This window comes from Pseudorhodobacter sp. E13, assembly GCF_003991405.1.
Lineage (GTDB): Bacteria > Pseudomonadota > Alphaproteobacteria > Rhodobacterales > Rhodobacteraceae > Pseudorhodobacter.
In genome coordinates, this window is record NZ_RPEN01000154.1 from 169,325 (window position 1) to 212,432 (window position 43,108).

Annotated in this window: 40 protein-coding genes and 1 tRNA gene (1 of these 41 only partly in view); 14 read left to right on the top strand and 27 right to left on the bottom strand. The window is 61.6% G+C overall.

Going from position 1 to position 43,108, the window contains the following annotated elements:
* Positions 1–194, bottom strand: the beginning of a protein-coding gene (fabD, locus tag EGN72_RS09550; RefSeq protein WP_127046928.1) for an ACP S-malonyltransferase. The gene continues 736 nt to the left of window position 1, outside the view; only the first 194 of its 930 coding nucleotides appear in the window; its start codon is at positions 192–194; its stop codon lies off the left edge, out of view.
* Positions 195–377: 183 nt separating this feature from the next.
* Here fabD and EGN72_RS09555 point away from each other — a divergent pair, with 183 nt between their 5' ends.
* Positions 378–1,589 carry a cytochrome b/b6 domain-containing protein gene (locus EGN72_RS09555; protein WP_127046930.1) on the top strand — a complete coding sequence of 404 codons (1,212 nt, stop codon included), beginning with the start codon at positions 378–380 and terminating at the stop codon, positions 1,587–1,589.
* Here the strand turns inward: EGN72_RS09555 and EGN72_RS09560 are convergent.
* Positions 1,586–2,026, bottom strand: a complete 441-nt coding sequence (locus EGN72_RS09560; RefSeq protein ID WP_127046932.1) for a hypothetical protein — start codon at positions 2,024–2,026, stop codon at positions 1,586–1,588. The genes EGN72_RS09555 and EGN72_RS09560 overlap by 4 nt on opposite strands.
* A 116-nt stretch (positions 2,027–2,142) precedes the next feature.
* On the bottom strand, positions 2,143–2,700 hold the full coding sequence (locus EGN72_RS09565) for a YceI family protein (RefSeq protein ID WP_127047017.1): 558 nt from the start codon (positions 2,698–2,700) through the stop codon (positions 2,143–2,145).
* A 213-nt stretch (positions 2,701–2,913) separates the two neighbouring features.
* Here EGN72_RS09565 and EGN72_RS09570 point away from each other — a divergent pair, with 213 nt between their 5' ends.
* From EGN72_RS09570 to rplI, 5 genes are all read left to right on the top strand, one after another.
* Entirely contained in the window at positions 2,914–3,759 is an 846-nt protein-coding gene (locus tag EGN72_RS09570) for a DMT family transporter (RefSeq protein ID WP_127046934.1), read from the top strand.
* Positions 3,760–3,790: 31 nt separating this feature from the next.
* On the top strand, positions 3,791–3,949 hold the full coding sequence (locus EGN72_RS19165; RefSeq protein WP_158623166.1) for a hypothetical protein: 159 nt from the start codon (positions 3,791–3,793) through the stop codon (positions 3,947–3,949).
* A 278-nt stretch (positions 3,950–4,227) separates the two neighbouring features.
* Positions 4,228–4,632 carry a 30S ribosomal protein S6 gene (gene rpsF, locus EGN72_RS09575; protein WP_127046936.1) on the top strand — a complete coding sequence of 135 codons (405 nt, stop codon included), beginning with the start codon at positions 4,228–4,230 and terminating at the stop codon, positions 4,630–4,632.
* Positions 4,633–4,659: 27 nt separating this feature from the next.
* Positions 4,660–4,887 carry a 30S ribosomal protein S18 gene (rpsR, locus tag EGN72_RS09580; RefSeq protein WP_011747229.1) on the top strand — a complete coding sequence of 76 codons (228 nt, stop codon included), beginning with the start codon at positions 4,660–4,662 and terminating at the stop codon, positions 4,885–4,887.
* A gap of 12 nt (positions 4,888–4,899) precedes the next feature.
* Positions 4,900–5,484 carry a 50S ribosomal protein L9 gene (rplI, locus tag EGN72_RS09585; protein WP_127046938.1) on the top strand — a complete coding sequence of 195 codons (585 nt, stop codon included), beginning with the start codon at positions 4,900–4,902 and terminating at the stop codon, positions 5,482–5,484.
* A 63-nt stretch (positions 5,485–5,547) separates the two neighbouring features.
* On the opposite strand, the gene EGN72_RS09590 is transcribed toward rplI, so the two are convergent.
* The 4 genes from EGN72_RS09590 to EGN72_RS09605 all read right to left on the bottom strand — a co-directional run bounded on the left by EGN72_RS09590 (position 5,548) and on the right by EGN72_RS09605 (position 8,558).
* Positions 5,548–6,081, bottom strand: coding sequence for an HD domain-containing protein (locus tag EGN72_RS09590; RefSeq protein WP_127046940.1), 534 nt, complete (start codon positions 6,079–6,081; stop codon positions 5,548–5,550).
* 142 nt (positions 6,082–6,223) lie between these two features.
* Entirely contained in the window at positions 6,224–6,967 is a 744-nt protein-coding gene (locus EGN72_RS09595; RefSeq protein WP_127046942.1) for a hypothetical protein, read from the bottom strand.
* A gap of 147 nt (positions 6,968–7,114) precedes the next feature.
* Entirely contained in the window at positions 7,115–8,449 is a 1,335-nt protein-coding gene (tig, locus tag EGN72_RS09600) for a trigger factor (protein WP_127046944.1), read from the bottom strand.
* Between the two features lie 24 nt (positions 8,450–8,473).
* Positions 8,474–8,558 (bottom strand) — tRNA-Leu (locus tag EGN72_RS09605).
* A gap of 202 nt (positions 8,559–8,760) precedes the next feature.
* On the opposite strand from EGN72_RS09605, the gene EGN72_RS09610 reads away from it, so the two are divergent.
* Positions 8,761–9,231, top strand: coding sequence for a Hint domain-containing protein (locus EGN72_RS09610; RefSeq protein ID WP_158623167.1), 471 nt, complete (start codon positions 8,761–8,763; stop codon positions 9,229–9,231).
* Between the two features lie 74 nt (positions 9,232–9,305).
* Here EGN72_RS09610 and EGN72_RS09615 read toward each other — a convergent pair whose 3' ends face one another.
* On the bottom strand, positions 9,306–10,973 hold the full coding sequence (locus tag EGN72_RS09615) for an NAD(P)H-hydrate dehydratase (RefSeq protein ID WP_127046948.1): 1,668 nt from the start codon (positions 10,971–10,973) through the stop codon (positions 9,306–9,308).
* 175 nt (positions 10,974–11,148) lie between these two features.
* Here EGN72_RS09615 and EGN72_RS09620 point away from each other — a divergent pair, with 175 nt between their 5' ends.
* From EGN72_RS09620 to EGN72_RS09635, 4 genes are all read left to right on the top strand, one after another.
* Positions 11,149–11,487, top strand: a complete 339-nt coding sequence (locus tag EGN72_RS09620; RefSeq protein ID WP_127046950.1) for a P-II family nitrogen regulator — start codon at positions 11,149–11,151, stop codon at positions 11,485–11,487.
* Between the two features lie 60 nt (positions 11,488–11,547).
* Positions 11,548–12,957 carry a type I glutamate--ammonia ligase gene (gene glnA, locus EGN72_RS09625; protein WP_127046952.1) on the top strand — a complete coding sequence of 470 codons (1,410 nt, stop codon included), beginning with the start codon at positions 11,548–11,550 and terminating at the stop codon, positions 12,955–12,957.
* 175 nt (positions 12,958–13,132) lie between these two features.
* Complete coding sequence (locus tag EGN72_RS09630; protein WP_127046954.1) at positions 13,133–13,672, top strand: hypothetical protein; 540 nt, start codon at positions 13,133–13,135, stop codon at positions 13,670–13,672.
* A 160-nt stretch (positions 13,673–13,832) separates the two neighbouring features.
* Positions 13,833–14,252 carry a glyoxalase superfamily protein gene (locus EGN72_RS09635; protein ID WP_127046956.1) on the top strand — a complete coding sequence of 140 codons (420 nt, stop codon included), beginning with the start codon at positions 13,833–13,835 and terminating at the stop codon, positions 14,250–14,252.
* A 43-nt stretch (positions 14,253–14,295) separates the two neighbouring features.
* Here EGN72_RS09635 and speB read toward each other — a convergent pair whose 3' ends face one another.
* The 8 genes from speB to EGN72_RS09675 all read right to left on the bottom strand — a co-directional run bounded on the left by speB (position 14,296) and on the right by EGN72_RS09675 (position 23,931).
* Positions 14,296–15,249 (bottom strand): agmatinase, encoded by a 954-nt coding sequence (gene speB / locus EGN72_RS09640; RefSeq protein WP_127046958.1) that lies wholly within the window; start codon positions 15,247–15,249, stop codon positions 14,296–14,298.
* 83 nt (positions 15,250–15,332) lie between these two features.
* A complete protein-coding gene (locus EGN72_RS09645) occupies positions 15,333–16,334 on the bottom strand; it encodes a tellurium resistance protein (protein WP_127046960.1) in 1,002 nt (333 codons plus the stop codon).
* 51 nt (positions 16,335–16,385) lie between these two features.
* Positions 16,386–17,393: a hypothetical protein gene (locus EGN72_RS09650; RefSeq protein ID WP_127046962.1), complete on the bottom strand. Its 1,008-nt coding sequence runs from the start codon at positions 17,391–17,393 to the stop codon at positions 16,386–16,388.
* A 169-nt stretch (positions 17,394–17,562) separates the two neighbouring features.
* The gene (locus EGN72_RS09655) at positions 17,563–18,654 is read right to left on the bottom strand and encodes an ABC transporter ATP-binding protein (protein ID WP_127046964.1); all 1,092 of its coding nucleotides are present in this window, start codon (positions 18,652–18,654) and stop codon (positions 17,563–17,565) included.
* Between the two features lie 17 nt (positions 18,655–18,671).
* Positions 18,672–20,303, bottom strand: a complete 1,632-nt coding sequence (locus EGN72_RS09660; RefSeq protein WP_127047019.1) for an alpha-amylase family glycosyl hydrolase — start codon at positions 20,301–20,303, stop codon at positions 18,672–18,674.
* 16 nt (positions 20,304–20,319) lie between these two features.
* On the bottom strand, positions 20,320–21,450 hold the full coding sequence (locus EGN72_RS09665; RefSeq protein WP_127046966.1) for a carbohydrate ABC transporter permease: 1,131 nt from the start codon (positions 21,448–21,450) through the stop codon (positions 20,320–20,322).
* Positions 21,450–22,442, bottom strand: coding sequence for a carbohydrate ABC transporter permease (locus tag EGN72_RS09670; RefSeq protein WP_127046968.1), 993 nt, complete (start codon positions 22,440–22,442; stop codon positions 21,450–21,452). Before EGN72_RS09670 ends, EGN72_RS09665 begins: the two co-directional genes overlap by 1 nt.
* Before the next feature lie 136 nt (positions 22,443–22,578).
* Complete coding sequence (locus EGN72_RS09675; protein ID WP_127046970.1) at positions 22,579–23,931, bottom strand: ABC transporter substrate-binding protein; 1,353 nt, start codon at positions 23,929–23,931, stop codon at positions 22,579–22,581.
* Between the two features lie 277 nt (positions 23,932–24,208).
* Here EGN72_RS09675 and EGN72_RS09680 point away from each other — a divergent pair, with 277 nt between their 5' ends.
* Genes EGN72_RS09680 through EGN72_RS09690 form a run of 3 tightly spaced genes read left to right on the top strand, consistent with a single transcriptional unit; the run spans position 24,209 to position 27,569 of the window.
* Positions 24,209–25,240 (top strand): substrate-binding domain-containing protein, encoded by a 1,032-nt coding sequence (locus tag EGN72_RS09680; RefSeq protein WP_127046972.1) that lies wholly within the window; start codon positions 24,209–24,211, stop codon positions 25,238–25,240.
* A 3-nt stretch (positions 25,241–25,243) separates the two neighbouring features.
* Positions 25,244–26,572 (top strand): GH1 family beta-glucosidase, encoded by a 1,329-nt coding sequence (locus EGN72_RS09685; protein WP_127046974.1) that lies wholly within the window; start codon positions 25,244–25,246, stop codon positions 26,570–26,572.
* A gap of 16 nt (positions 26,573–26,588) precedes the next feature.
* On the top strand, positions 26,589–27,569 hold the full coding sequence (locus EGN72_RS09690; RefSeq protein WP_127046976.1) for a glucokinase: 981 nt from the start codon (positions 26,589–26,591) through the stop codon (positions 27,567–27,569).
* Positions 27,570–27,657: 88 nt separating this feature from the next.
* Here the strand turns inward: EGN72_RS09690 and EGN72_RS09695 are convergent, their stop codons facing one another.
* The 11 genes from EGN72_RS09695 to glgA form a co-directional block, all read right to left on the bottom strand.
* Positions 27,658–28,443 (bottom strand): xanthine dehydrogenase family protein subunit M, encoded by a 786-nt coding sequence (locus EGN72_RS09695; protein WP_127046977.1) that lies wholly within the window; start codon positions 28,441–28,443, stop codon positions 27,658–27,660.
* Positions 28,444–28,455: 12 nt separating this feature from the next.
* Positions 28,456–30,831, bottom strand: a complete 2,376-nt coding sequence (locus EGN72_RS09700; protein WP_127046979.1) for a xanthine dehydrogenase family protein molybdopterin-binding subunit — start codon at positions 30,829–30,831, stop codon at positions 28,456–28,458.
* A gap of 59 nt (positions 30,832–30,890) precedes the next feature.
* Positions 30,891–31,367, bottom strand: a complete 477-nt coding sequence (locus tag EGN72_RS09705; protein ID WP_127047021.1) for a (2Fe-2S)-binding protein — start codon at positions 31,365–31,367, stop codon at positions 30,891–30,893.
* Between the two features lie 21 nt (positions 31,368–31,388).
* On the bottom strand, positions 31,389–31,904 hold the full coding sequence (locus tag EGN72_RS09710) for a CoxG family protein (RefSeq protein WP_127046981.1): 516 nt from the start codon (positions 31,902–31,904) through the stop codon (positions 31,389–31,391).
* A gap of 94 nt (positions 31,905–31,998) precedes the next feature.
* Positions 31,999–34,200, bottom strand: coding sequence for a PAS-domain containing protein (locus EGN72_RS09715; protein WP_127046983.1), 2,202 nt, complete (start codon positions 34,198–34,200; stop codon positions 31,999–32,001).
* Between the two features lie 3 nt (positions 34,201–34,203).
* Positions 34,204–35,343 (bottom strand): FIST N-terminal domain-containing protein, encoded by a 1,140-nt coding sequence (locus EGN72_RS09720; protein WP_127046985.1) that lies wholly within the window; start codon positions 35,341–35,343, stop codon positions 34,204–34,206.
* A gap of 36 nt (positions 35,344–35,379) precedes the next feature.
* Positions 35,380–36,084: a response regulator transcription factor gene (locus tag EGN72_RS09725; RefSeq protein WP_127046986.1), complete on the bottom strand. Its 705-nt coding sequence runs from the start codon at positions 36,082–36,084 to the stop codon at positions 35,380–35,382.
* A 116-nt stretch (positions 36,085–36,200) separates the two neighbouring features.
* Entirely contained in the window at positions 36,201–37,736 is a 1,536-nt protein-coding gene (locus EGN72_RS09730) for a trimethylamine methyltransferase family protein (protein WP_127046988.1), read from the bottom strand.
* A gap of 118 nt (positions 37,737–37,854) precedes the next feature.
* Entirely contained in the window at positions 37,855–39,483 is a 1,629-nt protein-coding gene (locus EGN72_RS09735; protein ID WP_127046990.1) for an alpha-D-glucose phosphate-specific phosphoglucomutase, read from the bottom strand.
* Positions 39,484–39,499: 16 nt separating this feature from the next.
* Positions 39,500–41,581 (bottom strand): glycogen debranching protein GlgX, encoded by a 2,082-nt coding sequence (gene glgX / locus EGN72_RS09740; RefSeq protein ID WP_127046992.1) that lies wholly within the window; start codon positions 41,579–41,581, stop codon positions 39,500–39,502.
* Complete coding sequence (glgA, locus tag EGN72_RS09745; RefSeq protein WP_127046993.1) at positions 41,578–42,999, bottom strand: glycogen synthase GlgA; 1,422 nt, start codon at positions 42,997–42,999, stop codon at positions 41,578–41,580. The genes glgX and glgA overlap by 4 nt, the downstream gene beginning before the upstream one ends.
* Positions 43,000–43,108 lie beyond the last annotated feature (109 nt).

Here is a 43,108-nt window from a genome sequence, read left to right on the forward strand (position 1 = left end):
ATCGCAGGCTGCGCGTTCTGCGTCAGGGTCAGATCTTCAATCGCCCCCTCCCAGATCAGCGCCGAAAGCCGCTCTTCCAGCGCCTCGTCCACTTCCTCAAACACCGCGCGCGCTGCCGGATAAGCCTCGGCCAAGGCGCGCCCCATGCCGATCGCCTGCGACCCTTGCCCCGGGAAAACGAATGCTCTGCTCATGAAACCTCCAAACTTCTGTTCCCTTGGGAATAGCCCGTCCGCTGCCGCACCGCAATCTTTCCCGCAGCTTTTGCGCCGCTTTCGCACAGGACCTGTGCAGCCCCTGCGCTTTGATCTCCGCAGCCAAACCGCTAAAACAGTGCCCAGACATTGCCTCACGTTCCCCCGGAAGGACCCGCCGCCATGCCACTGCACAACACGCCCCAAAGTTTTGGCAGCCTGACACGGGTGTTCCACTGGCTCACCGCTTTGCTGATCCTGACGGCGATCCCGCTGGGCATCATCGCCAATGACCTGCCCTTTGACACGTCCGAGGCGCTGGCCCTCAAGGCCCAACTGTTTTCCCTGCATAAAACCCTTGGCGTTGCTGCCTTTTTGGTGGCAGGTCTGCGCATCCTTTGGGCCTTGGGGCAAACCCGCCCCCTGCCCCTGCACCCGGACCGGCGGGCCGAAACCTTGCTGGCAGAGGTGGTGCATTGGTTGCTCTATGCCTCCATGCTTCTGGTGCCGCTGTCGGGTTGGGTGCATCACGCGGCAACCTCTGGCTTTGCCCCGATCCTCTGGCCCTTGGGCCAAGACCTGCCACTGGTGCCGAAATCCGAAAATCTTGCCACGGCAGCCGCCGCCTTGCATTGGGTCTTTACCAAACTGCTGATTGCATCGCTGCTGCTGCATATAGCAGGCGCGTTGAAACATCACCTGATCGACAAAGACGCCACGCTGCACCGCATGGTCACAGGCGCGCGCGCCCCCATTGCCCCGCCACGGCCCGCACAGGGACACGCGCTTCCTGCGTTTGTGGCTGTGCTGATCTATGCCGCAGGCAGCGCTGTCGCCGTGTCGCTTGCCGCCCCCACGCCACCCGCCACACAGGCCACAGATGCGGCACCCGTCACGGCCATCACTGAGGGCAACTGGCAAGTGCAAACGGGCCAGCTTGCCCTGACCGTCCAGCAACTCGGCTCTGCCGTCACTGGCGACTTCGGCACATGGCAAGCCGATATCCGCTTTGACCCCGAAGCCCCGGTTGAGAACAAAGGCAGCGTCACCGTCACCATTGATACCACAAGCCTGTCGCTTGGCTCTGTCTCGGATCAGGCCAAAGGCCCGGATTTTCTGAACGTGGCCAACCATGGCACCGCCACGTTCACGGCCCAGATCAGCGGCCCCGGCCCGGACTATACCGCCACGGGCAGCCTGACCCTGCTGGGCCAGACCCTGCCGCTTAACCTGCCCTTCACCCTGTCGCTGAACCGTGACAGCGCCGAGATGACCGGGCAAACCAGCCTCGACCGCCGTGATTTCGGGATCGGCAGCAAATATCCGGATGAGGCAAGCGTGGGCTATGACGTGGATATCAGCGTGACGCTGACCGCAAAACGCATCGCCCCTTAACCCCCGGCTTCCTTCGGAAAACGTGGGTCTTGCAAGAAAACGGCGTCGAAAATATCGAACACTGCCTGCGCGACCGGGGTGCCTAACACCTCATCGCGGTCCAGTGCCGCGCCGACCAAGGGGTTCTTGGCAATCCGCCGCGTCTTGGCATCTATCACCATGACCGCAGGGCCATCCGGCCCCAGACCATAGCGCAGGGCAATCGCCACACGGTCCTCAGCCCCGGTGCCTTCGCCCCAAGCACCAAGGATCAGATCCAGATTGGCCGGATGCGCAGCAAAATCGGCACCCGGCGTCCATTGCAGGAAATAGCTGGCCACGGTTTCGGCCCCGCTGCGATGCACCACACCCCAGATCGACTGGCTGGGCTGGCCGCAACAGTCACATTGGCCCGCCGCCGCGCCCATTGCTTCCACCTCATAGGTCTGTGCTGTCATCTATCCCTCTCCGCTTGCCTTGCCCCGGCCTAGCAAATCCCTGCGGCCTGAAACATAGCAAAACGGCGCGCAGGGTTTCCCCCACGCGCCGCTTCGTCTGCCCAAGGGCGAAAGCTTTACTCGGCCTTCATCGCCTCGATCGAGATCATCACCTGCACCTCATCGGACACGAAGGGCGCAAACTGGCCCAAACCGAACTCCGACCGCACCAGCGTCGTGGTGCCGTTGAACCCGGCCCAAGGCTTGCCCGCCATCGGGTGATCGCCGATCTGGTTCAGCACCGCATCCAGCACGACCGATTTCGTCACGCCGTTCAATTCCAGATCGCCGGTGATCTTGGCGGTGGTTTCCCCCGTCACTTCAATCCCGGTGGAGGTGAATGTCACCATCTCATCCTCTGCCGCGTCAAAAAACTCGGCGGTCATGAAATGGTCAAAGCGTTCCTGCCAGCCGGTCAACATGCTGCGCACCGGAAAGGCCACCGACACGCTGGAGGCAGCAGGATTTTCCTGATCGAACATGATCTCACCGTCAAAGCCCGAGAACATGCCGTAAGTCGTCGAAAAGCCAAGGTGTTGATAGCTGAACACGATCTGGCTGTGGCTGGCATCCAGCACATATTTCACAGGTTCGGCCTGCGCGGCAGAGGCAGCAAGAAGGGCGGCGGCAATCATGTATTTCACGGCAAAAACTCCAATATGTTATGGCGAACCGGTCGCCTCGCGGTTTGGATACAAAAGGCCCCCTCACTGCGATAGGCCCAAAAACCCACAGACCCCGCTCATTTTTGCACATCACGAAGGCGTCAGCTTGGGGCAGGCGCAATTGCCCCTTGCGCCAGACCGCACAGCCCTTAGGCTGCCGCAACCCGAACCAAAGGCGGATATATGAGCATTCTGGTCTTTTGCGCCGTTCTGGCCGCCGCCCTGCTGCATGCTGCGTGGAACGCGATGGTCAAGGGGGCAACGGACAAACAGCTGAATATGGCGGCGGTGGTCATCGGGCATTTGCCACTGGCGCTGCTGGCGATTGTGTTTTCGCCCGCGCCCAGCCTTGATAGCCTGCCCTATCTGCTGACCGGGATCGCGCTGCATTTCGGCTATCAGATCACCTTGCTGAACGCCTATGGCGCAGGCGATCTGACACAGATTTATCCGCTGGCGCGCGGCTCGGCCCCGATGGTGGTGGCGCTGGTGTCGGTTCTGTTTCTGGGCGTCACCTTGCAACCGATTGAAATCATGGGTGTTGTGACAATCGGCATAGGTATCCTGTCCATCGCACTGGTGCGCAGATCGGACGGGCTGCGCAACGCCAAGGGGGCGAAACTGGCGCTGATCACCGGGGGGTTCATTGCCGCCTATTCGCTGGTGGATGGCATGGGCGCGCGGGTCGCGGGCACGGCGATGGGGTTTTACGGCTGGCTTGCGGTGGGCAATGCGGCGCTGATGGCCGGGCTGATGGCGCTGCGCGCACCGCACCAGTTGCGCGCCTTGCGCACCGATGGCAAGCGCGTGTTCCTGCTTGGCGGCTCTGCCAGTTTTGCCGCCTTCGCGCTGGTGATCTGGTCTTTCACCCAAGCCCCCATCGCCCTTGTCGCGGCCCTGCGCGAAACCTCGATCATCTTTGCCCTACTGATCGGCGTGTTCTTTTTGAAAGAGCGGCTGAACCTTGCCAAAGTCGCCTCTACCGCGATCACCTTGCTGGGCGTGGCCCTGCTGCGACTTGCGAAATAGACGGCAAAGTCGCCGCGAGAATTTCCAGCCAATGACGCTGGCCTACAGCACAGGCATGACGGCGGTGCGCAATTATGCCAGTGAACCGGATGTCAAAGTGGCGGCAGGTGCCGTTACCAACGGGCCAGATGGCAGCATCATCAACAGCACATCTGACAGCGTAAAATATTTCAACCATGGCCAAGGTTGATACCCTGTTTGGCAAACTGATAGGCTTGGTGTGCTTTGCGCGCAGGGTCATGATCGCGATTACCTCGGGCATTACCCCCCAAAAACAGTGCCAACATGGGCTTCATCGCGCCCTCCCGCGATAGCGCCTTTCCCCTTGCAATCCTGCCCCTGCCCCGCTAAAGCACCCCAATCTTGCCGCACCTTTCTTTTGATCCGGTGCAGCCTCTCGTGGTCGGGACGCGGCAAGGTGGTGACCCCGACCTATGAAATGCACCATAAGTAATGAACGGAGACAGCATGCCGCTTTACGAGCATGTCATGATCGCGCGTCAGGATCTTTCCAGCACGCAAGCCGAAGGGCTCATCGAACACTTCTCCACAGTGCTTGCAGACAACGGCGGGAAAGTCGTTGAAAACGAGTATTGGGGCGTCAAGACGATGGCCTACAAGATCAACAAGAACCGCAAGGGCCACTATGCCTTCCTGCGCTCGGATGCTCCGGCTTCCGCAGTTCAGGAAATGGAACGCCTGATGCGCCTGCACGATGATGTGATGCGTGTGCTGACCATCAAGGTCGACGCCCACGAAGAAGGTCCGTCCGTCCAGATGCAAAAGCGTGACGACCGCGAGCGTGGTGACCGTGGCGACCGTGGCGGCGACCGCCCCGATCGTGGTGACCGCGGCGACCGTCCGCGTCGTTGATCTCTGGCTTAGGAAAGGACCATTCAAATGGCGAATAAACCCTTCTTCCGTCGCCGCAAGGTCTGCCCCTTCTCGGGCGACAATGCACCGGCGATCGACTACAAAGATACGCGCCTGCTTCAGCGCTACATCTCCGAGCGTGGCAAGATCGTGCCGTCGCGCATCACCGCCGTTTCGGCGAAAAAGCAGCGTGAGCTGGCCCGTGCGATCAAGCGCGCCCGTTTCCTCGCCCTGCTGCCCTATGCTGTGAAATAAGGAGCACCAGACATGCAAGTGATCCTTCTTGAACGCGTCGCAAAGCTTGGCCAGATGGGCGAAGTCGTCAATGTAAAAGACGGCTATGCCCGTAACTTCCTGCTGCCGCAGGGCAAGGCATTGCGCGCCAATGATGGCAACATCAAATCGTTTGAGGCCCGCAAGGCCCAACTCGAAGCGCAAAACCTCGAGACCAAGAAAGAGGCTGAAGCCGTTTCCGCCAAGCTGGACGGTCAGACCTTCGTCATCATCCGCTCCGCATCCGATGCGGGCGCGCTTTACGGTTCGGTCACGACCCGTGACGCGGCAGATGCAGCAACCGAGGCCGGCTTTACCGTTGGTCGTGGTCAGGTCACGCTGGACAAGCCGATCAAGGAACTGGGCCTGCACACCGTTTCGGTCGTGTTGCACCCGGAAGTGACGGCGAAAATCGTCATCAACGTGGCCCGTTCGGCAGAAGAAGCCGAACTGCAAGCGGCAGGCAAGTCCATTCAGGAACTGGCCGCCGAAGCAGAAGCTGCGGCAGAATTTGAAATCGCTGAACTCTTTGACGAGATCGGCGCTGCGAATGAAGATGGCGAGGATATGGGCCGCTAATCGCGCCCTGCCTTCAGCAAACAGAACCGCGCAAGGGCAACTTTGCGCGGTTTTTTCATGGCCTTACGCGCGCGCACGCGCTTGCGCCCGCGAGGCGGCAAGCTGCCGGGCAAAGGCTGCGCGGGCGGGGTCGGCCCCGGCAGGCAGTGCCGCCACCACGGTTTCCGCCCAATCCAGATAGGCCAATTGCCGCGCTTGCGGCCAATGCAGCGGCGGGGTTTCCCCCACGGCCCGGATGTTTGACAGCTTGTCACAAATCTTCACCAGCGCGGCCTCTGGCAATTTCCCCGCCGCATTGACGATCTGCATGCGCTTGCGCTCGGCTTTCTCCAGCGATTTGTCGTCGGTTAGTTGCGCCACGATGGCCGCGATCTTTGGCCCGAAATGGGTTTCGATATCGGCGGCGGTGGTGTCGCAATCCTCTACCGTGTCATGCAGCCAGGCGGCAATGATCGCCGCCTCGGACCCGCCATGCCGCGCGACCAGATCGGCGACTTCTTCCAGATGGATGACATAGGGCTCTGCCCCGGCACCTTTGCGGGTTTGTCCGGCATGGGCGCGGGTGGCAAAGGCTTTTGCCTGTTCGATGGTGGTCATGGAACCTCTCTTTTCAGGACCGCGCGCGCCAAACGGAATTACCGTTTCGCGGGTCTGGTCACTTGTGATGTCGGGGAATGAAGGCACATGCCTTCACCCGCAATGCTAGAGAGGTCGCACCCCAAAGGCAAGGCCCTGTGTGTTACAGCGGGCCGAACCGCGCCGCCACGCGGGCTGCATGTTCGGCCACGGGCATCTTGCCCCTGCCCCAGATCGCCAGCATCTCTGCCCATGTCATTTCGGCAAAGGCCACCTCATCGCCTTCGACACTTTCGGCAAAGAGTTTCACATCGGCCCGATGCGCGGCAATCCGGTCCGGGTCCACCGCGCGGCCATTGGCCCAAGTGCCCGGTTCGGCATACAGATACAGCAAGACTGGGCGCAGATTGCGGCGTTGGCCTTCGGTGCGCAGGCCGTAGGCATGTTTGACCAATTGCACATCATCCAAGGCCGCGAAACGCCGTGCGCCATTGGCATGGGTGCGGCGCAGACGTGTGTAGCCTTCCATATTCTCGCCCCAGACCTTGCGGTCATAGCTTTCGGCAAATTCGTTTTTCTTGGCCGGGCGGAAGGGTTCATAGCGTTTCGATTCCACCCCGATCAGATAGCGATCCGTGACAATCGCGGCATCGAGCCAAGGGTGCTTGCCGCCTGCCCAAGGAAAGCGCATCTCGGCCTCGATCGAAACGGATTTGGCCTGCCCCATACCGCCGGGCAATTGCGGAAACATCTCGGGCCGTTCCAGAAACCAGCCAAAAGCATTGGCGGCCAAGGCGGCGGATGATTCCGGGCTGTCAAACTTACCGGATTTCAGCTCATTCCCCGGCGCCTTGCCAAGCATGGCCAGTATTTGATCAGCGGGAAGGCCGGGAAGGAAATCGGGCATGGGGTGAACCTTTCAAGGGCGCGCGCGGATGGGGGGCCGGGGGCCTCCGGCGGGGATATTTTTGCCGAAAAGAAAGCGCGGGCGCAAAGGAAAAGGGCCGCGCTGGTTGGCACGGCCCCGATCCGACTATCGGCCCAAGCGGCTGGATTACATTTCGTCCAGGGCTTCGATGGCTTTTTGCAGGTCTTCCTTGCTGACCGTCTTGTCCGAGACTTTTGCCCCGGCGACGATATGGTCGACCACTTTGTCTTCGAAGATCGGCGCGCGCAGTTGCTGCTGCATCTGGGCGTTCTTTTGCACGAACTCAAAGAACTGACGCTCTTGCCCCGGATATTGGCGGGCTTGCTGCATGACAGCTTGGGTCATTTCCTGATCGGTCACGGTGATTTCAGCCTTGCGGCCCACTTCGGCCAGCAACAGGCCCAAACGCACGCGACGCTCGGCCAGTTTCTTATGCTCATCCGTGGTTTCGATATTGCCGTGGTTATGGTCGTGAACCTCGGGGTTTTCTTCGTGCCACAGTTGATGCGCGATCTGGCCCGCTTCGGCTTCGACCAGAGACTGCGGCAGTTCAAACTTGACCAGCGTGTCGAGCTGATCCAGCAGCGCCCGCTTCATCACAGCGCGCGAGGCACCGTTATATTCGGCTTCCAGACGTTCGGCGATCTGGCCTTTCAGGGCGGCCAGATCTTCGGCGCCGTATTTCTTGGCCAGTTCGTCGTCAATCTCTGCCGCTTTCGGGGCTTTGACCGCTTTGACCGTGCATTCGAACACAGCCGCTTTGCCAGCCAGATGGGCCGCGCCGTATTGTTCCGGGAAGGTCACGTCAACCTTGACTTCGTCACCGGCTTTTGCGCCGACAAGCTGCGCCTCAAAGCCCGGGATGAAGGAGTTGGAACCCAGCACCAGCGGGTAATCTTCGCCCGAGCCGCCTTCGAAATAGTCACCATCGACCGAACCCTTGAAGTCGATCACAACCTGATCGCCGTCCTTGGCCTTGGAGCCTTTCTTGCGGTCTTCAAAGTTTTGTGCGGATTCGGCCAGATTTGCCAGCGCTTCATCCACAGCCGTGTCTTCGGCCTTCACGACCAGTCGTTCCAGCGTGACCTTGCTTGCATCCACATCCGGGATTGCCGGCAGGGCTTCATAGGTCATGGTGACCACAACGTCCTGGCCTTCTTTCCACTCTTCGCCGTCAACCATCTTTACATCGGGTTGCATGGCCGGGCGGTCGCCGGATTTATCAAAATGGTCTTTCATCGCGCTGTCGATGGCATCCTGCATCGCTTCGCCCATGATCCGCGGGCCGAACTGCTTGCGCAGCATCGCCATTGGCACTTTACCCTTGCGGAAGCCCTTCATTTCGACTTCGGGCTGCGCCTCGACCAGTTTTTCTTGCACTTTCGCGTCAAGTTCTGCCGCCGTCACCGTGATGGTGTAACCGCGCTTGAGGCCTTCGTTCAGGGTCTCAGTGACCTGCATGTAAATCCATCCTTCTCATATATCTGGTGCGGGTAGAGGGACTTGAACCCCCACGCCTTGCGGCGCCAGAACCTAAATCTGGTGCGTCTGCCAATTTCGCCATACCCGCATCTCATCCACGCGACCTTTGACCTTGTGCCACAGGCCGCGATGAAATTCCGCGCCCTTCTAGCAAAGCCGCGCGCGGGATGCGAGAGGAAAAGATTGCCTTAAAATGGATAGATTCAAAATCGAAGTTTGACGTCTCATTGACTCATTGCCGCCACATTTCAAAGCGAAGAAGGATGCAGGGATCAAGGAAAGCACACACAATGACACAGAACGCTGACACCATCGACCGCACCGAGACCACGCTGACCAATGGGCTGGTTGCCGGCACCACGGTTTTGACCCTGTCGGGTGAAATGCCGGTGGAATATATTTCTGTGGGGGATCGGATCATCACCCGCTCTGGCGCGCGGGCTGTAAAAGCTGTGCGTTCCGCTGTTATGCCAAGTGCGAAACTGGTGTGCATTTCGGCTTCGGCCCTTGGGGTGGAACAGCCCGAGGAAGACATGCGCGTCGCCCCCGATCAGGGCATCCATATCCGCGACTGGCGCGCCAAGGCACTGAAAGGTGTGGCGCAAGCCGTGATCCCTGCCAAGGAACTGGCGGATGGCGAATATATCCGCGTTGAAACGGCTTTGGGTGTTTGCCTTTACAGCTTGGAATTTGACGGTGCCGAAGTGATCTATGCCAATGGCGTGGAAGTGACCTGCGCCCCCGCCTCGGTTTCTGCCTGATCTATTCCCCCTGTTTTCCCTGATCTTCCCGGTAAGCCCGCCTCCGCAAGGACGGTGGGCTTTTCCTTTGGCGGCTAGAGGCCCAGACCGCGAAAGACCTTTGGCACTTCTTCGGGCAAATCCTCGGCAATCAGGCCGGGGCCGAAGGACCGCGCGCATTCCACATGCAGCCAAGCGCCGATTTCCGCGGCTTGCATCGGTGCAAATCCCCGCGCCAAAAGCCCCGTGATAAACCCCGCCAGCACATCGCCCGACCCTGCCGTTGCCAACCATGGGGCGGCACGACCATAGGCTGCCGCGTTGATGGCGCAGCGCCCATTGGGGGTTGCAATCACCGTGTCGGGGCCTTTGAACAGCACCACACAGCCCGCGCGCCTTGCTGCCTCTCGCGTCGCATCCACCTTTGAATAGGCGGGGCCTTTGGTGGCCGGTTCATTCAACTTGGCCGCGATATCGGGGAACAGACGCGCAAATTCGCCGGCATGGGGCGTCAGCACGCAGGCATCGTGCAGCTTTCCGAACAACGCCGAATCCCCGGCCAAAAGGGTCAAGGCATCGGCATCCAACACGGTCGGTCGGGGTTTATCCCGCCCCGCGTCCAACGCCGCGGCAATCAACTCTGCCTGTTTTGCCGTGGTTCCCAACCCCGGCCCAAGGCAAAGCGCCTTGATTCGCCCGTCTTGCAGCACATCTGCCAAAGCCGCCGAATCCGCGATGGGTTTAAGCATGACCGCATTCAACTGCGCCGCATTCACCATCACCGCCGAAGGCGGGCAGCCCAGCGTCACCAACCCTGCCCCAACCCGCAACGCGCCCCGCGCCGCCAGACGGGCAGCGCCGCCACGCGTCATCCCGCCAGAAAGAACAAGCGCGTGGCCGTGGGTGAATTTATGCGCGGCATGTGCAGCGTCCCATCCCTGTTTTCCCAGCATTTCGGCACGAAAACTGCCGGGATGTCGGATATCGGCGTCCGATGTGCGCGAAACCGGTTCAACCAAACCCAGCAGCACAGGACGCAGCGCGCCGCGCCACACACCGGAAACCTGCCGCGGCGCCACATGTTGCCGCCATGGGGCGATACCGATGTCTTGCACAACCACCTTACCGCACAGCTCTGGCCCCGCTGCCAGAACGTGCCCCGCCTTCAGGCTATCAAACGCCACGGTCAGACGTGCGGTAGGCACCGACGATCCGCCAATCAGCATGCGCCCGCTGTTCAGGCACAGGCCCGAAGGCGCATCCACCGCGACAAGCCGTGGCTGATAATAGCCTTTATCGCCATTCCGCCCGCCAAGATGGGTCAGCACGTTGCGCAATTCATCTGCCGGAGGTCGCGACAGCCCGGTGCCGAAAACAGCGTCGATATAAAGATCGCTTTCACCGCCGCTGCGCAGGTTTTGTTCCGTCAGCGCCTCTGTTGGCCCCAGATCGGCCCAAGCCTTCGCGTTTGTTGCAGCATCTGCGGGCATTGCGTCTGGCACAGCGGCTGCCAGAACGCGCACCTCCCAGCCCCATTCCTTCAACAGCCTTGCCACGACAAACCCGTCGCCGCCGTTATTGCCCGGGCCGCACAGCACGACCGCGCGGTGGGATGTGGCGCGCAGCGCGGGCCATTCGGCAAAAATCGCCTCGAAAACGCCGCGCCCGGCACGTTCCATCAGCTCCAACCCCGTGACGCTGCCAGAGGCGATTGCCGCCTGTTCAATGGCGCGCATTTGGGCAGCGGTCAGCAGTTCGGTCATTTTTCAGGCCTCAAAGTTTTTATTCCGCACATAAAAGCAACCACATGCCTAATTTTTAATCACAACCCAATTTTCCACCCCCCTGCCCGCATCGGTTAAGGCTAACGCAATTGTCGCGCCCTTTGGGAAATGGTCAACACAAGCCCAAGAGAATTTTGACCGGAGGAGTCGGCCGATGAAGAAGATCGAAGCGATTATCAAGCCATTCAAACTTGATGAAGTGAAAGAGGCGCTTCAGGAGGCCGGGATTCAAGGTCTTTCGGTGACCGAAGTAAAGGGTTTTGGCCGTCAGAAAGGCCATACCGAGCTTTATCGCGGCGCGGAATATGTGGTGGATTTTCTGCCCAAGGTGAAAATCGAAGTGGTGCTGACCGATGACATGGTCGATGCCGCGATCGAGGCGATCATCTCTACCGCGCGCACCGACAAAATCGGCGATGGCAAGATTTTCGTCTCGCCCGTCGAACAAGCCATTCGCATCCGCACCGGGGAAACCGGCGAAGACGCGATCTAAGACCCGCGGCACCGGGGGCGACCCCGTGCCAAACGATGCTTTAGCAGAAGGAATGACCATATGAGTCAGGTCAAAGACGCCCTGAAACTGATGAAAGACGAGGAAGTCGAATATGTCGACGTCCGCTTTACCGACCCCAAAGGCAAGCTTCAGCACGTGACGCTGGTGGCTGACCTTGTAGACGAGGACTTCTTCGAAGAAGGCTTCATGTTCGATGGCTCCTCCATCGCGGGTTGGAAGTCGATTGACCAGTCGGATATGAAACTGATCCCCGATGCGGGTTCGGTCTATATCGACCCCTTCTATGCCGAAAAAACCATGTGCGTGCATTGCAACGTGGTGGAGCCCGATACCGGCGAAGCCTATTCCCGCGACCCGCGCGGCACGGCAGCCAAGGCAGAGGCCTATCTGAAAGCCTCGGGCATTGGTGATACGTCCTATTTCGGCCCGGAAGCAGAATTCTTCCTATTCGACGATGTGCGCTATTCCGTGACCCCGCAGAAAGTGGCGTTCTCCATTGATGCCGAAGCGGCAGCCTGGAACACCGATGCGGAATTCGAAGGCGGCAACCTTGCCCACCGCGCAGCCCATAAGGGCGGCTATTTCCCGGTGAACCCGGTGGATGAGGCACAGGACATTCGCGGCGAAATGCTGTCCACCATGAAGCGTATGGGCATCAAGGTTGACAAGCATCACCACGAAGTGGCGACCTGCCAGCACGAGCTTGGGATGATCTTTGGCGGTCTGGTCGAACAGGCTGACAACATCCAGAAGTATAAGTATGTCATCCACAACGTGGCCCATGCTTACGGCAAGACCGTGACCTTCATGCCGAAACCCATGAAAGGCGACAACGGCTCGGGGATGCATGTGAACATGTCGATCTGGAAAGACGGCAAGCCTTTGTTCGCTGGCGACAAATACGCCGACCTGTCTCAGGAAGCGCTGTATTTCATCGGCGGTATCCTGAAGCACGCGAAATCCTTGAACGCGCTGACCAACCCGTCCACCAACAGCTACAAGCGTCTGATCCCCGGCTTTGAAGCCCCGGTTCTGCGCGCCTATTCCGCGCGCAACCGCTCGGGCTGCGTTCGTATTCCGTGGACGGAATCGCCGAAAGCCAAGCGCGTGGAGGCACGTTTCCCCGATCCGGCAGCGAACCCCTATCTGGCCTTTGCAGCCTTGCTGATGGCTGGCCTTGACGGCATCAAGAACAAGATTGATCCGGGCCCGGCGTCCGACAAGGATCTTTACGATCTGCCGCCGGAAGAACTGGCAGCCATCCCGACCGTTTGCGGCAGCCTGCGCGAAGCGCTGGAATCGCTGGAAGCAGATCACGACTATCTGCTGGCTGGCGATGTGTTCACCAAGGACCAGTTGGATGGTTACATGGCGCTGAAATGGGAAGAGGTTTATGCCTATGAGCATACGCCCCACCCGATCGAATACGCGATGTATTACTCCTGCTGATCGCCAAACCTGCGATCTGGCATCAAGGCCGCCCTTCCGGGGGCGGCCTTTTTCGTTACGTTACGTCACCTATTCGTTAACAAATGATGAACCGTTTTTCGCCACATTTTCCACAAATTTCAGGCTCAGGTTGTTTTTCCAGCGAATGACGCGCCTGAAACGGAAAGGAACGGTCATGCAAGACACGGCAACACTTATTGCGCATATTCTGTTCAAGAATGGTGCGATTTTAAATTTTGGCACAGTTTTGCGGAATCTCGATAGCTGTCTGGAGACAGCGTCAAACGGCGCCTATTCATTGGTATGGGACAGCGAAGAGGTGATGGTGGCGCAATTCGCCCAGACAAAGGTGATCCTTGTGGCGGCCCCCCAAACCGATCTGGGCGCAGGCTTTACCCTGACCATCGCGGTCAGCCCAAAGGATGCCGATGCGGTCGCCGACCCTGCTCTGGCCCGGTTTCATAAACATCTCGCGCTCGACCTCGTTCAGCTTTTCAATGAACCCGCGCAAAGCAGCGGTGTGATGTGGCAACGTGCGGCGGCCCCGATCTCGGTAGAGGCGGTCGAACGCATCGCCGAGGCTTTGGCCGAGCGGTTGACAGACCTGGCCCCCGCGCAGACGCCGCTGCTCTCGCAGGCAGCCAGCCTTGAGACGGCCCCGATTTTGCCCGCCTCCGCCTTGGTCTTGCAATCCGCCCCCGCATTGCCCATCTAAAGGCGATGGGGTGCAGGCCCCCGCCTCCCGCAGCCGTAAGGCCAAGGTGAAGCCTGTTGTCGACAGACTGTCTTTTCATGGACCCGCTTTCTTGGTCATGCAGAACAGCCGTAACGCGGGAAACGATTGCCAGGCGCATGGCCCTTTGAAAGGCACGAACATGCAAGACACCACAACCCAAACCGCCCTGAAGGCGCAAGCCAAACGGCTGCGCAAAGCCTTGGCCGAAACCGGAACCGAGGTCAGCCACAGCCGCGCGCTGGAACTGGTCGCGCAATCCATCGGCGCGCGCAATTGGAATACGGTTGCCGCCCAGCCACAGCCCAGTCTGCCCACATGGCATATCGGGCAGCGCGTTTCCGGCCATTACCTTGGCCACGCCTTTACCGGGCGCATCCATGCCGCCTCTGCCCGTTCGGCGGGCTGGCATCGGTTGACGATTGATTTTGACACCCCGGTAGACGTGATCAAATCGGCGCATTTCTCCTCGTTCCGGCGCCGGGTTTCGGCGGTGGTCGGGGCCGATGGCCGCACGGTTGAAAAAACCTCGGACGGCAAGCCGCATCTGGCACTGGTCTGAGCATCTGGTTTGCGGCCCTGTTGAACCGGGGCCGCAACGCCACTTAGCCCGCGCGTTGTGGCACGCCGGGCAGCACGCAAAGCATCTCATACAACAGGTTCGCCCCGATCAGCGCCGTATTGCCCGATGGATCATAGGGCGGCGACACCTCGACCAGATCACAGCCGACGAGGTTCAAGCCCGCACAACCGCGAATGATTTCAAGTGCTTGAATGGTGGTCAGCCCGCCGGGTTCCACCGTGCCCGTGCCGGGCGCGAAGGCCGGGTCAAGGCTGTCGATGTCGTAGGTCAGATAGCAAGGCGCATCGCCAATCTTGGCGCGAATATCGGCCATCAGCGGGGCCAGCGATCTGTGCCAGCACGCCTCGGCCTGCACCACCGTCCAGCCCTTGTCGCGTGCCCAGTCAAAATCATCCGGGCCATAGCCGGTGCCGCGCAGCCCGATCTGAAACACCTTGTCATTGATCAGGCAGTCCTCCTCCCATGCGCGGCGGAAGGGGCAACCATGCGCCACCTTTTCCCCGAACATATGGTCGTTGATATCGGCATGGGCATCGACATGGATCAGCGCGACAGGGCCGTGCCGCTCTTTCATGGCACGCAGGATCGGCCAGCTGAGCGTATGGTCGCCACCCAGCGTCAGCGGGATGGTGCCATGGGCCAGAACCTCGCGGTAATGCGCGGCGATGATCTCGACCGATTTCTTCAGATCAAAGGTGTTGATCGGCACATCGCCCAGATCGGCCACTTGCAAATGGTCAAAGGGGGCCGCCCCTGTTGCCATGTTATAGGGGCGCAGCATCCGCGACTCATCCCGGATCTGGCGCGGCCCCAAGCGTGTGCCGGGCCGGTTGGAGGTGCCGATATCCATGGGAATACCAATGAAAGCCGCATCCAGCCCTTTGGCGTTGGATTGTGTGGGCAGGCGCAGCATGGTGGCAGGCCCGCCAAAGCGCGGCATCTCATTGCCGCCAAGGGGTTGGTTGAATCTGGTCATGGGGGTCCTTTGCCGCTGGTGTCACGCATGGGTCCAAGCTGTGACACCGCGCGGGCAAAGGCAATCCACTTCCGAGCGGCGGCTCAGGCTGTGGCGGCGTTGGTTTTGGCTGCCAAGCCGCCCTTGGTCCAGGCTTGCAACACTTTCAACGCGATGGCAGGCACGATCCCGATGGCCGCAATCAGGCAGGCAAGCCCGGCCCAAAGCCAAATCCCCTGCCCGCCCGCCGCACCCGCCAGCCCCAATAGCAAACTGGTATAGGCCGCCAGCGGAAAGGTGAACGCGCCCCAAAGCGCCGAAAAGCCTGACCCGGTGATCCATTTCGCCGTGACCAGCAGCGCCCCCAGAATGGCCGCCCCCAGCAGCCCCGCCGCCACTGCAAGCCCATGCAGGCCCAAAGCCAGCGCCACGGTGCCAAACAGGCTTGCCGGGGCAAGGTGAATGGCCAGCAACGGGCGCAAGGGCGCAGGCGGTATCCGCTTGATCAATTGCACAAGGCTTACGCCCCAGATCACCGCCGCAATCGCCATGGTGGCGATCAGGATCATGCCGGCAAGCGACGTATACCCCAAAGGTGCCGCCGTCACCGCCGCCAGAATGAAGCCCACGAAGTTCAGATGCCAAACCGGGGTGACATGCCGCCCCTCCTCCGGGCCGCGGCGCAGCGCCAGAATGATCAATCCCGCCAAGACCAGATGCAGCCCCAATCCGGCAAACATCAGGGCCGAGGCCAAGGCGGTGGAATAGGGCAGCACCGTGGTTGAAAACAGAAACAACCCCAGCGACATCGCAGCCAAGCCCGCCCGCCCCGGCAGGATTGCCAGATCCTCCATGATCACACCGGGCCGCTGCGACAGTTTCAGCGCATAGCCAAGAACCGCAAAAATCCACAGCAGGCTGATCGCGCCCAAGGCGATTTCAGCAATCGCAACCGGATAGCCAATCACATCCGCCCCGCGCCGCAAGGCCAGTCCAAGGCCGAACAACCCCATGATCACCGGAAACACCGCAGGCGGCATGCGTTGAAACGGCTTCAGCTTGACGGGCGGAAATTCGGGGGCGGGGAAAATCGGCGGGCGTTTCATCGGCAATCCTTGCTGCTGCTGCGCCCTGTCTAATTCAATCCTGCGAATATTTCAGCGCGGCGCGTTGTCACCTGTGGTCTGCGGGATCGCAGCACTTTGGTCAAGAACCATCGCCCGAGGCTTGTCCATGGCAATGGCGGCGCGCGGGGGCTCGATGCCCCCCAAGCCGCCTGCCCCCTGTTGGCGCACGTGCCGCAGGGGCGGCAAGACAAGGCAACTCGCCCCCATGGCTTGCACCTTCGCCCCAGTGCCCAGTTTGAACCGCGCCAAGGCCGCGCCTTGCCCGCTGTCGACATCGCCAAGGTCCACCTGCTGCACCCCGCGCGCGCGCAGCGCCAGCATCGCCTGCCACAACAGCGGCCCATGCGCAAAGGCCGCGCGGCCCCGCGCACTCGCCCAGCCCAGAAAGTAGCTTGCACTTGGCCCGTGGATCAAAAACACCATCCCCGCCTGCAACGCCCCTTCGGCATGCCAGCCAAGCGCCAGGCTTTGCCCCGGCCAATGCAGCGCCAAGGCGCCTGGCAGGTTGCGATAGCCCCGCGCGTGCCGTTGCGCCGCCTCCTGCGCGATCATGTGTTCAAGCGCCGCGCCGCGCAGGGGTTTGGGCCGCACCTGCGCCTCGGCCTTGCGCAAACGGTTGCGCCATTTGCCATGCAAGCCTTGCCGCACCACCGCCGCCTCCTCGCGTATCTGCCAAAGCGCACGGCTGCGCCCGGTGATCAGCGGGATAAGCCCCCAACCCGCCAGCGGCATATCGGGTGTTGCGATGGTAGCCCCCGGATGGCAGGCCAAGCCCCGCAAAGCACAGCGCTTGTCGGCCTCTGTCGCATCCTCCAGCCAGATCGGGCCTTGGTTGATCAGCCGCAGCCCGCGCCGCTGCATCACCTGCACCAATGCCACCTCACGCCCGGCATGGCGCAGCACGGCGCGGCGGGGTGTGGCCCCCAGCCGGTGCATCGCGGCCCCATAGTCCCAGCTTTGCCGCAACGGAAGGTCACGCAGGCCCGCAACCCGCGCCTGCCAACCCGCCTCGTCAATCTGATCCCACAGGATATCCATGCCTAGTTAAGACAACAGAAACCTGAATCAGCGATTAAGAACGCCCACCCGTTTCGCAAAAAAGGCAAAGGCCATGCAACACATCCCCGCCCCGCGCTACACGCTTTGGGTGCCCGCCCTGATCTCGCTTACGCTTAGCGCGGGTTTTCTGCTGGGCTGGGCCCTTATCTCAGCTTTGGCGGTAATAGAGTGATTGGCCCTCGTGGAACAAATGCACCTTCTTGGGGTCCGCCGTCAGCTTCACGACCTTGCGGCGCAAATCGGCGTGGATGCCCGGCAGCTTGCCCACAACCTGCGCCGCCTCTCCCTGCCGTTTGAAATACAGCAGCGTCACTTCACCCAAGGCTTCGGTGATCTCCACCTCTCCGGTGAAAATCGCCTCGCCTGTCGTCTCAACCAGATCTTCGGGGCGCACACCGATATTGACCTTCATGCCCAGATCCGGCGTCACCGTCGGAATGGCAGAGCGTGCAATCCCGCCCCCCTCCAGTTTCACCACGGTTTGCGGCCCGGTTTCCACCACTTCCCCCGCCAAAAGGTTCATCGCGGGTGAGCCGATGAATTGCGCCACAAATTCGTTCTGTGGCCGTTCATACAGGTCCAGCGGCGTGCCGACCTGGCTGATGCCACCGCCCGCCAGCACCACGATGCGGCTGGCCAGCGTCATTGCCTCCACCTGATCATGGGTTACATAGATCATGGTGCGGTCGGCCATCTGCTCTTTCAACTGCGCAATCTCAATCCGTGTGGCCACGCGCAAGGCGGCATCAAGGTTCGACAAGGGTTCATCGAACAAATAGACCTTGGGGTCGCGCACGATCGACCGCCCGATCGCCACCCGCTGCCGCTGCCCGCCCGACAACGCCTTGGGCAAACGATCCAGATAGGGCGTCAATTGCAGAATGTCGGCGGCCTTGGTCACAGCCGCCGCAATCTCATCCTTGGTTTTCTTGGCGATCTTCAGCGCGAATTCCATGTTTTCGCGCACCGTCATATGCGGGTAAAGCGCATAGGACTGGAACACCATCGCGATGCCGCGCTGCGCCGGGGGCACATCATTGACCACGGTGCCGTCAATTTCCAAGGTGCCGCCGGTGATCCGCTCCAACCCCGCGATCATGCGCAGCAGGGTGGATTTCCCGCAGCCCGAGGGGCCGACAAACACAATCAGCTCCCCTTTCTGGATATCAAGGTTGATGTTCGACAGAACCTTCACCTCGCCATAGGCTTTCTCGACATTCGTCAGCTTCAGATCAGCCATCGTCCCCCCCTTTCGTCCTATGCCTTGACCGCGAGGCAAACCTGCCACGGGTCCAAGCGGATGGTTTCTGCCAGCGCGGTGCCGTTATTGGGCCATAGGCTGCGCCACAGCCCTTTGGGCGCGGTCACGGTTTGCGCATGCTCGCCCAGATTGAAGGCGCAGAAAACCGTCTCGCCCTCCACCACGCGGGTAAAGCTGAGCACATCACCGTTTGCGGTCAGCCCCAACTGGCTGCCGTGCCGCAGGGCCGCGTGTTGGTGGCGCAGGGCAAGGGCGGCTTGATAATGCGCGAACAGGCTGCCGTCGGCCTTGGCGCCGTCCCCTGCCAGGTGCAGATGCTGCGGCGGCACGGGCAGCCACGGCTTGCCTGCCGTAAAGCCGCCGGTCTGATTGTCCGCTTGCCAGACCATCGGCGTGCGGCAGCCATCGCGGCCCTTGAACTCGGGCCAGAATTCAATCCCGTAGGGGTCTTGCAGGTCCTCAAATGTCAGCTCTGCTTCGGGCAGGCCCAACTCCTCCCCCTGATAGAGGCAGGCAGAGCCGCGAAGACACATGAGCAACAGCGCGTAAGCCTTTGCTGCATCAACAGAAAGCCCCCAACGGGTGATATGGCGCACCACATCATGGTTGGAAAACGCCCAGCAGGCCCAACCATCCGGGGCCGCATCCTCCAGCGCTTTGAAAATCTCGACCACGCGCGGGGCTGTCACCCGCTCTGGCCCCAGAAATTCAAAGGCATAGCACATCTGCATCCGGTCATCGCCGCGCGTATATTCGCCGAGGATTTCAAGGCCCCGCTGGGCATCGCCGACCTCGCCCACCGCTGCGGCGTTATAGGGCTTCATCACCGCGCGCAGCTTTTTCAGGAATTCGACATTCTCGGGCTGGCTTTTGTCAAACAGGTGCATCTGGTGGTTATAGGGGTTCACCGCAGGGGCGGTATCGGCGTTGCGCTGATCCACCGGCAGGCCCGGATTGTCGCGCAAATGCTTGTCATGCGTATAGAAATTGATCGTATCAAGACGGAACCCATCGACGCCCCGATCCAGCCAGAACCGCGCCACGTCCAGCAGCGCCGCTTGCACCTGCGGTTCGTGGAAGTTCAGGTCGGGCTGCGAGGTCAGGAAGTTATGCAGGAAATATTGCTGCCGCCGCGCATCCCATTGCCAGGCCGAGCCGCCAAAGATCGACAACCAGTTGGTCGGCGGGGTGCCATCCATCTTTGGGTCGGCCCAGACATACCAATTGGCGCGGGGGTTGTCGCGGTTTGCGCGGCTTTCCTTGAACCAGGGGTGCTGGTCCGAGGTGTGCGACAGCACCAGATCAATCATCACCCGCAGGCCCAGATCATGCGCGCGGGCCACGACCGCATCAAAATCCGCCAGCGTGCCGAACATCGGATCGACATCGCAGTAATCCGACACGTCATAGCCGAAATCCTTCATCGGAGAGGTGAAGAACGGGCTGATCCAGATCGCATCGGCCCCCAGTTCGGCAATATGCGGCAAGCGCTGCACGATGCCCGCCAGATCGCCGATGCCATCCCCATTGCTGTCTTGAAAGCTGCGCGGATAGATCTGATAGATCACCGCCCCGCGCCACCAATCCGTATCCTGCGCGCGCGCTGTCGCGTCGAGTTTCTGCGCCATTCCCATATCGCTTTCCTTATTTCACAGATCCGGCCAACAGGCCGCGGACCAAGTATTTCTGCATGGCAAAGAACACGACCAACGGCACCGCAATGGTGATAAAAGCCGAGGTTGCCAGAATTTCCCAATCGCCACCGCGCGATCCCATCAGGTTTTTCAACTGCCCGGTCATCACAAGCTGATCGGCGGAATTGCCGAGGAACACCAAGGCGACCAGCAGGTCATTCCATGTCCAGAGGAACTGGAAAATCGCAAAGCTGGCCAAGGCCGGAAAGGACAGGGGCAAGATGATCCGCAGGAAAATCTTGAAATCCGTCGCCCCATCGACCCGCGCGCTTTCGATGATCTCGCGCGGCAGGCCCACCATGTAATTGCGCAGCAGATAAATCGCGAGCGGCAGGCCAAAACCGGTATGGGCCAACCATATCCCGATGTAATTCTTGCCGATGCCGATATCATTGTGCAGCTTCAGCAGCGGGATCAGCGCCAGTTGCAAGGGCACGACCAGCAGGCCCACCACCCCCGCCACGATCAGCGCGCGGCCCGGAAATTCCATCCACGCCAAGGCATAGGCCGCAAAAGCCGCGACAAGGATCGGGATCACCGTGGCGGGGATAGAGACGGTCAGCGTGTTCAGAAACGCCCGCCCCAACCCTTCGGCCCCCAAAACGCGGTCATAGTTTTCCACAGTGAAGCGCGCGGGCGTGACCGTGGTGGCGAAAATCCGCATGCCCCGGCTGCCTTCCATCGCGCTTGCCGAGGTGATCGTGAAATCACCGTTTTCCAGCACGGTCAGGGTTGCGCCATCGCCAGCATCGACACTGCTGCCCACCTCATGCGCGCCGGGTTCGCGGATCGAGGTGCCAAAGGCCGAAACCTTGCCCGCGCCGCCTTCGAACACATTGCCTTCCAGCACATACAGCCCATCGACCAGCTTGGCGCTGTCGGGGGCCGGGGCGCGGTATTGCAGTGACGCCTCGGCGGGGAACATCGCCTTCCACCAGCCTGACGCGGTGATCTGATCACGGTCGCGGAAGCTGGAGACGAGCAACCCGAAGGTCGGGAAGGTCCACAGCAGCACCAGCGCCAGCGCGCACAGGTTCACCGCCCAGACAAGACGCGATTTCGTGCCGACTATATTGTCCATCAGCGGGCCTCCCGAGCGGCGTTGCGAATATTCCAGATCATGATCGGCGTCACCATCAGCATGATGACGATAGCCGCGGTCGAGGCGCGGCCCGTATCATTGCCACGGAACATCCAGTCAAACATCAGATTGGCCAGCACCTGCGTGCCCCATTGGCCATTGGTCATTGTCAGCACGATGTCAAACACCTTCAGCACCGTGATGGTGATCGTGGTCCAGACCACAAGGATCGTGCCCCAGATTTGCGGCACCTTGATCTTCATGAAGATTTGCAAGGGCGAGGCCCCGTCAAGGATGCTTGCCTCGATGGTTTCTTCGGGGATGCCGCGCAGGGCCGCCGACAGGATCACCATGGCAAAACCGGTCTGAATCCAGACCAGCACGATCATCAACAGGAAAGAGTTGACGACAGGCGATGTCAGCCAAGTTTGCGCCTGCCCGCCCATCGCCGTCCAGACCGCGTTCAGGATGCCAATCTGTTCCTGCCCGTCGGGGCGGTATTCATAGACCAGTTTCCAGATCACGGCGGCACCGACAAAGGAAATCGCCATCGGCATGAAGATCATCGCCTTGGCGAAATTGCCCCAGCGGATGCGGTCTGTCACCGCCGCTGCTACAAGGCCGAAAAAGGTAGAGGCCGCAGGCACGAAGACCAACCACAGCAGATTGTTGAACATGCTTTCGCGGAATTTGTCGTCGTTGATCAGCCAGATGTAATTATCCATCCCGACAAAGCTGTCGCCTTCGGCATCCATGAAGGACAGATAGACCGAAACGAACACCGGATAGACCAGATAGACCGTCAGCAAGGCCAAAGCCGGAAACATGAACAGCCAGGGCCGGATCTGATTGGCGCGGTTGATATTGGCCCCCGCATTGGGGCCAGAGGCCGGGTAAAGGCGGTCCAACGCGATGTTGGACAGAAAAAAGTAACAAATACAGCCAAAGACGCCGATTAAAATCGTCACAGCCGCCATCACGAACTGTTCCATGAGCCCCCCCAAATTTCGCGCAGTGAATAACCACAGACCAACCCGGATTTTCGGTGAGAAAGCCGCCCGGCCCCGCCGGATAGGTTGGAAACTCCCCGCCCGGACAGCACCGGGCGGGGGTCAGCAGATGGTCAGCTTACTTGATGCTGTCCCATGTCTTCTGGATATCAGCCGCCACAGCAGCGGCATCCTTGCCGGCGGTGTAATCCACCATCCCGGTCCAGAACACGCCCGCGCCAATCGCGCCCGGCATCAGGTCCGACCCGTCGAAGCGGAACGTATCGGCCCCCAGCAGAATGTCGCCCATCTTTTTCAAGGTCGGGTCGCCGTAAGCTTCGGTGTTCACGCCCTTATGCGGGGTCAGGAAGCCGGATTGCGCCATCCAGATTTCATGCGCGATCGGGCTTTGCAGGAACTTCATGAAGGCCTGCGCGACCGGGCTGTCTTGGGTCACGACAAACAGCGTGCCTGCGCCCAGAACCGGCTTGCCCAGATCCTTGCCCTCATAGGCGGGGAAGTAGAAGAAATCAGCATCTTCACCCACCACGGTGCCTTCGGGGAAGAAGGACGGGATGAAGCTGGCCTGACGGTGCATGTAGCAAGCGGGCGGCGAGGCGAACAGACCTTTGGGGCTGTCACGGAAATCGGTGGACCCGACGGCCCCCGCACCACCAGCCACATTGGCATCCACACGCGCAAAGCTGCCGAAATCTTCAATCGCGGCGATGACTTTGGGGTCATCGAACTTCATCTCGTTGCTGACCCAGGCGTCATAATCGGCCGGGGTATTGTTGCGCAGCATCATGTCTTCGACCCAGTCGGTCGCAGGCCAGCCGGTTGCGGGGCCCGAACCCAGACCAATGCACCACGGCGTGCCACCATCGGCCACGATTTGCGCAGTCAGCTCTTTCAGGCCTTCCATCGTGGTCGGCACTTCATAGCCGGCATCCTCAAAGTTTTCCGGCACATACCAGACCAAGGATTTCACATCCACCTTGTAGAACATGCCATAGAGCGCCTTGGCGCCATCGGGACCGGCATAGGTTGCCAGATCAACCCAAGACTGCCCGGCGGCATAATTCTCTTTCAGCCAATCGGCGGTTTCGGCGGGCAGAGCTGCCAGCTTGCCGCGCTTTGCCAGATCAGCGGCCAAGCCCGGCTGCGGGATCACGGCGATGCCCGGAGGCGAGCCTGCCTCCACGTCAATCATTACGCGTTGTTCAAACCCGTCGCCGCCGGAATATTCCACATCGGCCCCGGTTGCGGCCTCAAAATAGGCGATCACGCTTTCAAAAAGCTCTTTGTCAACGCCGCCCCAAGGGCCGTCGATCTTCAGGCTTTGGCCTTTCAGATCGGTGGCTTTCAGCGCTTCAAAACTGTCCCAGTGGAAACGCGCATCCTCACCCGGTGCGAATTTCAGCTCTTGGGCCTGTGCGGCCCCGGCCAGCAAGGCAAACGCCGCCGCCCCCATAAAATATCTGGATTTCATCTCATCCTCCCGACGATCACGCCTTGTGGCGCATTTGAACCGAACCCATGCGGTAGAATCGTTTTTCAAACCGCTTTGGATGCGGGACCATCTCGGATTTTGCCCTCTGTGTCAATCACCAGTTGCGCCTGCGATGCGCGACATTTGCGGCGTTAACACATGTAATAAAGGCAAAATGCTGCACCGCCGCATTATCGGACTGGCCCGAGTTTGCCTTTGACCAATCGAACAGAAGCCGCTAGCCTGTGGCGAAATTCAAACCGCTTTGGGTAATCTGGTGAACCTAAAAGACCTGTCTCGCAAACTCGGGCTTTCGCCAACCACGGTCAGCCGGGCGCTGAACGGCTATCCAGAGGTGAATGAAGCCACGCGCGAAAAGGTCGTCGCGGCGGCGAAACTGCACAATTACAAACCCAACACGCGGGCGATCCGGCTGGCAACCGGGCGGGCGATGGCGGTGGGCCATGTGATCCCGGTGGAAACCCGGCATGAAATCGTGAACCCGATCTTTGCCGATTTCATCGCAGGCGCGGGGGAAACCTATTCGCGCGCGGGCTATGATCTGATCTTGTCCATCGTCCCAGATGGGGATGAGGCCCGCGTTTACCGCGAAATGAAATCGCGCGGCAATGTGGACGGGGTTATCGTCCACTCCCCCCGGCAGGTTGATTTCCGGATCGGCTTGCTGCATGAAATCGCGATGCCCTTTGTCGTGCATGGCCGCGCCACCGGGGCCGCGCAGGCCTATTCCTGGGTTGATGTGAACAACCGCCGCGCCTTTCGCCGGGCGGCGGGCTTTTTGCTGGATCTGGGGCATCGGCGCATCGGGCTGATCAACGGGTTGGAGTTCATGGATTTCGCGATCCGCCGCCGCACCGGCTATCTGGAGGCGCTGGCCGAAAAGGGGGTTGCGCCGGAACCCGGGCTGATGCGGTCGATCGAGATGACGGAATCGCTGGGCTATGAGGCCGCGCGCGACATGCTGGCGCAACCCAACCCGCCCACGGCGTTTCTGCTGTCATCCATGATCATCGCTTTGGGCGCGCGCCGCGCGATTGAGGAACGCGGCCTTGTCATGGGGCGCGATATTTCGGTGATCACCCATGATGACGACCTCAGCTATATGAAAAACGGCACCGATGTGCCGATCTTTACCGCCACCCGCTCCTCTGTGCGCGAGGCGGGGCGGCGCGCGGCGGCGATGCTGCTGGAAACCATTGCCACCCCTTCCCCGCTCCCCACCTCTCAACTGCTGGAGGCAGAGCTTATCATCGGTCAATCGACCGGCCCCGTTCCAAACAGGTCTTAACACATGCTTCCCCATCGTTCCGAATTCCCCGAAGGCTTCCTTTTCGGGGCGGCCACCTCATCCTACCAGATCGAAGGCCACCGCTTTGGCGGCGCGGGCCGCACCCATTGGGATGATTTTGCCGCCACCCCCGGCAATGTCACGCGCGCTGAAAATGGGGCGACGGCCTGCGACCATTATCACCGCTGGGCCGAGGATTTTGACCTGATGCAAGCGGCGGGGTTTGACGTTTACCGCTTTTCCACCTCTTGGGCGCGGGTGATGCCCGAAGGGCGCGGCGCGGTGAATGCCGAAGGGCTGGATTATTATGACCGTTTGGTGGATGGGATGCTGGCGCGCGGGTTAAAGCCTGCTGCAACGCTCTATCATTGGGAACTGCCCTCGGCGCTGGCCGATCTGGGGGGCTGGCGCAACCGCGATATTGCCAATTGGTTTGCCGATTATACCGAGGTGGTGATGCGCCGCATCGGTGATCGTGTCTGGTCCGCCGCCCCTATCAATGAGCCGTGGTGCGTGGCGTGGCTGTCGCATTTTCTGGGCCATCACGCGCCGGGCTTGCGCGACATCCGCGCCACCGCCCGCGCCATGCATCATGTAGGGCTTGCGCATGGCCGTGCCATTGAAACCATGCGCGGGCTGGGCATGGGCAACCTTGGGGCCGTGTGCAACATGGAATATGCAGCCCCCGCCGATGACAGTGCTGCGGCAGCGGCGGCGGCATCGCTTTACGATGGCTATTATAACCGCTGGTTCCTTTCGGCCATGTTCAAGGGCGAATATCCGGCGGATGTGCTTGAAGGGCTTGGCCCGCATATGCCCGCAGGCTGGCAAGCGGATATGGCGACCATCGCCGCCCCGGTCGATTGGGTCGGCATCAATTACTACACCCGCAAGCTGATCGCCCCGGCCCCCGGCCCTTGGCCTGCCCACCGCGAGGTAGACGGCCCGCTGCCCAAAACCGAAATGGGATGGGAGATTTATCCCGAAGGCCTTGGGTTCTTCCTGCGCCGCACCGCGCGCGATTATTCCGGCGATCTGCCGATCTATATCACCGAAAACGGCATGGCCGGCGCAGACCGCCTTGTTGCGGGCCGCGTTGAGGATGCGGCCCGGATCGACTATCTGGCCCAGCATTTGCGCGCCGTGCAATCGGCTGCTGCCGATGGCGTTCCGGTGCAAGGGTATTTCACATGGTCGCTTCTGGACAATTACGAATGGGCCTTGGGCTATGAAAAGCGCTTTGGCCTGATCCATGTCGATTTCGAAACCTTGCAGCGCACCCCAAAAGCGTCCTATCACGCGCTAAGCCGCGCGCTGTCGCGCAAGGCCTGAAAACGGAGCGCCCCGCATGACCAGCCAGACCGCCCAACGCTTTTCCCTTGTGGCCGATATTGGCGGCACCAATACGCGCGTGGCCTTGGCCCAAGGGGCGGTGCTGCGCGAAGCCTCGATCAAGCGGTTCCGCAACGCCGACTATCCGGGGCTGGAAACCATCCTGCGCCATTATCTGGAGGCCGAGGGCACCCCCGATTGCGCCGGGGTTTGTGTGGCCGCGGCAGGGCCTGTGGCGCATGGTGTGGCCACGATGACCAATCTGGATTGGACCATCGACGGCGCCACCCTGACGCGGGCAACAGGCGCGGGGCTGGTGGCCATTCTGAACGATCTGCAAGCGCAGGGCCACGCCTTGGGCCATATCCCGGCGCAAAACCTGCGGCCTGTGATTGCGGGAGGTGAGGCTGACCCGCGCGCGGCCAAGCTGGTGATCGGGGTGGGCACCGGTTTCAACGCGGCCCCGGTGCATGAAACCCCTTGGGGGCGCGTGGTGGCGGCGTCCGAATGTGGCCATGTCAACATGCCGGTGCGCTCCGCGCTCGATCTGAAACTGGCGCATTTCGTCGAAACCGCACATGGCTTTCCGGGGGTCGAGGATGTGCTCTCCGGTCGCGGGCTTGAACGGCTGTTCGCCTTTGTCTCGGTCGAGGCAGGCGCGCCTGCGGAACGCGGGGCGGCGCAGATCATGGACGGGCTGGAGGCTGAAAATGGCGCGGGGCTGTCAACCGAAACCGCGCGGCTTTTCGTGCGGCTGCTGGGGGCCGAGGCCGGAAACCTTGCCCTGACCCACCTGCCCTTTGGCGGTGTGTTCCTCTGCGGCGGTGTCGCGCGCGCCATGGCCCCCTATCTGGGCGCAATGGGGTTTGAAGCGGCGTTCCGCGACAAGGGCCGCTTTGCCGGCTTCATGCAGAATTTCCCGGTTTCGGTGATCGAGGATGATTACGCCGCCCTGACCGGCTGCGCCGTCTATCTGGACCAAGGCGCAAAGGGTTAAAGCCCGCCCTCACTCACATGCGCAACCCTGCACCTGCGTGTGCAGCGGTTGGGCGCGGTCTCAATGGCCGCGCCCAACCGGGCTTGTCTTATCCCGCCGCCATCACGGCGCGTTTGGTCATCACACCGCACAGATGCGCGCGATACTCCGCACTGCCATGCAGATCGGCGATCATGTCATCGGCGGGCAAGGTCAACCCTTTCAGCGCCTCGGGCGTGAAACTGGCCGACAGCGCCGCTTCGGCCTCTGGCCAGCGGAACACGCCATTGTTGGACGCCCCGGTAATTGCCACCCGCACCCCATCCGCGAACTGCGCCACAAAGGCCCCCACCAGCGCAAAGCGCGACGCAGGTTGCACGAATTTGGCATAAGCCGCCTTTTGCGGAACCGGGAATTTTACGGCTGTGACAATCTCGCCTTCCTCCAGCGCGGTTTCAAACATGCCAAGGAAGTAGTCATCCGCCGCAATCTCGCGGGTATTGGTCACGATGGTTGCCCCCGACCCCAGAACGGCCGCCGGATAGCAGGCCGAGGGGTCGTTATTGGCGATACTGCCCCCGATGGTGCCACGATTGCGCACCGCAGGGTCGCCGATTTGCCCGGCCAGCGCGGCAAGTCCGGGATAGTATTTCGCCGCCTCGCGCGCCACCACCGCATGAGGCGTGGCCCCGCCGATGATGATACCGGCATCGCCTTGGCACACCCCTTGCAATTCCGGGATGCCCGTCAGGCTGACCAGCGTGCCGGGGTCGGCCAGCCGTTGCTTCATCGTCGGCAACAGGGTTTGTCCCCCCGACAGCGCCTGCGCCCCATCCGCAAGGGCTGCCACCGCATCGGCCAGCGTCTTTGGCTTAACCAGTTCAAAACTATGCATGATCGCCTCCGCTCATTTACTGTTGATCGCGGCCCAGACACGGGCAGGCGATACGGGCATGTTGATATGGCTGACATGGGTATGCCCGCCCCGGTGCAGCGCATCAATCACCGCATTCACCACCGCCGGCGGCGAGCCGATGGCCCCCGCCTCGCCGCAGCCTTTCACGCCCAAGGGGTTGTGCGTGCAAGGTGTGTTGCAGCTGTGATCGACCTTATAGAAGGGCACATCATCGGCGCGCGGCATCGCGTAATCCATGAAAGACCCGGTCAGCAACTGGCCATTTTCATCATAGCTGGTGTTTTCCAGCAGCGCTTGGCCAATCCCCTGCCCCACGCCGCCATGCACCTGCCCGTTCACGATCATCGGGTTCATCACATTGCCGAAATCATCGGCACAGGTGAAGGCTGCAATCTCTACCTTGCCGGTATCGGGGTCCACCTCCACCTCGCAGGCATAGGCGCCTGCGGGATAGGTGAAGTTGCCGGGGTCATAAAACGCCGTCTCCTCCAACCCCGGCTCAAGGCTTTCCAGCGGGTAATTATGCGGCACATAGGCCGAAAACGCGATCTCGCCGAAGCTTTTGGCCTTGTCGGTGCCTGCCACGCTGAAATTGCCATCCTTGAACTCGATATCATCTTCCGAGGCTTCAAGCATATGTGCGGCGATCTTCTTGCCCTTGGCGATGATCTTGTCGACAGCCTTGGTCATGGCCGAGCCTGCCACCGCAAGGCTGCGCGATCCATAAGACCCCATGCCAAACGGGATCTTGGAGGTATCGCCATGCACGATTTCCACGCTGGTTGCCGGGATGCCAAGCTGTTCGGCCACGATCTGCGCAAACACCGTTTCATGCCCCTGCCCGTGGCTATGCGCCCCCGTCATCACGCTGATATTGCCGGTGGCGTTGACGCGCACGGTGGCGGCATCAAACAGGCCGACACGCGCGCCCAGCACACCGACAAGGTTCGACGGTGCAATGCCGCAAGCCTCGATCCAAGTGCTCAGGCCAAGGCCGCGCAGCTTGCCGCGCTTGGCGCTTTCCGCGCGCCGCGCTTCAAACCCCGCCAGATCGGCCAGTTCTGTCATCTTGTCCAAGGTGGCCTGATAATTCCCGGTGTCATAAACAAGGCCAACCGGCGTTGTGTAGGGGAACTGATCGGGCGTCAGCAGGTTCTTGCGGCGAATTTCGGCTTGGTCCAGCCCCAGCTCCCGCGCGCATTTGTCGATGATGCGTTCAATGCTGAAGGTCGCCTCGGGCCGCCCCGCGCCGCGATAGGCATCAACAGGCGCGGTATTGGTGAACACGGTCTTGACGTTCACATAAACCAGCGGCGTCTTATACGGCCCCGCCATCAGCGTGCCATGCAGGAAGGTCGGCGTCGCGGTCGAGAAGTTGGACAGATAGGCCCCCACATTCGCCATGGTTTCCGACCGCAGCGCCAGAAACTGCCCATCCTTGGTGGTGGCCAGTTCGATCTTGGTCACATGGTCGCGGCCATGCGCATCGGACAAAAAGCTTTCCGAGCGTTCGGCCACCCATTTTACCGGGCGGTTCAGCACCTTGGCGGCATGCAGCACCGCCGCTTCCTCGCCATAGTGATAGATCTTGGAGCCAAAGCCCCCGCCCACATCCGGCGCGATCACGGTCAGCTTGTTTTCCGGCATCCCCATCACGAAAGCCGCGATCAGCAGGCGGTGCAAGTGGGGGTTCTGGCTGGTGGTGTAAAGCTTGTAATCCCCTGTTCCGGCATCATAATCCGCCAGACTGGCGCGCGGTTCCATCGCATTGGGCACAAGGCGGTTGTTGGTCAGTTCCAGCGTGGTGACATGCGGCGCGTTCTTGAATGCTTCTTCCACGGCGGCGCGGTTATCTTCAATCCAGCCCCAGTCAAAGCACTGGTTGGTCCCGATTTCGTCATGCACAAGGTTGGTGCTGTCGGCCAAAGCCTGCGCCATATCGACCACGGCGGGAAGCTCGGTGATATCGGCCTCTACCGCTGCGGCGGCATCGCGGGCTTGCTGATAGGTTTCGGCAATCACCACGGCATAGGCATCACCGACATGGCGCACTTTGCCATGGGCTAGCACGGGGCGTTTGGGTTCCTTCATCGGCTCGCCATTGCGCGAGTTGATCAGCCAGCCCGCGGGGTTGCCACCCATACCCGCGAAATCCGCGCCCGTCAGCACCGCCAGAACACCCGGCATCGCCAGCGCTGCCTTGGCGTCGATCCCGTTGATCCGCCCGTTTGCCACTTCGGAGCGCAGGAAATAGGCATAGGCCTGCCCGCGCAGATTGATATCATCGGTGTAACGGCCCTTGCCCGTCAGGAACCGTATATCCTCGCGACGCTTGGTGCTGTCGCCAATTCCGCCATCTTTCGGCATAGTATCCTCCCCTTGATGCGATGCGTTAAGAACGCCGCATAATCTGTTGAATATATAAATTATTCAGCCGGAACGGCCTGACCGGACGCTGCCATCACCGCCTTGACGATGTTATGGTAGCCGGTGCAGCGGCAGATATTGCCTTCAAGGTAGTGGCGCACCTCGGCTTCGGTCGGGGTCGGGTTTTCGGCCAGAAGCGCTGCCGAGGACATCACCATACCCGGTGTGCAAAAGCCGCATTGCAGCCCGTGGTGATCCTGAAACGCCTGTTGAATGGTGCCAAGGCTGCCATCGGCATTGGCCATGCCTTCGATCGTGGTCACGTCCGCGCCTTCGACATCCTGCGCAAAGACGGAACAGGATTTGACCGCCTTGCCATCCACATGCACCACACAGGCCCCGCATTGCGAGGTGTCGCAGCCGATATGGGTGCCCGTCAGCCCCAGCCCTTCGCGCAGGTAAGCCGACAGCAAGGTGCGGCCTTCGGTTTCGGCCGAGACGGCCTTGCCGTTCACGGTCATCGAGGTTTTCGTCATCATATTCCTCCCTTGAATACGTTAGCTGACCAGACGTTTCAGCCAGCCCTTCTTTTTCACTTCGGTATCGGCTGCCGCTTCCTCCTCGGCCTCCGGCTCGCCCTCAATCGCTTGCTGAAAGCGGGCAAAGAATTCATCGGCCATTTTCTTGGCAAAGCCGTCGATGATGCGGCTGCCAAGCTGCGCCAGCTTGCCGCCGACATTGGCCTCCACCTCATAAGACAGCAGCGTCCCTGCCTCGGTCGCGGTCAGCGTGACATCGGCACCGCCCTTGGCAAAGCCCGCCGGGCCGCCCTTGCCCTCGCCCGAGATCCGCAAGGACTGGTTCGGCACCATGTCCGACAGCGTCACCGCCCCGGTAAACCGCGCCTTCACCGGGCCGACCTTTTGCACCACGACCGCCTCAAACCCGTCTTCGGGGGTGCCGGTCATGCTTTCGCAACCGGGCACGCAGGCTTTCAGCACATCGGCATCCAGAATGGCGGCCCAAACCGTGGCCACATCGGCCTTGATCTCTCGTTGATCGGATAGTTTCATGCGTCCCCCCGCCTTCATCCTTGCAACAGCCTAACCCCAGTTCGGGCAGCGGCGCTATGTGACCTTGGTCGTATGCAGCCGAGTTTACCGCAGATCAGCTTTCGGTAAAGGCCGCTGACAAAAAGCTTTGCACCGCGCGGGCGTCGATGGGTTTGGCAAGCCGGGTGGCCTGCGCCAGACCGGGCAAACCCGCCCCGATCAGCGCCAGTGGCAAGGGGCCAAAACGGCCGGTAAAGCTTTGTATTTGCTTTTGAAAATCAGCCGTTTCCGCGCCGTTGGTGCCGTGATCGAGGATCAGCGCATCGGGGGTGATGCCGATCTCATCAATCAAGGCCAGCGCATCGCCCATGCTTTCGGTATCCAGCACGCTGATGCCCCATTTTTCCATCAGCATCGACAGCGCGCGGCGCAGCTCCGGGTCGGGTTCCACCAGCAGCACGATCTTGCTGTCCAACGCCGATTGGGGCGCGGGCGTGGCGGGTGCCGGGCTGGCGGGCGGCGCTGTCAGCGGCAGTTGCAGCAAAAAGCAACTGCCCCGCCCCAACCGCGATTTCAGCCCCAAAGGATGGCCCAGCAAGGCCGCCGCGCGTTCAACGATCGCAAGGCCCAGCCCCATCCCATCCGAGGCCGAGGCCCGCGCGTTCAGGCGGTGAAATTCCTGAAACACCGCTTCCTGATCGTCTTCGGCAATGCCGGGGCCGCTATCCCAAACCTCTAGCTGGATCATCCGGCCACGCGGCCGCACCCCCACCAGCACGCCGCCCGAGGCGGTATAGCGCAACGCGTTGGAAATCAGGTTTTGCAGGATGCGCCGCAAATAGCTGGGGTCCGAGATCACCTGCGCCTGCACGGGCCGGATACGAAAGCGCAGGCCCTTGGCCGCAGCAATGGGGCCGAATTCCACCCCCAATTGCGCCAGCATCGCCCCCAGATCAACCGGACCAGAGGACACCGCCGCCTTGCCACTGTCCAGCCGCGAGATATCCAGCAAGGCCCCCAGAATCCCATCCACCGAATCCAGCGCGCTTTGCGCCTTTTGCAGCGCGTCGCGGGTGTCGGGGGCCAGTGTATCGCTTTCGGCGGCGGCCACGAACAGCCTTGCCGCCGACAGCGGTTGCAGCAGATCATGGCTGGCGGCGGCGACAAAGCGCGCGCGGGTGGCATTGGCACGCTCGGCCCGCAAGGCGGCGTCTTCCAGTTCCATCGTGCGTTCGGTCACGCGGGCTTCCAGCGTTTCATTGGCGCGGCTCAGCGCGGCAATCGCATCGCGTTCAGCGGTGATATCGGTGAAAGAGATCACAAACCCGCCGTTGGGCATTTCCTGCGCATAGACATCCAGAATAAGCAGCGGCGCCTGCCCGCGTTCCACCGTAAAGCGCAGGGCGGCGCGGGGCGATGGGGTGGCGGCCCAATCGGCCACCGCCTGCCGCGTGATGTCGCGAAACCGCGCGCCATCGGCGAAACGATCCAACAGCCCGTCAAACGATGCCCCCAAGCGCAGCCGTGGCAAAGGAATGCCCAGCAGGTTGCCCAGCTTGCGGTTCCAGCCGACAAGCCGTTGTTCGGCATCGAAAATACAGACACCTTGGTTCAGGTGTTCCAGCGTTGCGCGGATCAGCTTGGCCTGGGCGTCCAGCATCTTGCCACGCTCTTGCCGTTCCAGCCGGATGATATCGGTCACATCGGTTTGCAGGATCACGGTGCCGCCATCGGGCATCCGGTGTTCGGATACCTGCACCCAATGATCGCCATCCATCCGCGCGTTGAACATCACATGGCGTTCATGGTGTTGGCGCAGGCGGCGGGCGGCCCATTGCGCAGGGCTGTCGCCGGGCGGCAAGGTCAGATGCGGCGACAGGCTGACGCGGGTGACATAATCGTCAAAGCTCAGTCCCGGATGCAGCACCGGGGCAAGATCGCGCAGGAACATGCCAAAGCGCGAATTGCACAGCACAAGCGCATCCTTGCTGTCAAACAGCGCAAAGCCTTCCTGCACTGTTTCAATCGCGTTGGACAGGTTGCGGCGGGCGGCCTCGGTGGCGCGGTTCGCCTCGGCCAGCCGGGCGTTGGACAGGTTCAGCAGATCCAGCGCGCGTTCCAGATCGCGGGTGCGTTCGCGCACCTGATCTTCCAGCAGCACGGCGCGTTGAAACTGGGTATAGGCCGCGCCACCATCATCGGTGGCCTGTTCCACCCGCCGCATCAGCGCATCAGCGATTTGCAGCAGCTTTTCGCGCTGATACGCGGGCGGGTCGTCGGGGTTGATCAGGTCATGCGTTGGGGTGGGCGGGGCCATGGGTCAGCTTCCCGGCGGATAGAGGGCGACGCCTGTCAGCGTCTGGTTCACATGCATGCCGCCCATCTGTTCGCCATAGGTCGAAAAGCCTGTCACCCCATGGCCGCGCAGCAGCTTGGAAATGGCCCCCGTCATCTGCTTTTCCTGCGCCTCTACCCGGCGCAGCAGGCAATCACAGGCCAGAATGCTGGGCCTTGTGCCGCCGCGCGACAGGGCCTCCAACCCCGCTGACAGATGGCTGACCATATCTTGCGGTTCCGCCAAGGTCAGCACCAACCCTTCGTCAATCGCGGAAAAGAAGATCAGATCGCCATTCGGCGCTACCTGCCGGATTGCCCGGACATGGTGTTGCCCGCCGATCCGCACCAGCACCGGATGGGCGGCAAAGGTGAACGGCGTCAGTTGCGACGGGTCTTTGCCCAAAAGGCGTGCATATTCCTGTGCTGCGGGTTCGGCGTTGATCTGATGCACCACCCGCGCCGCCGGGGTGGCGCTTGTCACCACCATGCGGCGCGCGCTGGGGTGCAGATGATCCAGCTTGAACACATGCGCCCGGCAATCGGACCGGATCAGCGCCAGCACGGCGGCATTGGCGCAAATCTTGCCCTGATGCAGGATGAAGGTTTGCCCGAAATCCGTGCCATCCCCCGCCGAGCCGCCGAAAAACGGCACCGGGCCAAGGCCCGAGGCAAGGGTGAAGGCCAGCTCATCCTCTTTCAGGGACAAGCCATCAACCAGCAAAAAGCCGAACTCATGCGCCCAATGCGGGGCCTTGGCAGAAAGCGCCTGCCGCGCGCGGATCAACTGGCCGATCAACTGGTCACGGTTGAGCGTTGAGAGGTCTGGGATCAGGATAGGGTCGGTGACGAAATGCGCGCGCGGCAAGCCAATCGCCACGATGCTGCCTTCGGCATAGCCATTGGCCGAAATCTCTCCGGCGGTGGTGCAGCCGATGACCGGGGTATCACCAAAGGCCGTCAGGCTTTGCGCGGCAAGGGCGGCCAGCGGGGCTTGTGGTGACAAGAACAGGATCACCAGCGCAAACGGCCCCGGCCCCAAGCCCGCCGCCAGTGTCGCCAGCGCCTGCGGCTCGTCCGCCGCGACATGGGCGCGGGCCAGCAAGGGGCCTTCGCTTTGCACCATCTTTGCCACCCTCCCCCCGGTTGCCAGCCTGCGGCCTTAGCCGTCAGTATCGGGCAAGATGCCGGAAAAGCTAGCCTCTTTCGCGATCAGCACCGCTTGCGTGCGGCTTTGCACGCCCAGTTTGCGCATGATCGCGGTGACATGCGCCTTCACCGTGGTTTCGGCAATCGACAGATCAAAGGCGATCTGCTTGTTCAGCCGCCCTTCGCAGATCAGTTGCAGGATGCGCGCCTGTTGCCGGGTCAGCAATGACAGGCGGTGCAAGGCATCCTCGCGCTTGCCGCTGCTTTGCGCGGTGTTGGGGGCATAGCCTTCGGGCACGAACACCTGCCCGCGCGACAGGCTTTCAAAGGCCGCGCGAAACACCTCGCGCCGGGAATGTTTGGGCACAAAGCCCGCAGCCCCCGCCGCCAGCACCGCCGACACCACCGCATCATCGGCCATAGACGACACAACGACCACCGGAATATCCCCCGCCACCGCGCGCAGGCGGATCAGCCCGTCAAACCCGGTGACATCGGGCAAATCCAGATCCAGCACCACGACATCGGGCGCAGGGGTCAGGCCCAGCCGGTGCAAAGCGCTTTCCAACCGGTCGGCGGTATCCACCGCACCAATCCCCGCCACAGCCTTGAGCGTGATCGCCAAAGCGTCACAAAACAGCGGATGATCATCGACAATCAGCGCGCGGTGAAACGGGCGGAACGGGTCTGTCTGGGGGGATATCATGGCGGCAGTCATCCGGGGCCTTTCGCTTTGCCCCTTCAGACTAAGCGAAAGGCCGCGCGGCGCAAGCGGGCCTTAAGTAGGGGGCGGGCCTTAAGTAAGGGCGGGCCTTAACGCCTGATGCGACCCGATCAATACCACATATCCTTGATCGCGGATTTCTTGGCGGCAACAAACTCCTCCAACCCTTGGCGGATGCCTGCATCCAGTGCCGGGGCCTCAAATTCCGCCAGCCGTTTTTTCCACAAAGTATTGGCGCGCGTGGCAGCATCGGTGGAGCCAGCCGCCTCCCATTTCTCAAACGGTTCGTTATCGGCCAGATCGCTATCCCAAAAGGCGGTTTCGTAATTGCCCATGGTATGGGCGCAGCCAAAGAAGTGATTGCCGGGGCCAACCTCTTTGAACGCATCCAGCGCAAGTTGGTTGTCATCAACCTTGATCCCGTCAAGATAGCTGTGCAGCGCGCCGCACAGATCGGCATCCAGCATGAATTTTTCATAAGACATCGACAAAAGCCCATCAAGGAACCCCGCCGAGTGCAGGATGAAATTCGCGCCGCAATGAATGGCCGACAGCATCGACATGGTGCCTTCGGTCATGGCTTGGGCGTCAGGCAGTTTCGAGGTGGTGAAATTGCCCGCGCAGCGCAGCGGTAGGTTCAGACGGCGGGCCAACTGCCCGATCACCATGGAGCCGATTGCCGGTTCCGGCGTGCCAAAAGTAGGAGAGCCGGAGCGCAGCGACATGGACGACAAAAAATTGCCAAACACCACCGGCGCGCCTTTGCGTTCCAATTGCGTCAGCGCACAGCCTGCCATGGTTTCCGCCAGCGATTGCGCAATCGCGCCCGCGCTGGTCACAGGCCCCATCGCACCGCCAAGGATGAAAGGCACCACAACCGCGCATTGATTGGCGCGGGCATAGGCGCGCAGGCTGTTGGTCATCGTGCCATCCCAGACCAAGGGTGAGTTCACGTTGACATTGCCAAGAATGACGCAATTCTGATCGACAAAATCGCGGCCAAAAGTGATGCGCGCCATCTCGATACTGTCTTCGGCACGCTCCTCGGAGGTGACAGAGCCCATGAAGGGGCGATCCGAAAGCGTCAGATGGGCCAGCACCATATCCAGATGGCGTTTGTTCACGGCAATATCGGTCGGCTCGCAGATCGTGCCACCGGAGTGGTGAAAATTCGGGCTGGACTGCGCGAGTTTGATGAAGTTCTGAAAATCCTCAATCGTGCCGAACCGGCGCCCCCGATCCAGATCCATTACGAAGGGAGAGCCATAGGCAGGCGCAAAGACCACCGATTTGCCACCGATTTCAACCGAATTGGCAGGGTTGCGGGCGTGTTGGGTGAATTGCGCGGGGGCCGATTTCAAGATCTCGCGCAGCATGCCGGGCGGGAATTTCACCAACAGCCCGTCCACCTCGGCCCCCGCCGCCTTCCAATGGTTCAGCGCCACCGCGTCATCGCGAAACTCTATCCCCACCTCGGCAAGAATACGGTCGGCGGTGGTTTCGATCTTCACAAGGTTTTCTTCCGACATCACATCATAGGTCGGGATATTGCGCAGGATATAGGGCCGCCCCATGCCGCCCCCGCGCGTGGCGCGCTGGGCTTGGCGAGCTTGGCGACCGCTGCGCGCGGCTTTCACGTCACTCATGATAGTCCCTCCCAAAGCGGCCCCTGTTGTCGGGGCCTTTGGGCAAGGCTAGGGCCGATTTGCTACGATGGTCGCAGCGATTGGCGACAGATGAATGTCAGATCGCGCCCTGCGGCGATCAGGTGATGACATCCGGCGCGCTGCGGCCCGTATGCGGGGTGATCTGGGCCAGATCATGCGCGGCGGCGATGATCGGGGCCAGTGCCTCTTGCGGGTCAAGATGCAGGCCCTCTGGTCCTGGCTGATAGCGTTCCAGATAGACGCGCAGGGTGGCCCCTTGGGTGCCGGTGCCCGACAGGCGGTAAACGATGCGGCTGTCATCGGCGAAAATGATGCGCACACCTTGGTTCTGGCTGACAGAGCCATCGACCGGGTCGGTATAGGCGAAATCATCGGCGGCCTTGATCTGCATGCCTTGCACCTGCGTCCCCGGCAGGCTGGCAAGTTTGGCGCGCAGGGCGGCCATCATCGCATCGGCCTTGGCGCTCTCGATCGCTTCGAAATCATGGCGGCTGTAATAGTTGCGGCCATATTTGGCCCAATGCTCGGCCAGTATCTCGGCCACCGATTGCCCGCGCACGGCCAGAATGTTCAGCCATAGCAGCACCGCCCACAACCCGTCCTTTTCGCGCACATGGTCAGAGCCGGTGCCAAAGCTTTCCTCGCCGCAGATCGTGCAGCGGCCTGCGTCCAGCAGATTGCCAAAGAATTTCCACCCCGTTGGCGTTTCAAAACAGGCAAGCCCCATGGCCTGCGCCACCCGGTCCGCCGCCGCCGATGTGGGCATGGACCGCGCGATGCCCTTCAGGCCCGCGGCATAGCCCGGTGCCAGATGCGCATTGGCCGCCAGCACCGCAAGGCTGTCGGACGGAGAGACATAGGCCCCGCGCCCCACGACCATATTGCGGTCGCCATCACCATCGGACGCCGCGCCGAAATCGGGCGCGGCTGGTCCCATCATCTCATCCATCAACTCATGCGCCCAGGTCGGGTTTGGATCGGGGTGCATGCCGCCGAAATCCGGCAAAGGCGTGCCATGGGTCACGGTGCCCTTGGCCGCGCCAAGGCGGTTTTCCAGAATGTCCCGCGCATAAGGCCCGGTGATGGCGCACATCGCATCAAAGCGCATGGTGAACCCCGCCGCAAAGCGCGCGCGCATGGCGGGGAAATCGAACAGGCTTTCCATCAGGCTTGCATAATCCGCAACCGGGTCGACAATCTGCACCACCATATCGCCCAGCGACACGGTGCCGATGCGGTTCAGATCCAGATCGGCGGCCTCCAGCGTGGTGTATTCGGTTTGGGTTTTCGTGGCGGCATACATCGCCTCGGTCACCGCCTCGGGCGCGGGGCCGCCATTGGCCATGTTGAACTTGATACCGAAATCTTCCTCCACCCCGCCGGGGTTATGGCTGGCCGACAGGATGATGCCGCCATCGGTTTTGTTCAACCGGATCAGATGGCTGGCCGCAGGGGTCGACAGCAAGCCACCCTGCCCGACGATGGCACGGCTGGCCCCCTGTGCCGCCGCCATGCGCAGGATGATCTGCACCGCGCGGTCATTGTAAAACCGCCCATCGCCACCAATCACAAAGGTCTTGCCCGCAGCCCCGCCAATCGCCGCGAAAATCGCCTGCACAAAGGCTTCCAGATAATGCGGCTGCATAAAGACGCGGGTCTTTTTGCGCAGGCCCGAGGTGCCGGGTTTCTGGCCATCAAACGGGGTGAAAGACTGGGTGCGGATCATGGGGAAAACTCCGGGTTTACGGGGTATTGGCAAAGACAAGCACGGATTGTGCCGGGGCGACAAGGGGGGAACTGGCGGGATGTTGCGCCGTGAAATCAGGGCGCGTGGTGTCAAGGATCAGATACCATTTGGCGCTGGTGTCGGGCAGATGCACGGGCTGCTCTGGCCCGGCGTTGACCAGCACGAACAGCGCCTCGGGGTCCGGGTTCTGCGCGGCGGCAGCGTGGCGCAACTCCAGCCCAAGGCAGCGAAACCCGGCATCATGCCAATCGGCAGCGCCGGGTTCTGCCCCGTCGGGCCTGCGCCAGATCACATCGCGCACCGCATCGGCCCGCAATTTGGCATGCAAAAACCGATGCTGGCGCAGCACGGGATGCGCCTTTCGCAAGGCAATCAATCGGGCGGTAAAACCGGTGAGCGCGGCATCAGCGCCTTCCCATGTCACCCAACCCGTCGGGTTGTCCTGCGCATAGGCGTTGTTGTTGCCGTCCTGGCTGTTGCCCAACTCATCCCCTGCCAGCAGCATCGGTGTGCCTTGCGACAGTAGCAGCGTTGCCAGCATGTTGCGCGCCCGCAAGGCCCGCGCGGCCTTGATCGCAGGGTCATCGCTTGGCCCCTCGACGCCCAGATTGTCGGAATGGTTCTCGCCATGGCCATCGCGGTTTTCCTCACCATTGGCGAGGTTGCGCTTGACGGTATAGCGGGTCAGATCGGCCAGTGTGAAACCGTCATGCGCGGCGATGAAATTGACCGAAGCCGTGGCCGGGCGGTTGTGATGGTCAAACCGCCCCGCACTGCCCAACAGCCCCGCCGACAGCGCAGGGGCCATGCCCGCATCCCCACGCCAGAACCGGCGGGTGCCATCGCGGAACTGATCATTCCATTCTGCGAACGGGTGCGGAAAATGGCCAAGCTGATAGCCCCCCGGCCCAATATCCCACGGCTCCGCGATCAGCTTTACGCCTGCCAAGGCCGGGTCTTGCCGGATCGCATCCAGCAAACCCGCACCGGGGTCAAACCCCTGCCCTTCGCGGCCCAGCACCGTGCCCAGATCAAAGCGGAACCCATCCACCCCCATCTGCGTGACCCAATAGCGCAGACTGTCCATCACCATGCGCAGCACCATCGGGTGCGACAGGTTCATCGTGTTGCCGGTGCCAGTATCATTGACGTAATAACGCCCGCCATCGCGCAGGCGGTAATAGCTGGCATTGTCCAAGCCACGATAGGCCAGCGTTGGCCCCAATTCATCGCCCTCGCCGGTGTGGTTATAAACCACATCCAAGATCACCTCGATCCCGGCGCTGTGAAAGGCTGTGACCATCTGCCGGAATTCCGCCTGCGCATCGGTGCGGGCATAGCGCAGATCGGGGGCGAAAAAGCCAAGCGTCTGATAGCCCCAGTAATTGCGCAACCCGCGCGAGGTCAGGAAGCGGTCATCAATGAAGCTATGCACCGGCAGCAGCTCTATCGCGGTGATGCCCAGCCGGGTCAGATGGTCCAGCATCGGCTGCGAGGACAGGCCAAGATAGCTGCCGCGCAGCCCTGCCGGGATATCGGGGTGCTGTTGCGTCAGGCCTTTGGCATGGGCCTCATAGATCACCGTATCGCGCCACGCGTGCCGGGGGCCGGGCACAGCCGCAGGCTGGGCCGCCGTCACCACCGCCTTGGGCATATGCGCCGCCGAACAGCGGGTATCAAAGGACAAATCGGCCCGGGCCGCACCGACCTTGTAACCCATCAGCGCATCCGACCAGCGCAGAGGCCCCTGCACCTGCCGGGCATAAGGGTCCAGCAACAGCTTATGCGGGTTGAACCGATGCCCGGCTTCGGGCGCATAGGGACCATGGGCACGCAAGCCATAAAGCGTGCCGGGGCCGATACCTGCCACATGCATATGCCAGATGTCGCCATCGCGTTCGCGAAAGGCCAGCCGCGCACGCTCTTGCTTGCCATCGGGGCTGAACAGGCACAGCTCCATCCCGGTGGCATGGGCGGAAAACACAGCGAAATTCACACCATCGCCCACCACATGCGCGCCCAAAGGCCCGCTGCACCCGGCACTGGTGGCAAACGCCGCGCTTGGCGTGAAACTCATGCCACAAGGCCCGCATACAGCGCGGCATAGCGGGCGGCACTCGCCTCCCAATCCAGCTTTTGCCGCATCGCATTGCGCATCATCTGCGCCCAGAGGTTTTGATCGGCGTAAAGATCAATCAGGCGCTGCAAGGCCAACCCGAAGGCCTGCGCATCGGTGGGATGAAAGGTCAACCCCGTGGCCACACCAGCCGCCAGTGCCACCGGATTTGCGGTGATCACCGTATCGGCCAGCCCCCCCACAGCGGCCACCACTGGCAAGGTGCCAAACCGCAAACCATACATCTGCGTCAAGCCGCAAGGCTCAAACCGCGAAGGCACCAGAACCGCATCCCCCCCGGCGAACAGCCGCTGGCTGAACGCCTCATCATAGCCGATGCGCACCGCCACCCGGCCGGGATGGCGCGCGGCCAGATCGCGCAACTGCGCCTCCAACCCCGGATCGCCATTGCCCAGCACCGCCAGCCCGCCGCCCGCAGCGATAAACCGGTCGGCGACCTGCGGGATCAGGTCGATACCCTTCTGGTCGGTCAAACGGCTGACCACAATCGCCAAAGGCCCCGGCACATCCAGCCCCAATTCGGCACAAAGCGCTGCCCGCGCCTTGGCCTTGCCCTTGGGCCGCGCCGCCGAATAGGGGTTGTCGCCGAGGTCCGGCGACCAGATCGCCGTATCAACCCCGTTCAATATCCCGGTCACATCAGCCGCCCGCGCCGCAATCACCCCTTGCAAACCCATGCCATATTCCGCCCGCGCCAGTTCCCCGGCATAGCTGGGCGAAACCGTGGTGATCTTGCTGGCCGTCACCAGACCGGCCTTCAGGCTGGACAGCCCGCCAAAATATTCCAGCGCATCGGGGTAGAACTGCTCCGGCGGCAAACGCAGCGCATATAACTGCGACACCGGCGAAAAGCCCTGAAAGGCGATATTGTGAATGGTCAGAACCGTGGGCAGGCTGCTGCCCGCATAGGCCAGATAGGCCGGCGCATAGCCCGCCTGCCAATCATGCGCATGCAACAGGTCCGGCCGCCAGCCATCGGTCAAACCCTCCTGCGCAATCGCAGCCCCGGCCCAGCTCAGCGCGGCAAAACGCATGTCATTATCCGGCCAATCGCCCCCCGGCCCGGAATACGGCCCACCCTCGCGGTCATAAAGATGCGGCGCCTCCAGCAACAACATGGATATGCCCGCCACCTCCCCCGCCAAAACCCGGCCCGGCCCACCAAAAAGATCCGGCGTTGACCACAGCTCCGGCCAGCCCTCGGCCCGCGCCATCACTGCCCGATACCCCGGCATCAAAACCCGCATCTCCCAGCCCTGCGCCGCCAATGCGCCCGGCAAAGCCCCCACCACATCGGCAAGCCCACCGGTTTTCAACAGCGGCACACATTCCGATGCAACCGATAGCACGCGTCCCATTCCAGCCCTTTCTTTTCGGTCCAAATATCCTCGGGTGGGGGTCTGGGGGAGGGCAGACAGCCCTCCCCCAGCCTTGCCCCAAAACCCTCAGCTCAGCTTCCGCGCCCGC

What these genes read in the sequence shown, in the direction of transcription:
- speB (WP_127046958.1), bottom strand. Translation starts at nt 15,249, where the DNA reads ATGACCAGATTCAACCAACCCCTTGGCGGCAATGAGATGCCGCGCTTT.
- glnA (WP_127046952.1), top strand. Translation starts at nt 11,548, where the DNA reads ATGAGTCAGGTCAAAGACGCCCTGAAACTGATGAAAGACGAGGAAGTC.
- EGN72_RS09615 (WP_127046948.1), bottom strand. Translation starts at nt 10,973, where the DNA reads ATGACCGAACTGCTGACCGCTGCCCAAATGCGCGCCATTGAACAGGCG.
- EGN72_RS09735 (WP_127046990.1), bottom strand. Translation starts at nt 39,483, where the DNA reads ATGATCCGCACCCAGTCTTTCACCCCGTTTGATGGCCAGAAACCCGGC.
- EGN72_RS09690 (WP_127046976.1), top strand. Translation starts at nt 26,589, where the DNA reads ATGACCAGCCAGACCGCCCAACGCTTTTCCCTTGTGGCCGATATTGGC.
- EGN72_RS09695 (WP_127046977.1), bottom strand. Translation starts at nt 28,443, where the DNA reads ATGCATAGTTTTGAACTGGTTAAGCCAAAGACGCTGGCCGATGCGGTG.
- EGN72_RS09655 (WP_127046964.1), bottom strand. Translation starts at nt 18,654, where the DNA reads ATGGCTGATCTGAAGCTGACGAATGTCGAGAAAGCCTATGGCGAGGTG.
- EGN72_RS09560 (WP_127046932.1), bottom strand. Translation starts at nt 2,026, where the DNA reads ATGACAGCACAGACCTATGAGGTGGAAGCAATGGGCGCGGCGGCGGGC.
- EGN72_RS09670 (WP_127046968.1), bottom strand. Translation starts at nt 22,442, where the DNA reads ATGGAACAGTTCGTGATGGCGGCTGTGACGATTTTAATCGGCGTCTTT.
- rplI (WP_127046938.1), top strand. Translation starts at nt 4,900, where the DNA reads ATGCAAGTGATCCTTCTTGAACGCGTCGCAAAGCTTGGCCAGATGGGC.
- EGN72_RS19165 (WP_158623166.1), top strand. Translation starts at nt 3,791, where the DNA reads ATGACGCTGGCCTACAGCACAGGCATGACGGCGGTGCGCAATTATGCC.
- EGN72_RS09675 (WP_127046970.1), bottom strand. Translation starts at nt 23,931, where the DNA reads ATGAAATCCAGATATTTTATGGGGGCGGCGGCGTTTGCCTTGCTGGCC.
- EGN72_RS09665 (WP_127046966.1), bottom strand. Translation starts at nt 21,450, where the DNA reads ATGGACAATATAGTCGGCACGAAATCGCGTCTTGTCTGGGCGGTGAAC.
- EGN72_RS09645 (WP_127046960.1), bottom strand. Translation starts at nt 16,334, where the DNA reads ATGAAACGCCCGCCGATTTTCCCCGCCCCCGAATTTCCGCCCGTCAAG.
- EGN72_RS09705 (WP_127047021.1), bottom strand. Translation starts at nt 31,367, where the DNA reads ATGACGAAAACCTCGATGACCGTGAACGGCAAGGCCGTCTCGGCCGAA.
- glgX (WP_127046992.1), bottom strand. Translation starts at nt 41,581, where the DNA reads ATGAGTTTCACGCCAAGCGCGGCGTTTGCCACCAGTGCCGGGTGCAGC.
- EGN72_RS09590 (WP_127046940.1), bottom strand. Translation starts at nt 6,081, where the DNA reads ATGACCACCATCGAACAGGCAAAAGCCTTTGCCACCCGCGCCCATGCC.
- EGN72_RS09730 (WP_127046988.1), bottom strand. Translation starts at nt 37,736, where the DNA reads ATGAGTGACGTGAAAGCCGCGCGCAGCGGTCGCCAAGCTCGCCAAGCC.
- EGN72_RS09630 (WP_127046954.1), top strand. Translation starts at nt 13,133, where the DNA reads ATGCAAGACACGGCAACACTTATTGCGCATATTCTGTTCAAGAATGGT.
- rpsF (WP_127046936.1), top strand. Translation starts at nt 4,228, where the DNA reads ATGCCGCTTTACGAGCATGTCATGATCGCGCGTCAGGATCTTTCCAGC.
- EGN72_RS09710 (WP_127046981.1), bottom strand. Translation starts at nt 31,904, where the DNA reads ATGAAACTATCCGATCAACGAGAGATCAAGGCCGATGTGGCCACGGTT.
- EGN72_RS09650 (WP_127046962.1), bottom strand. Translation starts at nt 17,393, where the DNA reads ATGGATATCCTGTGGGATCAGATTGACGAGGCGGGTTGGCAGGCGCGG.
- EGN72_RS09700 (WP_127046979.1), bottom strand. Translation starts at nt 30,831, where the DNA reads ATGCCGAAAGATGGCGGAATTGGCGACAGCACCAAGCGTCGCGAGGAT.
- tig (WP_127046944.1), bottom strand. Translation starts at nt 8,449, where the DNA reads ATGCAGGTCACTGAGACCCTGAACGAAGGCCTCAAGCGCGGTTACACC.
- EGN72_RS09565 (WP_127047017.1), bottom strand. Translation starts at nt 2,700, where the DNA reads ATGATTGCCGCCGCCCTTCTTGCTGCCTCTGCCGCGCAGGCCGAACCT.
- EGN72_RS09720 (WP_127046985.1), bottom strand. Translation starts at nt 35,343, where the DNA reads ATGGTGCAAAGCGAAGGCCCCTTGCTGGCCCGCGCCCATGTCGCGGCG.
- EGN72_RS09570 (WP_127046934.1), top strand. Translation starts at nt 2,914, where the DNA reads ATGAGCATTCTGGTCTTTTGCGCCGTTCTGGCCGCCGCCCTGCTGCAT.
- EGN72_RS09610 (WP_158623167.1), top strand. Translation starts at nt 8,761, where the DNA reads ATGACACAGAACGCTGACACCATCGACCGCACCGAGACCACGCTGACC.
- EGN72_RS09725 (WP_127046986.1), bottom strand. Translation starts at nt 36,084, where the DNA reads ATGACTGCCGCCATGATATCCCCCCAGACAGACCCGTTCCGCCCGTTT.
- EGN72_RS09660 (WP_127047019.1), bottom strand. Translation starts at nt 20,303, where the DNA reads ATGGCGCAGAAACTCGACGCGACAGCGCGCGCGCAGGATACGGATTGG.
- EGN72_RS09685 (WP_127046974.1), top strand. Translation starts at nt 25,244, where the DNA reads ATGCTTCCCCATCGTTCCGAATTCCCCGAAGGCTTCCTTTTCGGGGCG.
- EGN72_RS09715 (WP_127046983.1), bottom strand. Translation starts at nt 34,200, where the DNA reads ATGGCCCCGCCCACCCCAACGCATGACCTGATCAACCCCGACGACCCG.
- EGN72_RS09635 (WP_127046956.1), top strand. Translation starts at nt 13,833, where the DNA reads ATGCAAGACACCACAACCCAAACCGCCCTGAAGGCGCAAGCCAAACGG.
- rpsR (WP_011747229.1), top strand. Translation starts at nt 4,660, where the DNA reads ATGGCGAATAAACCCTTCTTCCGTCGCCGCAAGGTCTGCCCCTTCTCG.
- EGN72_RS09595 (WP_127046942.1), bottom strand. Translation starts at nt 6,967, where the DNA reads ATGCCCGATTTCCTTCCCGGCCTTCCCGCTGATCAAATACTGGCCATG.
- glgA (WP_127046993.1), bottom strand. Translation starts at nt 42,999, where the DNA reads ATGGGACGCGTGCTATCGGTTGCATCGGAATGTGTGCCGCTGTTGAAA.
- EGN72_RS09620 (WP_127046950.1), top strand. Translation starts at nt 11,149, where the DNA reads ATGAAGAAGATCGAAGCGATTATCAAGCCATTCAAACTTGATGAAGTG.
- EGN72_RS09555 (WP_127046930.1), top strand. Translation starts at nt 378, where the DNA reads ATGCCACTGCACAACACGCCCCAAAGTTTTGGCAGCCTGACACGGGTG.